Genomic DNA, 57,009 nt, shown 5'->3' on the forward strand with positions numbered 1-57,009 from the left:
GCCGGGCTGCAGCTGGTGAACGGGACGGAGCCGTTCGACCCGGTCCTCTGAGCGCACATCGTGACCGCGATGTGACCTCGGGATCCGCGCACACGGACGGGGGCGCCGGGTAGGTTTCCGCGCATGACCGCACGGCGTACCGGCCCCCTGGCCGTGGCGTTGGTGACGGCGGGCGTGGTGCTCGCCGTGCTGCTGGTCACCTGGGCCGCCACGATCGGGCCCAGCGACGTGCTCGAGGGCGACGGCTGGCGGCCGGACACCAGCGCGTCCCCGTCCGCGGACGACGGGGTCGGGCCGGAGGCGCAGCCCGAGCAGACGGACGAGGACGACGAGCAGCCGCCCCACAACGAGGGGCTGCTGCGCGTCCTGGCGCTGATCCTCAACGTCGCGGCGGGCATCCTCGCGATCTTCCTGGTGGTCCGGCTGACGCGATGGGCGCGGCGCGCCCGGCTCGAGCGGCGTCGCCGGATCGCGCGGGAGGAGGCGCTCGGCGGCGAGGAGTTCGACGTCATCGAGCCCGCCGACGCCGTCGCCCGCGACCTGCTGGCGGACGCCGACGCGCAGCGCGGCCTGCTGGGCGGCGGCACGCCGCGCAACGCCGTCGTGGCGTGCTGGCACCGGTTCGAGATCACCGGGGCCGCCGCCGGCATGGCGCGGCACGAGTGGGAGACGTCCTCCGAGTACACCCTGCGCATCCTCGACCTGGTCGCGGCCGACACGGCGGCCGTCAACCGCCTCGCCGGGCTCTACCGCGAGGCGCGGTTCTCCGAGCACGACCTCACCGAGGACGACCGGTCCGCGGCGCTCGCGGCGCTCGACGAGATCCACCGGACCATCCGGCCACCCGCCCGGGCACCCGCATGAGGGGCCGCTGGGGGCCGCGGGTCATCGGCGCGGCGGCCGCCTTCCTCGGCTTCGAGGTGCTGCTCACCGCGATCGACGCCGACCCCGACCCGCTGCGCCTGGCCCTCCTGGTCGCGGTCTGCACCGCCCTGCTCGGGCTGGTGCTCGACGCGCTCGGCGGCACGGAGCCGTCGTGGGGCGTCGACGTCGAACGGCCGTCGGTCCGCGACAGCGGCGACCCGCGCCTGGTGCGGTACGTCGCGCTCATCGAGGCCCACCTGTCGGCGCGCACCGCCGAGCACGCCCTGCGTGACCGGCTCGCGCTGCTGACCGACCAGGTGCTGCGCCAGCGGCACGGGCTCCGCCGCGACGACCCCGAGGCCGCCGCGCTGCTCGACCCGACGCTGCGCGACGTACTCTCCGGACCGCCGCGGCGACTCGCCCGCGCCGAGATCGACCGCTGCCTGACCGCCATCGAGGAGCTGTGACGATGACCCAGTCCACCGCCGAACCCCTGAGCGTCCGCGACGCCGCCGAGCTCGCCGGCCACGTGCTGGCCGAGGTCGAGAAGGCGATCGTCGGCAAGCGCGAGGCGCTCATGCTCGTGCTGGCGGCCGTGCTCGCCAAGGGACACGTGCTGCTCGAGGACTACCCGGGCCTGGGCAAGACGCTCGCGGCACGGTCGTTCGCGCAGGCGCTCGGCCTGGAGTTCCGACGGGCGCAGTTCACCCCGGACCTGCTGCCGGCCGACCTCACGGGCTCGTTCGTCTACGACCAGCGCGAGGCACGCTTCGACTTCCGGCCAGGCCCGCTCTTCACCGGGCTGCTGCTCGCCGACGAGATCAACCGCACGCCACCGAAGACCCAGGCCGCCCTGCTCGAGGCGATGCAGGAGCGCCAGGTCACCGTCGAGGGCGAGACGTTCCCGCTGCCGGCGCCCTTCCACGTGCTCGCGACCGCGAACCCGATCGAGTACGAAGGCACCTATCCGCTGCCCGAGGCCCAGCTCGACCGCTTCCTCCTGCGGGTCAGCTTCGGCTACCCCTCGCCGGGCGAGGAGTACACGGTCCTCACGCGGCGCCTCCAGCGTCGGCAGGAGGAAGTCGAGCTCGAGCGGGTCACCGACGCTGCCGGGCTGCTGGCCATGCAGGCCGCGGTCGAGACCGTCACGGTCGACGAGAGCGTCGGCCGCTACTGCGTCGAGCTCGCCACCGCCACCCGCACCCACTCCGACGTGCTCACGGGCGCCTCGCCCCGCGGCTCGCTCGGTCTGGTGCTCGCCGCCCGCGCGTTCGCGGTGCTCCGGGGGAGGGACTACGTGATCCCCGAGGACGTGAAGGCCGTCTCGCGGCCCGTCATGGCCCACCGCATCACCGTGCGGCCCGAGCTCTGGATGTCCGACGTGAGCGGCCGGAGCGTCGTCGACGCCGTGCTCACCAAGGTCCCCACGCCCGCCACCCTCGACCGGCGCTGAGTCCGCGATGACCGACCCCGACGCAGCCTGGCGCCCCACGGGCGCCCTGGGCCGCGCCGTCGTCGTCGCGGCGATCGCGGTCTGCGGCGCGTTGCTGCTCGGCGACGCGTCGCTGCTGGTGATCGGAGTGCCGTTCGTGGCGATCGCGACCCTCGGCCTCCTGCACCGGCCGACCACCACCCCGACCGTCAGCGCCCGCCTCGACCACGGCAGCCTGCACGAGGGCCAGGGCACCACGTCGCGGATGGTGGTCGCGGGAGCCGACGACGCGGAGTACCTGACCCGCGCGAGCGGCCACCCGCCGTACGTCGCGATGCGGCCCCACCACGGCCAGGTCGGCGTCCTGCTCGAGGGGCCGACCGGTCCCGCCCCGCTCATCGAGGTCAGCCCGCGCCGCTGGGGCCGGCGGATCGTCGGCGAGGAGAGGGTCGCGCTGACGACTCCGTGGGCTGGCTACCGGTACGGGCCGGTGCTGCTCAGCGGCCAGCAGGTGCGGGTGCTCCCGGCGACGTCGGCGTACGACTCGCGGGCCGAGGCCCCGCAACCTCTGGGCCTCGTCGGCGCGCACCGGTCGCGGCGCCCCGGCGGGGGCACCGAGCTGGCCGGGATCCGGCCGTTCCTGCCGGGTGACCGACTGCGCCGGGTGAACTGGCGGGTCTCGCTGCGCACCGGCGACCTCCACGTCGTCAGCACCCGTGCCGAGGAGGACAGCGGCGTGCTGCTGGTGGTGGACGCGCTGGCCGACCACGGCGCGTCCGGCGGCATCGACGGTGCCTCGAGCAGCCTGGACCTCTCCGTGCGCGCGGCGTCCGCGATCGCCGAGCACCACGTGCGCACGGGCGACCGGGTGGCGCTGCGCGTGGTCGGCCGCGGGCGGGAGATGGTCGGCTACGGCACCGGCACGCGACACCTGCGGCAGCTGCAGCACACGCTCGCCGGGGTGCGGCTGGGCGAGGTGGGGAGCGAGCCCGACACCGGTGTGCTGCAGCTGGGCGTCACCGCGGGGACCATCGTGGTCGTGCTGTCGCCGATGCTCGCCGAGTCGATCGGCACCGTCGCCGCGACCCTCACCCGGCGCGGGGTGCCCGTGCTCGTCGTGGACACGCTGCCCGCCGACGTGCGCCCCGCCGTCGGCGACGGGACCGACCCGGCCGTCGCCGGCCTGGCCTGGCGGATGCGGGTCCTCGAGCGGTCCGTGGTGCTGCAGCGGCTCGCCGGCCTCGGCTGCCCGGTCGTGCCCTGGCGCGGCCCCGGCACGATCGACGACGTGCTCCGCCGCCTGGCCCGGCGGGCCCAGCTGCCGCGGGTGGTGTCGCGATGATCGAGCTCGGCGAGCTCTCCCGCAGCCAGCTGGTGCTGCGCGTGGTCGTGCTGCTGGGACCGGTCGTCGCCGTGCTGGCCGGCGGGCCGGCCGGGCACTGGCCACCGTGGTGGATGATCGCGGTCGTCGTCGGGCTCGCGGGCGGCTTCGCGGCCTTCCCCGAGACGGCGGTCGGCGCGACGACGATGCTGGTCGTGCTCGTCTGGTGGGCGCTCGGCCTCGACGACGGACTGCACCCGGCGGTCCTCGTCGCCGCGGCCGCGCTGGTGGTCTCCCACGTCGCCGCGGTGCTGACGTCGTACGGTCCCGGCGAGATGCCGGTCGACCCCGCGCTGGTGCGCCTCTGGGCGATGCGAGGTGCGCTGCTGCTGGTGTCCGTGCCACTGGTCTGGGCCCTCGCGCTGCTGCTGCGGGGCGAGCCGGCCCAGCCCGGCGTCTGGGTGGTCGGCGTCGCCGCCGGCCTCGTCGTCACGGTCGCGGCGGGCGTGGCCCTGACCACGGGGTCCCGTCAGGGGGACGTCGAGTGAGCCTCGACCACGAGAGGTACGTCGAGCTCGTGCTCCGGTGCGTCGAGTCGGTGCCGCGCGGCCGGGTCACGACGTACGGCGCCATCGCCGAGGTCGTCGGCGCCGTGGTCGGCGGCGGCGGGCCGCGGCTCGTGGGCACCGTGATGGCCAACCACGGCGGACCGGTGCCGTGGTGGCGCGTGGTCCGGGCCGACGGGTCGCTGCCGCCGAGTCACCAGGGCGAGGCCCGGCAGGCGTACCTCGAGGAGGGCACGGCGCTGCGGCCGTCGGGCAACGTCGACCTCCGTCAGGCGTTCTGGCGCCCTCCGGAGCCCGTGCAGACCTAAGTCGGTGGTCCACTGTCGGTGGCGTGGTTCAGAGTGAAGTCATGCCGCTCGCCATCCAAGCCACCGGACTCGTGAAGAAGTACGGCGACGTCGTCGCGCTCGACGGTCTCGACCTGGAGGTCGAGCAGGGCACGGTGATGGGGCTGCTCGGCCCCAACGGCGCCGGCAAGACGACGACCGTCCGGGTGCTGACCACGCTGCTGCAGCCCGACAGCGGCCAGGCCGAGGTCGCCGGGGTCGACGTGCTCGCCCGGCCCAAGGAGTTGCGGCGCCGGATCGGGGTGTCGGGGCAGTACGCCGCGGTCGACGAGCACCTCACCGGGTTCGAGAACCTCGACATGGTCGGCCGGCTCTACCACCTCGGCGCGACCGCCAGCCGGGCCCGGGCGCGCGAGCTCCTCGAGCAGTTCGACCTCGCGCACGCGGCCGAGCGGGTCGTCAAGGGCTGGTCCGGCGGGATGCGCCGCCGCCTCGACCTCGCGGGCGCGCTGGTCGCCCGGCCGCCCGTGCTCTTCCTCGACGAGCCGACCACCGGCCTCGACCCGCGCGGCCGGGTCGGCATGTGGGACGTGATCGAGGACCTCGTCCGCGAGGGCACCACGCTGCTGCTGACGACGCAGTACCTCGAGGAGGCCGACCGGCTGGCCGACCGGATCGCGGTCATCGACCAGGGCCGGGTGATCGCGCTCGGCACGGCCGACGAGCTGAAGTCCCAGGTGGGCGGCGAGCGCCTCGAGGTCGTCGTCGCGACCCGTGCCCACCTCGAGCCCGCGCGGCGCGAGGCCGCGCTGCTCTGCATCGACGAACCCTCCGTCGACGAGCGCGACCGCCGCGTCACCGTGCCGGTCGACGGCGGGGCGAAGGACCTGCGAGTGCTGCTGGACCGGCTCGACCGGGCCGGGGTCGAGGTCCTCGAGGCCGGCCTGCGCCGACCGACGCTCGACGACGTGTTCATGTCGCTGACCGGCCACCACGCGGAGGCCGAGGAGGCCGACGAGGATTCCGAAGACGCGTCGGAGCAGGAGGGAGTGGCCTGATGTCCACCATGACCGAGGCCGTGGGCGACGCCGTCGTCATCACCAACCGCAACCTGCGCAAGATCCTGCGGGTGCCCGACGTGCTGGTCTTCACCACGCTGTCGCCGATCATGTTCGTGCTGCTGTTCGCCTACGTCTTCGGCGGCGCGATCGGCACCCAGGACACCGGCGTCAGCTACCGCGAGTTCCTGATTGCCGGCGTCTTCGTGCAGACGGTCGTCTTCGGCGCGACCTTCACCGGCTACAGCCTCGCCGAGGACCTCCAGAAGGGGATCATCGACCGCTTCCGCTCGCTGCCGATGTCGACGTCGTCGGTGGTGGTCGGCCGCACGGTCGCCGACATCGGCATCAACGTGGTCAGCCTGTTCGTGATGAGCCTGACCGGCCTGATCGTCGGCTGGCGGATCCGCACGTCCGTGTTCGAGGCGCTCGCGGCGTACGCGCTGATCCTGCTGTTCGCGTTCGCGATCTCGTGGATCATGGCCGCGGTCGCGCTCACGGTCCGCACGCCCGAGGTCGTCAACAACGCCTCGTTCATCGTCATCTTCCCGCTGACCTTCTGCGCCAACACGTTCGTCTCGACCAGCACCCTCCCGGGCCCGCTCGAGACCTTCGCCAACTGGAACCCGGTCTCGTCGGTCACCCAGGCCGCCCGCGAGCTCTTCGGCAACGTCGACCCGTCCGCCCCGGTCCCCGACACGTGGTCGATGCAGCACCCGGTGGCCTACACGCTGATCTGGGTCGTGATCATCCTGGCCGTCTTCGTGCCGATGTCGATCCGGCTCTACCAGAGGGCCGCCAGCCGCTAGGCCCGCTCGCGGGTCCGCTCCGCCAGCCGGGCCAGCGCCTTCGGGAAGATCTCGGCCGGCGGCGTGACGAGCCCGGCGCCGACCTGGCCCACGCCCGCGACCTTGCCGGCCATGCCGGTGTTGATCTGCGGGAGGATGCCGGTGCGGCACACCTTCGAGACGTCGATGCCGGTGGGCGTGCCCTGGAACTCGAGCACGGGCACCGACCAGCGCGGGTTCTCGCCGAGGGTGATCTCGTGCATCCGCCGGGTGGTGGCGAGCGCATCCGGCACCGAGCCGCCGACGAAGCGCACGATCGCGGGGGCGGTGGCCATCGCGAAGCCGCCGATGCCGGCGGTCTCGGTGATCGCCGAGTCGCCGATGTCGGGGTTGGCGTCGTCGGGCCCGTAGGAGCCGAGGAAGAGGCCGTCGGCGAGCTGGGCGGGTCCGGTGAACCACTCGTCGCCGGTGCCGGCGACCTGGATGCCGAAGTCGGTGCCGTTGCGGGCCATCGCGACGACCATCGTCGAGCCGTCGATGCCGCGGGCCGCGTCGAGCGCCAGCTTGCAGGCGGGCATCGCGAGGTTGAGGAAGAAGTGGTCGTTGCCGCCGATGAATCGCAGCGCCTCGGCGACGTCGGCCGGGTCGGCACCGCTCGCGACCATCGCGGGCGAGAGGTCGCGGAGCAGCATCAGCGTGCCGGCGCGGTTGCGGTTGTGGGCCTCGTCGCCCATCTGCAGCATCTGGGTGAGGATGCCGGTGACGTCGACGGGGCCTGCCCCGGAATCCAGCTGAGCGCGCACCGCCTTCTGCAGCAGCGGGCCGAGCACGTCGCCCATCCAGCGCAGCCGGGTCAGCACCTCGGGGGAGTAGGCGCCGTACCGCAGCACCTTGCCGAGGCCCTCGTTGAGGGAGCAGTAGGTACGCCGGCCGGTGGCGGCGTCCTCGAGCACGAACATCCACATGCTCGGCGTGACCACGCCCGCCATCGGGCCGACCGTGGAGCGGTGGTGGCACGGCTCCAGCGACACCGACGTGCCGGACGCGAAGAGCGCGACCGCGTCGTTCGGGTCCTCGACGAGCCCCTCGAGCGCGGCGCCGCCCATGAGCGCGCCCTTGAGCGGGCCGGACGCGCGGTCCCACGCGATCGGCGGACCGGCGTGCAGGAACTCGCCGCGCTGGAGGCCGAGCACCTCCGAGGCCGGGGCGACGTCGACGAGGGTGGCCGTGACGTCGAGCATCGCGGCGAGCGCGCGCTCGTTCGCCGTACGGCGCAGCGGGTCGGCCGCCACGGTCGCGAGGTCGGCCTCGGTGCCGGTCATCGGCGGCCGCCAGTCGACGCGGGTCACCGGGGTGGCCTGGTCGGCGACGGCGTCGGCGAGCAGGTCGGCCCCGACGTTGACGATCGATGCGGGGGTGCTCATGCCTGGTCTCCGATCAGCTCGATGGCGCGGCGCGTGGCGCCGGCGTTGGACAGGTGCACCTCGGCGCCGGCGTCGACCAGCGCGCGGACCTGCCGCGCGCGGCCCTGCGGGTCACCGTCGGTGCCGACGACCGCGACGACCACCGGCCGCTGCACGGCGGCGACGGCCGGGGCGAGCAGCGCGGCCGGGTCGGCCTCGGCGCCGTGGCCGAGCACCACGTCGAGCAGCACGACCGCGGTCTCCGGGTCGGCGGCGGCGCGCGCGAGGTGCTCGAGCCGGAGGCTGGGGTCGATCATCGGGTGCGCGCGGCCGGAGGTGTACTCGTCGTCGCCGAAGTCGACGAACGTGTGCGGGCCGTCGCCCACCACGTGGGCGGCGATCAGCTGCGCCTCGCTCTTCAGCGTGCCGCCGACGAAGAGTCCGCGCAGCGCGCCTCCCGACGCAGATGCCGAGGTGGAGCCGTCGACCGGCCAGCCCGGCACGTCGCGGCCGAGCCGCTGCAGCACCGACTCCGCAGCCGCCGTGAGGTCGGGCCGGCCGGCGCCGAGGAGCGCGAACTCGACCGGGGTCGACAGGCTCGCGGCGTACGCCTCGAGCTCGGTCGCGACGTCGGCGGCGGGGGGCTTGGAGATCACGACGATGAGCTCGACCGTCGGGTCCTCGTCGAGGCGGCGCATCGCCTCGCGGGTGGAGGCGCCGCGGACCTCCGACGACAGGTCGCGCCCGCCGACGCCGAGCGCGGAGGTGACGCCGACGCCCGCGTGGTCGAGGAGGGCGAGCAGCTGCTGGCAGCCGGTGCCGGAGGCGGCGACGATGCCGACCGGTCCGGGCGAGACGACGTTGGCGAAGCCGAGCCCGAGCCCACCGACGACGGCGGTGCCGCAGTCCGGGCCCATGACGAGCACGCCGCGCTCCGCCGCCGCGCGCTTGAGCGCGACCTCCTGCTCGACCGGCACGTTGTCGCTGAAGACCATCACGTCGCGGCCCGCGTCGACGGCGTCCATGGCCTCGACCAGGGCGCTCGGGCCGGGCACGGAGACCAGGGCGACGGAGTCGTGGCCCAGGGTTCCAGCAGAGCGCCGCAGCGCGCTCGCCGTCGTGCGCGGGGGTGCGACCTCGGTCGGCCCCTCGACCCGCCGGCTCGCGTCGCGCAGCGCCTGGTCGACGCCGGCGATCGCGGCGGCGAGGGCGGCCTCGGACTCGAGCCGCAGCGCGACGACCATGTCGTTGGTGGTCGCCTCGGTGGGCACGTCGAAGCCCATCTCGGTCAGCACCTCGACGTTGAGGGCGGTCGCCATCGCGACCTGGGCGGCGACGACGCCGTCGAGCCCCTGGACGGTGCGGCTGACCTGCAGGAGCGTGACGGAGTCGGCGTACGCGCCGGCTCGCAGCTCGACGTGGCTGAAGGTCGATGGGGTGCTCATGCGGCGCCTTCCGTGGGGGAGAGATGGGCGAGGGCGAGGCGGGCGCCCGCCAGCAGCCCGCGGCCGGACGTGTGGCCGAGGGCGGCGAGGGCGTCGGCCCGCGCGGGCTCGGCGTCGGTGCCGAGCGCGGCGAGCCAGAGGGAGAACTCCGGGATGACCTCGCCGCGCATCGCGCAGTCGAGGAGGGCAGCGGAGAGCAGCGTGGTGCGGTCGGTGCAGGCCCGGACGTCGGCGTCGACGTCGGGCGTCTCGACACCGGCGGCGCGGTGGACGGCGAGCCAGCCGCACAGCACGTCGTCGTCGTACGGCGTGAGGCCGTCGCCGCGGCCGACCATCGCCCGCACGTCTCCGGGAGGGGGTGCGGGCGTGGCCACCGGGGTGTCCAGCGGCGGGACGTGCACCTCGACCAGCCGCCCGACGGTCATCGCGGCGCGGTCGTCGCCGGAGACCAGGTGGAGCACGCCGCCGGCGATGTCGGCGGTGTCGGTCTCCGGGACCGCCGCCGCGTCGGTGCGCAGCGCGCACGGGACCGCGACGGCGCGCTTCGAGATGACGGCGACGCACTGGCCGGCGACGTCGACGTAGACCGCGTCCCGGCCGCGGTGGATCACCGGCACGGGGCCGTCCGGCGCGGCGCGGAGGACGGACTGGACCCGTGGCGGCGCGCTGCAGGGGACGGCGCGGGTGGGGGTCACCCCGACGACGCTAGCGGGGGCGATTACCGTTTGGGGATGTCAGGTTGTGCCGACGACGAGGCCGAGGGAGTGCAAGTCTTGATAAGCGGGGACCGCGAGGAGCTCGCCAGCGCCGCGCTGGCGCGGGTCGACGCGCTGCACACCGGGCTGACCCAGATCGTGCTGGAGGGCGGCAACCTCGACGGCATCGCTGCTGAGGTCAGCCGGGTGCTCGGGGTGGGCGTCGCGTTCACGTCCTCCGACGGCCGGGTCCGGGCCGCCGCGCTGTCGCCGGAGCGCGAGCAGATGCTCGCCGAGCACGGCCTGCTCGACCCGACCGGGCGGGTCCGGGTCGAGCGCATCGACGTCCACGGCACGGCCGTCGGCGCCGGCGCGGTGCACGTCTCCCGGGTCGCCGCCGGCGGCGCCGACCTGGGCCGGCTGGTCTGCCTGCGCACCGACGAGCCGATCAACGCCGACGACGTGCACGCGCTCGAGCGCGCCGCCGCGGTCGCCGCGCTGCTGATCACCCGCGAGGCCGCCGTCTCCGCGGTCGAGAACAAGTACCAGGGCGACTTCCTCCGCGACGTCCTGCTCCGCCGCAGCGGCCGCTCCCAGGACCCGGCGTACGTCGACGAGCACGCCCAGACCTTCGGCTGGGACCTGGGCCGCCCGGTGGTCGTGGTGGTCGCCGAGCTCGACCCGGCCGAGCAGCAGGAGGCCACGGGCAGCCAGCGCCGGGCCTGGCAGGAGCGCTTCTCGGCCGCCTGGCGGCAGGTCTGCGCCTCGATCGGCGACGGCATCCCCAACGTCGACCTCTCCACCGAGGTCGTCGTGCTGCTGCCGGTGGGCGCCGGCACCGGCGACGAGCCGGTGCCCGGTCACGACGTCGTACGCCGTGCCGTCACCACGGTGACCGGCGACCGCGGGGGCGGACGCCGCCCGTTCTCGGTCGGCGTGAGCCGGGTGGCGTCGTCGCTCGAGGACCTGCCGGCGGCGTACGCCCAGGCCCGCCGGGCCGTCGAGGTCGGCCGACGGATCAGTGGGGGCCGCTCGACGACGTTCTTCGACCAGCTCGGGCTGCACCGACTGATCGCGCTGATCCCCGACACGGCGGCCGGGGCGGCCGAGCTGCGCGCGTTCGTCGAGGACGTGCTCGGGCCGCTCGCCGAGCAGACGACCGAGGCCGCCGACCTGCGCGAGACGCTGCAGGTGCTGCTCGACACGAACTTCAACGTCGCGGAGGCGGCGCGGATGCAGTTCTTCCACTACAACACGATGCGCTACCGGGTCTCCAAGCTCGAGCGGCTGCTCGGGCCGCTGTCGACCGACCCGCACCTCCGGCTCGACGTCGCGGTGGCCCTGCGGGTGCTGGAGATCGCGGCCTGATCGCCAACCGATCCCCATCGGCACGAGCCGGAATCGCCGCACCACAAGTGCTGCCAGCGCTTGCGGCGTTCCTTCGGCACTTGTGGCCGTCGAGGGTGTGTCATGGCTCTCATAGGTTGTGCAGGACTCGGGCCTGACCTGACACCGAAAGGGTGCACTGCCATGTCGATGTTCAAGTGGGAGGTCGTCGACCCCCAACCCGGTGAGGCCGTCGGCCCTCGCCAGCGCCTGCCCTGGGGCAAGACCGTGGGCGTCGGTGCCCAGCACGTCGTAGCCATGTTCGGCGCGACGTTCGTGTTCCCGCTGGTCATGGGGCTGGATCCCAACCTCGCGATCATGTTCTCCGGTATCTGCACGGTCCTGTTCCTGCTCGTCACCAAGAACATGGTCCCCAGCTACCTCGGCACCAGCGCCTCGTTCGTGGCCGGTGTGGCCGCGATCCGTGCGCAGGGCGGCGACTCCGCCGACGTGACCGGCGCGATCCTGGTCTCGGGCCTCGTGCTGCTGGCAGTCGGCGTGCTCGTCCACTTCGGTGGCTCCGGCATGATCCACAAGCTGCTGCCGCCGGCCGTCACCGGCGCGGTCGTCATGCTGATCGGCTTCAACCTCGCCCCGGTCGTGGCCGGCATCTACTGGCCGCAGGACCAGTGGGTCGCGCTCCTCACCGCGGCGTTCATGGTCGTCGCCGCCACCTTGTTCCCGGGCTTCTGGTCCCGGATCGCGGTGCTGCTGGCGCTGATCTTCGGCTTCCTGGTCTCGTGGCTGTTCGACGCGGTCTTCGGCCCCATCACGTCCGTGCTGGGCGGCGCCACCGAGGCGACCGAGCACGACCGTCTGTGGGCGTGGGACGCCGTCGGATCGGCCGACTGGTTCGGTCTCCCGAGTGGCACCCTCGGCGACGGCGTGGACGTGGTCCACGCGCCGAGCTTCTCGCTGACGTTCATCCTCCTGGTCCTCCCGGGTGTGATCGCGCTGATCGCCGAGAACACCGGTCACGTCAAGGCGGTCGCCGAGATGACCGGCGACGACCTCGACCCCTACATGGGCCGGGCCATCGCCGCCGACGGTGCCGCGACCGCCCTGGCCAGTGCGTTCGGTGGCTCGCCGACCACGACGTACGCCGAGAACATCGGCGTCATGGGTGCGACGCGCGTCTACTCGACCGCGGCGTACTACGTGGCCGCTGCCGTCGCGATCCTGCTCGGGCTCTGCCCGAAGTTCGGCGCGATCGTCAACGCCACCCCGGGTGGCGTCCTCGGCGGCATCACGATCGTGCTCTACGGCATGATCGGCCTCGTCGGCGCGAAGATCTGGGTCGAGAACAACGTCGACTTCGGCAACCCGGTCAACCTGGTCGGCCTGGCCGGCGGCCTGATCGCCGGCATCGGCGGCGTGACGCTGGAGATCACCGACGACTTCGAGCTCGGCGGCATCGCGCTGGGCACGATCATGGTGATCGTCTTCTTCCACATGGTGAACCGCGGCCACAACCGTTCCGACCACCACCGGGGCGCAGATGAGGTGACCAAGGCGCTGTGAAGCCAGCACCGTTCGACTACCGCCGGCCGGGGACCGTCGCCGAGGCCGTAGCGGCCCTGGCCGGCGAGCCGAACGCCAAGGTGCTGGCAGGTGGCCAGAGCCTGGTCCCGTTGCTCTCGATGAGACTCGCCGCTCCGGCGATGCTCGTCGACATCAACGCGATCCCGGGCCTGGACACCATCGAGGTCACGGACGGCGGCGTGCGCGTGGGCGCGCTCGCGCGGCATGCCGCCGTCCTGGCCTCCGACGACGTACGCCGCGTGCAGCCGCTCGTCACGATGGCGCTCGCGCACGTCGCGCACGCCACGATCCGCAACCGCGGCACCACCGTCGGCTCGCTCGTCCACGCCGACGCGGCCGCCGAGATGCCGGTCGTGCTCACCCTGCTCGGCGGCTCCGTCGAGGTCGAGGGACCGGCCGGCCGGCGCACGATCCCGGCGTCCGAGCTGTACGTCGGGCCGCTCGAGTCCTCGGTGGCCCACGACGAGATCGCGCTGTCGGCGTACTTCCCGGGCCTCGCGCCCGGCGCGGGCGTCGCGTTCGAGGAGATCGCCCGCCGGCACGGTGACTACGCCCTCGTGGGCGCGGCCGCGCTCGTCGACGGCGAGTCCGTGAAGGTCGGGTACCTCTCGGTCAGCGACGTGCCGACCGTCGTCGACCTGACCGGCGTCGCCGACGCCGACTTGGGGGAGGCTGCGCTCGCGCAGCTGGAGCCCCTGGACGACATCCATGCCACCGCCGCCTACCGCACCCAGCTGGTGCGCGTGCTCACCGGCCGCGTGGTACGCAAGGCACGGGAGGGAGCACAGTGAGCGAGGAGCTCCACGACGTACGGCTGACGGTCAACGGCGCGACCCACGACATCCGGGTGCCCGCGCGGCGGTTGCTGTCGGACGCGTTGCGCCACGACCTCGAGCTCACCGGCACCCACGTCGGCTGCGAGCACGGCGTCTGCGGCGCCTGCACGATCCTGGTGGACGGCAGCCCGATGCGCGCGTGCCTGATGTTCGCGGTCTCCGCGCAGGGCGCCGAGATCACCACGGTCGAGGGCCTCACCAACCCGGACGGCTCGCTCGGCCCGGTGCAGCAGGCGTTCGCGGAGTGCCACGGCCTGCAGTGCGGCTTCTGCACGCCGGGCTTCCTGACCACGATCACCGCCGGGCTGCGCGACAACCCGTGCCCGACCCGCGAGGAGGCCCGCGACATGGTCGCCGGCAACCTCTGCCGCTGCACGGGCTACCAGAACATCGTCAAGGCCGTCGAGCGCGCGGCGACGCTGGTTGAGGAGGTTGCGCAGCAACCGTCTCGAAACCAAGGAGTCTCGTCATGACGACCAAGCTGATGGGGCAAGGCGTCCAGCGCGTCGAGGACCAGCGCTTCCTGCGCGGCCAGGGCCGGTACGTCGACGACGTCGCCGTCGAGCAGGACGTGCTGCACGCCGCCGTCCTGCGGAGCCCGCACGCGCACGCCCGCATCGTCGACATCGACGTCGCCGACGTGCTCGACGTCGAGGGCGTGCACGCCGTCTACACCTACGACGACCTCGCGTCGTGCACCCCGCAGATGGCCGAGCCGCTGCCGCTGCTGATCCCGCACCCCGCGCTTACCCACGGCCGCACCCAGTACGCACTGGCGAAGGACGAGGTCAACTACGTCGGCGAGGCGATCGCCTTCGTCGTGGCCGACGACCGCTACATCGCCGAGGACGCGGTGTCCCGGATCCGGGTCGACTACGAGTTCCTGACCCCGGTCGTGGGCATCGACGCGGCCCGCGAGGCGAAGTCTCTCGTCCACGACGACGTGCCCGGCAACGTCGGCGCCCGCATGGAGCAGAACGTCGGCGACGCGCCCGCCGCCATCGCGAAGGCGCCGCACCGGCTCGAGCTCGACCTCACGATCGAGCGCAGCGCCTGCATGCCGATGGAGGGCCGCGGCACCGTCGCCCGCTGGGACCCCGACCTCAACCGCCTGCAGCTGTGGACCTCCACGCAGAGCTCGACCGGCGTCCGCGCGGCCGTGGCCGTCAAGCTGGGCCTCGACCTCGGCCAGGTCGACGTCATCACCCCCGACGTCGGCGGCGGCTTCGGCGTGAAGATCAACCACCCGTGGCCCGAGGAGCTGCTCGTGCCGATGGCGGCCCGTGCCCTCGGCCGGACCGTGAAGTTCACCGAGGACCGCCGCGAGCACTTCATCTCGTCCGCGCACGAGCGCGGCCAGGTGCAGCACATCGAGGTCGGCTTCGACGACGACGGACGCCTGTACGGCCTGAACGTGGAGTTCTGGCACGACCACGGCGCGTACACGCCGTACGGCCTGATCGTCCCGATCATCACCTCGACCCAGCTGCTCGGCCCCTACAAGCCGCAGAACTACCGGGTCGTCTTCGAGTCGCTCTACACCAACACCGTGATCGTCACGCCGTACCGCGGCGCCGGCCGCCCGCAGGGCTGCTACGCGATGGAGCGGACCATGGACGCGATCGCGCAGTACCTCGGGAAGGACCGCGCCGACGTGCGGGCGGTCAACTTCATCCAGCCCGACGAGTTCCCCTACGACCAGGGCCTGATCTTCCAGGACGGCCGCGAGCTCGAGTACGACTCGGGCGACTACCCGGCGTCGCTGGAGAAGATCAAGAAGCTGGTCGGCTGGGACGAGTTCCCGGCGTTCCGGGCCGAGATGGCGGCGCAGGGCCGCACGGTCGGCATCGGCCTCGCCTGCTACGTCGAGGGCACCGGCGTCGGCCCCTACGAGGGCGCGCACGTGCACATCGAGACCTCCGGCAAGGTCAAGGTGGCGACCGGCCTGACCACGCAGGGCCAGGGCCACGCGACCGTCTTCGCGCAGCTCGTCGCCGACGAGCTCGGCGTGAAGTTCGAGGACGTCGAGGTCGTCACCGGCGACACCCGCCGGATGCCGTACGCCGTGGGCACGTTCGCCTCCCGCGCCGCGGTGATGAGCGGCTCGGCGATCCACCTCGCGGCCAAGCGGGCCAAGGAGAAGGCGCTCAAGATCGCCGCCGAGGCGCTCGAGGCCGACGAGAAGGACCTCCAGATCGTCGACGGCGTGGTGTCCGTGAAGGGCTCGCCCGGCACGTCGATCGACCTCGGCACGGTCTCGGTGCTGTCGAACCCGCTGCGCTACGCCTTCGACGAGGCGTCGAAGGCCGCGACCCAGTTCTCCGTCGGCGACCCCGGCAAGCCCCCGGTCGCCGAGGACGACGAGCCCGGCCTCGAGGGCAAGGACTTCTACTCGCCCGAGCGGGCGACGTTCGCCTCCGGCATGCACGCCGTGATCGTCGAGACCGACCCGGACACGGCGGAGATCACGATTCTCAAGTACGCCGTCGTCCACGACTGCGGTCACCTGATCAACCCGATGATCGTCGAGGGCCAGATCCACGGCGGCGTCGCCCAGGGCATCGGGGGAGCGCTCTACGAGCGGATGGCGTACGACGAGTCGGGGCAGCTGCTCAACGCGTCGTTCATGGACTTCCTGATGCCCTACGTCACCGAGGTCCCCGACGGCATCGACATCGACCACCTCGAGACGCCGTCGCCGCTCAACCCGCTCGGCATCAAGGGCGCGGGCGAGGCGGGGGTCATCCCGTCGGCCGCCGTGTTCGCCGCCGCGATCGAGGATGCCGAGGGCATCCGGATCACCGCGATGCCGATCTCCCCGTCCGACCTGTTCACGCTGCGCCAGGAGCACTCATGAAGATCAGCGGTACCAATGTCATCGAGCAGCCCGTCGACAAGGTCTGGGAGGCGCTGCTCGACCCGCGCGTGCTGGTCGCCACGATCCCCGGGTGCTCCGCGCTGACCGCCACGGGTGAGAACGCCTACGACATGACCGTCACCGCCGGCGTCGCCGCGATCAAGGGCACCTACCAGGGCCAGTGCACGCTCTCGGACCTCGAGCAGCACCAGGGCATGACCATGCGCCTGTCCGGGGCCGGTGCGCCGGGCACGATCGACGCCACCGTCCAGGTCGCGTTCGCGTCGCCGTCGCCCGACACGACCGCGATCACCTACGAGGCCGACGCGGTCGTCGGCGGCATGGTCGGCGGCGTCGGCCAGCGGATGCTCACCAGCGTGTCGAAGCGGATGGCCGGCGAGTTCTTCGGCAACGTCGGCAAGGCGATCGCCTCCCCGGTGGTCGAGCAGGGAGGCGCCCCGGCGCCGACCGGTGTCGAGACCCCCGCAGCGTCCCAGGGCGCCGTGTTCTCGGCGCCCGCGAAGACCTCGGTCTCCTCCCAGGACGACTTCATCAAGGGCATCGCCGTCGGCGCCGGCCTCGTCGTGCTCGGCGTGGTCGTCGGGCGGCTCTTCGGGCGCCGATGAGTCACCCCACGCCGTTCTCGGTCGACTCGACCGCGCGGGATCAGGCCGCCGCCGTACGTCGCCGCGAGATCTCGGCGCGCGAGCTGCTCGACCTGCACCTCGACCGGATCGCCGAGCGCAACCCGCAGCTCAACGCGATCGTCTCCCTCGACGAGGGCCGGGCCTACGCCGCTGCCGCGGACGCCGACCGGGTGCTCGCGTCGGGCGCCGAGGTGGGGCCGCTGCACGGGCTGCCGTTCGCGTTCAAGGACACCCACGCAGTGGCCGGCTGGCGCACGACGTACGGCTCCCCGCTCTTCGCCGACCACGTGCCCGACCGCGACGAGCTGCTCGTGGAGCGGGTACGCCGGGCCGGCGCGGTCACCATCGGCAAGACGAACGTGCCGGAGTTCGCCGCCGGGTCCCACACGTTCAACACCGTCTTCGGCACCACGCTGAACCCGGTCGACCCGACCCGCTCCGCCGGCGGCTCGAGCGGGGGAGCGGCGTGCGCGCTCGCGGCCGGAATGGTCCCGCTCGCCGACGGGTCCGACATGGGCGGGTCGCTGCGCAACCCCGCGTCGTTCTGCGGTGTCGTCGGGCTGCGGCCCTCCCTCGGGCGGGTGCCCGAGTGGCCGCTCTACAACCAGTGGGAGACGACGTCGGTCGGCGGGCCGATGGCCCGCAACGTCGGGGACCTGGCCCTGCTCCTCTCGGTGCTCGCCGGCCCCGACGCCCGGGCCCCGCAGGCGCTGGGCGACCCCGGCTCGGCGTTCGCCCCGCCGGTCGGCGGCTCGCTCGCCGGGCTGCGGGTCGCGCTCTCCGTCGACCTCGGCGGCGCCTTCCTGGTCGACGAGGAGGTCGCCGCGATCGTGACCGCGTCGGCCGACGTCTTCGCCGGCGCCGGCGCTTCGGTCGCCGACGCGCACCCGGACCTGACCGAGGCCGACGACACCTTCCGCACCCTGCGCGCCTGGCACTTCCAGGCGAAGCTCGGCGCGCTGCTGGCCGAGCACCCCGGCTCCTTCAAGCAGTCGCTGGCCGACAACATCCGCGCCGGCGAGTCGCTGACCGGCGCCGACGTGGCTCGCGCCTACGGCCAGCGGACGCTGCTCTCCGAGCGGATGCGGTCCTTCTTCGGGCAGCACGACGTGCTCGTGCTGCCCGTGTCGCAGGTCCCGCCGTTCCCGGCCGACCAGGAGTTCCCGACCGAGATCAACGGCCGCGCGATGGACACCTACCTCGACTGGATGCGCGCGGCGTACTTCATCACCGTCACCGGCTGCCCCGCGATCTCGGTCCCCTTCCGCACCACCGCCGTCGGGCTGCCCGTGGGCATCCAGATCGTCGCCGCCCATGGCCGCGACCGGTTCCTCCTCGAGGTGGCGGCGGCGTTCGAGGCCGCGCTCACCTGACCGGCGCAGGCGGCCGCTCGGCGGAGGATCTCCCCCGACGGGGCGTTGTGCGGGAAGGTCTTGTGCGCTAGGGGCTTCCCGCCGGATGTCCGCCTCACTAGTGTCCGTCGGAACGGCCCGCACTCGCGATCCGAACCGCGGGCACTTCTCCGGGGAGGGCAAACGTGAAGCAGAAGAACTCCACCAGGCTCCAGATCGGTGCGCTGACGGCCACGGCCGCGCTCGGCGCCACCGCGCTCGTCGGCAGTCCGGCCCAGGCGGCCGGCGTCACCGACACCAGCGCTCTGCGGGACGCCGTGACGGCGGACAACATCTCCGTCCACCTCGACGCGCTCCAGGCGATCGCCGACGCCAACGGCGACAACCGGCAGGCCGGGACGCCGGGGCACGACGCGTCGGTCGACTACGTCGAAGGGCTGCTCCAGGCTGCCGGCTACCAGACCACGCGGCAGCAGTTCAGCTACGAGCGGACCGACTTCAGCGACTCGGCGCTGCGCAAGGTCAGCCCGACCCCGGCCACCGACTACGTGTTCGGCGTCGACTACTTCCCGATGGACTTCGCCGGCGAGGGTGACACGGGGGAGGTCCCGGTCACGGTCGTCGACGTGAACCTCGCCGGTGACCGGGCCTCGACCAGCGGCTGCGAGGCGACCGACTTCACCGGGTTCCCGGACGGGAACATCGCGCTGATCCAGCGCGGCTCGTGCAACTTCTCGGTCAAGGCCGACAACGCCATCGCGGCCGGCGCCAGCGGCGTCATCATCTTCAACCAGGGCAACGTCGTCCCCGGCGACGACCGTCTCGGGCTGTTCGGCGGCACGCTCGACCCGCCGGTGCGCTCCATCCCCGTGGTCAGCGCGCCGTTCGACCTGGGCGAGGAGTGGGCGACCACGCCGGGCCTGGTGCTCCAGCTCCGCGTCGACGCCGAGATCATCCCGGTCACGACCGAGAACCTGCTGGCCGACACCCCGACCGGTCGCACCGACCGGACCGTCGTGGTCGGCGGCCACCTCGACTCGGTCGGCGAAGGCCCCGGCATCAACGACAACGGCTCCGGCACGGCCACGATCCTCGAGACGGCTCTCCAGATGTCCGAGCTCGGCATCCAGCCGCGGAACCGGGTGCGGTTCGCGTTCTGGAGCGGCGAGGAGGACGGCCTGCTCGGGTCGAGCTACTACGTCTCGCAGCTGTCTGCGCGCGGCATCAAGGACACCGCCCTCAACCTGAACTTCGACATGATCGGCTCGGTCAACGCCGTGAACTTCGTGTACGACGGCGACGGCGACGCACTGGGCGTGTCCGGACCCAACGGGTCGGGCACGATCGAGGACGTCTTCACGGACTTCTTCGCGTCCGAGGGCGAGGCGTCGGAGCCGACCGACTTCGACGGTCGGAGCGACTACTTCGGGTTCATCAACGCGGGCATCCCGGCCGGCGGGCTCTTCACCGGCGCCGAGGGGATCAAGACCGCCGAGCAGGCAGCGATCTTCGGCGGCACGGCCGGCACGGCGTACGACCCCTGCTACCACGCGGCTTGCGACACCACCGCGAACGTCAACGACGACACGCTCGACCTGATGGCCGACGCCGTGGCGCACGCGACGCTGACCTTCGCCCAGACGACGTCCGCGGTGAACGGCACCGCGAACGGCAAGGCCATGGGCAAGATCGACTGGGCCAACAAGGGCGACCGCGCCCTGCGCTGACGGTTCGAAGGGGGGGTGACAGGCTCGGCCTCTGCTGGCCGAGCCTGTCACGCCGCGTACCCCCGCCGGACGATGGCCGCGAGCGCGTCCACGGCGCGGTCGACGTCCTGCTCGTTGGTGTACGCCGCGAAGCTCAGGCGGCAGGTGCCCGGATCCAGCCCGAGGTCCCAGTGGGCGAGCGAGGCGCAGTGGCAGCCGGCGCGCGCCTCGACGCCCTCCTCGTCGAGGGCCTCGGCCAGTGCACGGGGATCGGTTCCACTGACGGTGAAGGCCAGCAGCGGTGAGCGGGCGGTGCCGGCCGGTGGGCCGTAGGTGCGCAGCCCCGGGATGCCGTCGGTGCGCGCGAGTGCGCGCTCGGTGAGGTCGGTGACGTGGCGGTTGACCCGGCTCATGGCGGCGATCACGTCCTCGCGAGGGAGGGGTGAGCTGCTCTCGAACCGGCGCGAGCCGTCGTCGAGCGCCAGGTCGGCCAGGAGGCGCAGCGCCTGCGCGGAGGCGATCACCCCCAGCACGTTCGGCGTGCCGGCCGCGAACTTCCACGGCAGCGCGCCGTACTCCACCCGATCGGGCCGCACCTTCCCGTCGGCGACCATGTCGCCGCCGTACAGGAAGGGCAGGGATCGTTCCAGCAGTGCCTCGCGAGCGTAGAGGACGCCCACGCCGAACGGCGCCAACAGCTTGTGGAAGGAGAACGCGAGGTAGTCGACGCCCAGGTCCTGCACGTCGACCGGCGTCGTCGGGGCCAGCTGAGCGGCGTCGACCAGCAGCATCGAGCCGCGCTGGCCCGTCGGCTGGAGGTAGCCGCCCGCGTCGGCGATGGCCCGGATCCGGCGCAACGGGGGCTTGGTGCCCAGGAAGTTCGACGCGCCACTGACGCAGACCAGCTTCGTCCTGGCATCGACGAGACCCGCCAGGTGGTCCAGGTCGAGCTCGCCGGTGTCGTGGTCGAAGCGCGCCAGCCGGCACTCCACCGACCGGCCGAGCCGCGGCAGCACCTCGCCGGCGAGGGCGTACCACGGCACGAAGTTGGAGTTGTGCTCCATGAGCGTGGTGACCACGTTGTCGCCGTCGCGGAACTCGCTGAGCTGCGAGTACATGACGGCGTTGATCGCCTCGGTGGTGTTCCGGTAGGTCGCGATGGTGCGTCGGCTCGGCGCGTTGATCCAGGTCGCGATCGTGTCGTACGACTCCTCGAACCGCTCGGTCATCCGCTGCGACGCGGTCGACTGCCCGCGGTGCACGCCCTCGTACCAGGGGGAGAGCCTGCGGTAGAGGTCGATCAGCTCCCGGGGAGTCTGCGTCGTGGCCGCGTTGTTGGTGACCACTCGTCCGGTCGCCGGGAAGTCGAAGTGCGCGCGCATGGCCTCCACGTCGAGGCCGTCGGCAGCCGACCCGGCAGCGGGGTCGTACGACTGGCGGGTACGCCGCCGTTCGCGCCGGCGGGGGAGCAGCCCGCCGGTGATGAGCTGCTCGCTCACGTAGCCGTAGTGGTGACCCATGCCGACCTCCTCGACACCGGTCATCACGCTACAGTGGTGTCGGCAGGGTGGCAACCGGCAATCCAACTACACTGGTGTCGCGAGTGAGGAGTGCGGTGACGAACGACCTGATACCCGACGACGCCAGCCCGCTCGACGGCGTCCCGGCTCCGGCCGCGCTGCTCCGCGACTTCGTCAACACCCTCGACCACGAGCTCGGGACCGACGAGCTGGCCACCACCGATGGCCTGACGGGCTTCCTGGTGCGCCACCGGTTGCTCGACGAGGGCCTGGCGGCGGGCGACCATGAGCGCCAGGAGTCGGTGCGGCTGCGGCGCGGCCTGCACGACGCACTCGAGCTCAACCATGCGGCCGAGCGGGCTCCGCTCCCCATGCTCGACGACGTCCTCGAGTCGCTCCCCGTGCGGTTGCTGTGGGTCGGCGACGGAGTGGTCGCCGTACCGGCCGACGCCGGCGTCGCGGGCGCGCTGGCCCGCATCGGGCTCGCGGCCCACGAGGCTCGCATGAGCGGGTTCTGGTGGCGCTTGAAGATCTGCTCGTTCGACGAGTGCGAATGGGCCTACTACGACCAGTCGAAGAACCGCTCCCGGAACTACTGCGAGTACGGCTGCGGCAACAAGCTCAAGACCCGCGCCTATCGCGCGCGGCGCCGAGCCCGCGAGCGCGCCACCGACTGACCTGGGGTAGCTACTGCGGCTCCCGGGACAGCTCGGCTCGCCACCAGGCTCCGCTCTCGATCCGCTCGACGCGCCCCAGGAGGAGGTCGCCGTCGGCGAACTCCTCCAGCTCGCTGCGGCTGAGCGGCCACGGCGGGCCCTGCACAGCAGCGCCTTCGTCCCGCGTGGTCGCCAGGACCAGGAGAGTGCCTTCCGGAGCGACCAGGGCGGCGATGTTCCTCGCGGCGACGGGGTGCTGCTCGGGTGGCATCGACTGCACGGTCAGGCTCTCCACGACCAGGTCGAACCTGCCCTGCCACGCACCGGGAAGGTCCAGGACGTCGGCGACGAGGTAGTCCACCTCGCTGTCCGGATACTTCCGCCGCGCTGCGGCGATCGCGGTAGGCGCGAAGTCGAACCCCGTGGTCCGGAACCCCAACGACGCAAGGAACTCGGCGTCGGCCCCGTAGCCGCAGCCGACGACCAGCGCCTCGCGGTCTCCCCCCGCGAGGTCGCGCGCCTCGGCCCACTCGACGAGCTGCGGACGAGGTGCGCCATGGTCCCAGGGCGGCTTGGCCCCGCCCGCCTCTGCGGCTGCGTAGAACGCCTCGAAGATGCCGGATGGCTCACCCGTCACGAGCTCGAGACTACCGATCCGGATCGGGTGCGCCGGTCAGTTGATGATCTCGCCGCGTTCGTCCGCGAGGATCGCCGCGAGCCGGTCGCGCCAGGCCTGGAGTGCCTCGGGGGTCAGCCGGGTCCAGTCCGCCAGCTCGTCGACGACCTTGACCGGCTCCCTGCTGCGGTAGGAGCGGGTGGGGTTGCCGGGGAACTTCTTGTCGGTCACGTTCGGGTCGTCCTCGAACTCCCCGGTCGGCTCGACGACGTAGACGCGCGGCGCCCCCTCGCCTGCCGCGAGCTCCGCGGCCAGCCCGGCACCGTCCGGCACCGCGGTGAAGTAGATGTGGTTCATGACGACCTCGGGCCGGTAGTTCGACCGGAAGCCGGCGGTGAGCAGGTCGCCCACGTGCAGGTCGGCCTTGGTCCCGTGGAAGAACGGCCCCTCGTCCAGCACCTCACTCACCGGCTCAGGGTACGTCGATGGAGGCGCGGCTCAGGCGACCAAGACGGTGTGGCCGGTCTCGTGCTTCTCCACAGGGGCGGTGGAAAACCTGTGGGGAATGGGTCGCCTGTTGTGGAGCAGGGACGCCCCGGCTGTGGGCGACGGGGCAGTTTCGGTGGAACCGAGGGAATGTTCGTGGAAGACCTTGCGCGCCGTGTGATCCAAGGCATACAACTTCTCCCACGCCCTCCGGCAACGGAGAGCGGGACAGCTCGGAGACGAGGGTCCAGACGGTGGTCGACCAGCTTGCTGGACGAGCATCGCGGCGGCTGGGTGACGAGGCCGCTGGGACCGGAGACGACGAGCCTGTCGACCGGAAGCGTCACCGGTACCGGTCAAACCGAAGGGCCCTTGCGACTCATACTCGCAAGGGCCCTTCCTTCATTTCAGTACCCGTGGCCCAGGACCCCATGCCGACGCCAATCCCGCTCAACTGGAGGGATCTGGGGAAATCCTGTGGAGAACCGGCACCCGTTCTGTGGACGACCGGCGATTTCCGGTGGAACCCGAAGAATGTTCTGCGAAAGCCTTGCGCGCCGTGTGACCCAGGGCATAGAACTTCTCCCACGCCCTCCGGCAACGGGGAGCGGGACAGCTCGGAGACGAGGGTCCAGACGGAGCAGAGCCGGCTTGCCGGGGACGTTCCGCGGCGGCGAGGTGACGACGTCCGCCGGGACCGGAGTCGAGGAGCAGTCGACCGGGAGCGTCACCGGTACCGGTCACACCGAAGGGCCCTTGGAACTCATACTTCCGAGGGCCCTTCACCTATTTCCGGCCAGAGTCCGGTACGTCGAGTCGGCGGACCGGCCGGTAACCGCGAGACTGGCGCCGTGGTCATGTACACGGTCCTGCACACGGTCGTGCCGCCGGTCGCGAAGCTGATCTGGCGGCCGACGGTGACGGGCCTCGAGAACGTCCCGCGCACGGGCGCGGTCATCCTGGCGAGCAACCACCTCAGCTTCGCCGACAGCCTGGTCATCCCGATCGTCGCGCCACGCAAGGTCGTCTTCCTCGCCAAGTCCGACTACTTCACCGGCACCGGCGTCAAGGGCCGCCTGCAGAAGGCGTGGTTCGAGGGCATGGGCCTGATCCCGGTCGACCGCGACGACTCCCGCGCCGCGATCGCCAGCCTCGACACCGCGCTCGAGGTGCTCGGCCGGGGCGAGGCGTTCGGCATCTACCCCGAGGGCACCCGCTCCCGCGACGGCCGCCTCTACCGCGGCCGCACCGGGGTCGCCCATATCGCGCTGACGGCGGGCGTGCCCGTCGTACCCGTCGGCCTCACCGGCACCGAGAGGCTCCAGCCCATCGACGCCCGGCTGCCCCGCGTCGTGCCGGTCACGGTGACCTTCGGGACGCCGATCGAGGTCGTGGGGCGGTACGACGGGGTGCCGCTCGGCAAGGCGCGCCGGGAGATCACCGACGAGATCATGCGCGCGATCCAGGCGCTGACCGGCCAGGAGGAGGCCGGCGTCTACAACGACCGCGCGCCCGACGCCTGACGCCTGACGCTGACCGTCCGAAATCAGCAATGCGCTGCCGTGCCATGGACTACGGTCCCGGCATGGTGCTGCGCCGACGACCTGTTCACACCACCGGGCGGGCGATCGCCGCAGCAGCGGTGCTCCTCGCCGGTGCGCTCGCCGTGGTGCCGGCGGCCACCGGCTCCTCCGCCGCTGCCGCGCCCCGAACGCAGGTAGTGGCGTGCATCTACGACAGCGCCCAGGGCTCGGGACCGTGGGCGCACACGATCGGGGTCTCCGGCAACGGCAGGCGCGGCGCGAAGGTCACCCGGTCGCTCGCGGAGGGCATGGTGCCGCTCGGCCTGGACCACGGCGGAGGCGAGCGCAGCTACGCCTGGACCCCGGCGACCCGGCCGCTGACGCGCGCCGCGCTCGCTCAGGTGCGCCGGCGGCATCTGGATGCGGCGTACTTCCGCGGCACCGACAAGAACGCCCGGCGGCTGGCCGCGAAGATCCGGCAGCGCGTCGCCGACTGCCCCGAGGAGGGCCTGATCCTGGTCGGCTACAGCCAGGGCGCCCTGGTCGTCCGTGCGGCGCTGGCGCGGATCGCGAAGCGTGACGACGGCGCTGACCTCCTCGACCACGTCGGCGCCGTCCTGCTCGTCGGCGACCCCGCGGCCCGGCGGTCGGAGGACGTGCGGCGGTACGGCGTGAAGCGCCAGGACGGTCCGGTCCGGGGAGCACGCCTCCCGACGGTCCTGACCAAGCGTGACCTGGTGGCGTCCTGGTGCCGGTCGGCCGACGCCCTGTGCTCCACGAGCCGTGTTGCCGCCCGACGGGCGGTTCGTGCCCACCGGGGCTACCAGCTCCCAGCAGGGGGCTCCAGCCCCGGTCGTCGCGCTGCGGACTACCTGACCGGCCCGATCAACGACCCCGTGCTCGTGCCCGTGCCACACGAAGGCCCCGACTTTGTGCGCGGAGAGCAGGTCAGCGGCTGGCGCGTGCTGGAACGGCTCTCCGGTGCAGCTGCCGAGCTGCGACTCGACCGGGACCTCACCGCTCCGACGTGGATGACGGTGGCCGATGACCTGAGCCTGTCGGGCACCGCGCAGTCGGGGTCCTCCACCGACGTCTTCCTCGGCCTCGGCTTCCATCACCGCCGGTTCGCTCCAGCGACCCACCGCTTCTGGGAATCGAGCCTCGACGTCTATCCCGTGCGTGCCGCCAAGCCCGGCGTGCGCCTGGTGTCGCACGGGGTCGGCGGCGCGCGCCCCAACGGGCACAGCTTCGCCGCCGACATCTCCGCCGACGGCCAGACCGTCGTGTTCGTCTCCGCCGCGACGAACCTCGTCGCGGGCGACACCGACGGCCAGCCGAACGTCTTCGCCTGGGACCGGGCCACCGACACGATCACCAGGGTGAGCGAAGGCCTCGGAACGACGTCCAGCGCGGCGAACCTGTGGCCGCACGTCTCGGCCGACGGCCGGATGGTCAGCTGGCTGAGTGGCGCGGACCACCCGTCGCTGGGCGACAACGACGGCAGGACGGACGCCTATCTCCACGACCGGCACAACGACACGACGCAGCTCGCCAGCCCGGGGGTAGCCGGCACGGTCTCGGCGGCGACGCTCGCCGACGACGGCAGCACGGTCTACCTCCGCGAAGGTGCCGGGGCGGTCGAGTCGACGGCCGACACGGTGCGGACGTGGGCGGTGGGTGGCGCGGCGACGACGGCCCTGACGCCGCCGACCAATGGCGGGTGGCTCCCGGCCGGCGCGGGTGGCGAGGCGCTCGTGATCTCGGCCAACGGCCGCTACGCCCTCGCGCGGATCGGCAGCGCCCACGTCAGCTGGGACCTCGTCGGCGGTGCCGCCGTGGCCTCCTGCCCGCTGGCGACCAGCGGCCCCGGCGGCGGCGCGATCTCCGACGACGGGCAGACCTTCACCGGCGGATGGTCTGACGCGAACGGCATCACGCACCGGCGCAGCCTCACCTGCGACCACGGGACGTCGTTGGTGCCCGACGACCGGACGCCGACCGTCGACCTGAGCTCCGACGGCCGATACCTGAGCTGGGTCAGGGACAGCGTCGGTGATCCGATCATGGTCCTCGACCTGGACTCGACACCCGGCGAGTCCGCCGTCTACACGGCCCACTCCGCGACCTCCAGCCTGGCGTCGGCGGCCTCCGCGGACGCCCAGGCGGTCGTGTTCGACGGCTCGGCATTCAACGTCGTCGAGACACCGGCCAGCCAGCGCGGAATCCGCGAGATCTACCTCTGGGACCGCACCGTCAGTCCCTGACGCGCGACCCGCTGGCAAGGATTGCCGCAGAACCCCGGGTTCGTCGGCAATCGTTGCCGTGGGCGGGGCGCAGGTCGGCCGGTTGAATAGGGCGCATGGCAGAGCGGCAGCGACGGATCCGGATCGGCATCGACACAGGCGGCACGTTCACCGACGTGGTGGCCTTCGACGAGGACACCGGCGAGCTGGTCACCACCAAGACGCCGTCGACGCCGAGCAACCCTGCCGACGGCTTCCTCTCCGGCATCGACAAGGTGCTCGGGCTGCTGGGCGCGACCGGCGCCGACATCGACGCCGTCAGCCACGGCACCACCGTCGCGACCAACCAGCTGCTCGAGGGCAAGGTCGACCGGCTCGGCTTCATCACCAACACCGGCTACGAGGCGATGCTCGAGATCGCCCGCCAGTCCGTGCCCGACGGCTACGGCAACTCCTACTTCTGGGTGAAGCCCGACCGCATCGTGCCGCGCGACCTGGTCAAGGGCGTCGAGGGCCGCCTCGACGTCAACGGCGACGAGGTCCGCCCGTTCGACGAGGACGGTGCCCGCGCCGTCGCCCGCTGGTTCAAGGCGCAGGGCGTCAACACCCTCGGCGTCTGCTTCCTGCACGCCTACGCCAACCCGGCGCACGAGGACCGGATGCGCGCGATCCTCGCCGAGGAGCACCCCGACGCGGTCGTCTCGCTCTCGAGCGAGGTGCTGCGCGAGTACCGCGAGTACGAGCGCGCCATGACCACGCTCGTCGACGCGGCCGTCAAGCCGCGGCTCTCGGCGTACGTCAACAACATCAAGGCCCGGCTCACGTCGTACGACGACCGCGTCATCCCCTTCTACGTCATGAAGTCCAACGGCGGCGTGCTCTCGGCCGACGAGGTCGTGCACCAGCCGATCACCACCGTGCTCTCCGGCCCGGCCGCGGGCGCGCTGGGCGCGGCCCTGATCGCCAAGGTCGCGGGCTTCGACAAGGTGCTCACGAGTGACGGCGGCGGTACGTCGACGGACGTGTCGGTCGTGATCGACGGCGAGCCGACGCTGACGACCGAGGGGTCGGTCGGCGCGTTCCCGTCGAAGATCCCCATGATCGACGTGGTCACGGTCGGCGCCGGCGGCGGCTCGATCGCCTGGCTCAGCCCGGAGGGCACGCTCAAGGTCGGCCCGCAGTCGGCCGGCGCCGACCCCGGCCCGCTCTGCTACGCCAAGGGCGGCACCGAGGTCACCATCACCGACGCCCACGTCTTCCTCGGGCGGATCCCTCCGCACCTGCTCGGCGGCGAGATCCCGCTCGACGTCGACGCGGCCCGCAACGGCATCGAGGCGCTCGCCAAGCAGCTCGGCCTGAGCCCGGCGGCCTGCGCCACCGGCATCCTCGAGATCTCGGCGTGGAACCAGGCCAACGCGCTGCGCCAGGTGACCGTCAAGCGCGGCCTCGACGTCCGCGACTTCACGCTGACGACGTTCGGCGGCTCCGGCTCCCTGCTGCTCTGCCGCCTGATGGACGTGCTCGGCATCCCGACGGTCCTGGTCGCCCCGAACCCCGGCAACGTCTCGGCGTTCGGCCTCCTCACCGTCGACGTCAAGAACGACTACGTGCAGACCCACGTCGCGCTCGCCGACAAGCTCGACGCCGCCGACGTCGCGCACGTCTACGACACGCTCGCCGGCCAGGCGGCGGTCGCGCTCGCCAAGGAGGGCTTCGAGGAGGACGAGCACCAGTTCCTCCGCACCGCCGACCTGCGCTACTTCGGCCAGGCCTTCGAGGTCCGCGTCTCCGTGCCCGACGGCCCGGTCGACGCCGCGGTCCTCGACGAGGTCGCCCGCCGCTTCCACGCCGAGCACAAGGCGCTCTACGGCTACGACTTCTCCGACGACGACTCGCAGCAGGTCGAGTGGGTCAACCTCCGGGTCTCCGGCATCGGCCCGATCCAGCGGCCCGAGATCAAGAAGCACGCGCTCGGCGACGGCGCCGCGCCCGCCGAGAAGGGCCGCCGCGAGGTCTGCTTCGAGCCCGAGCAGGGGTACGTCGACACGCCTGTGCTCTGGCGCCCCGACCTCGCCCCGGGGACCGTCGTCGACGGCCCCGCGATCATCGAGGAGTTCGGCTCGACCGTGCCGCTCCACCCGGGCTTCACCGCCCGCATCGACGAGTTCCTGAACATCATCGTGACCCGGAAGGCCGACCAGTGACCGTCACCGACAGCCGCAGGGCTCCCACGAGCTTCCCGTTCGGCCACCTGACCGCCGACGCCGGCGCGAGCGCCGACCCGGTGCTCGTCGAGATCGTCCAGGGCTCCCTGGCGAGCGTCGAGATGGAGGTCGAGACCGCCATCGGCCGCACCAGCCGCAGTCCGATGATCCGCGACGCCCACGACTTCCGCGCCGGCATCCACGACCGCCTGCTGCGCAAGCTCACCGGTCGCTCGTACTCCGCGCTCGTGCACCCGGTCGCCCGGGACTTCCCGATCGAGGAGATGCGCGAGGGCGACGTCTTCTTCCACAACGACGTCTACCAGTCCGAGGGCGGCATCGGGCACCTGCCCGACCTGTGCGTCACCGTCCCGGTCTTCGCCGGTCCCGAGGGCGACCGGAAGGTCGTCGCCTTCGTGCAGGCCTTCGGCCACCACGACGACATCGGCGGCGCCGTACCGGGCTCGATGCCCTCGAACGCGACGAGCGTCTTCGAGGAGGGCTTGATGGTCCCGCCGATCCGGCTCTGGGACGCGGGCGTCCCCAACCGGGCGGCGCTGTCGATCATGACCCGCAACTCCCGCATGCCCGAGTCGCTGGCCGCCGACCTCGACGCGGAGTGCTCGGCCTGCCTGATGGGCGCGCGCCGCCTCGGCGAGCTCTTCGACCGGTACGGCGTGGAGACCGTCGAGTCCTGCTTCGACGCCATCATCAGCCGTACGACCGACACCTACCGCCGCGAGATCCTCGGCAAGATCCCGGTCGGCACGTGGACCTGGGAGGACTACGCCGAGCACGACGGCGTCGACGACCCGCAGCTGCACACGCAGCGCATCACGCTCACCCGCACCCCGGCCGACGACCCCGACGGCGAGCGGCTGATCCTCGACTTCGGCGGCACCTCGCCGCAGGCGAAGGGCCCGATCAACCACTGCGGCGACTACAGCGACGGCGTCTTCCTCAAGAAGTGGCTGGCGCCGATCCTGCGCAACCTCGCCGACACCCCCGAGCGGATGGCCGAGCTCGACGTCAACGAGGGCATCGTGCCGCTCATCGAGATGCGGTTCCCGCCGCCGGGCACGCTGCTCACGCCGGTCTTCCCGGCGCCGACGAATGCCCGCACGTTCGTGATCCTGCGGCTGCTCGGTGTCCTCGCCGGCGTGGTCGCCAAGGCCGTCGACGGCAACATGCCGGCCGACCAGGAGACGATCCGCTACACCGGCGTGTACGGCGAGGATCTCGAGGGCCGTCCGTACCTCATGCGCGAGGTGCTCGGCGGCGGCTCCGGCGGCCGCTACTACGCCGACGGCGAGGACACCATCCACGTCGTCCCGGACTCGCGGAACCTGCCGACCGAGTTCACCGAGGCGCGCTTCCCGTTCCGCGTCGAGTCGCTCTCGCTGGCGATCGACAGCGGGGGAGCGGGCAAGTTCCGTGGCGGCCTCGGCTACGAGAAGCACATCCGGATGCTCAAGGACGGCCACTTCATGTCGATCGCCGACCGGTCGATCCTGGCCTGCTGGGGCGTCAAGGGCGGCCAGGCCGGCAAGCCGTTCCAGGTCACCATCGACCCGGACGGCCCGAACGAGCGTGAGGTCGACGCCCTCGCCGACGCCGAGGAGATCAAGGCCGGCGAGGTCGTGCGGATCCGCACCACCGGCGGTGGCGGCTGGGGCAACCCGCTCGAGCGCGACCCCGCGCTCGTCGTCCGCGACGTCGTCTGGCGCAAGGTCTCCCCGGAGGCCGCGCTCGCCGACTACGGCGTGGTGCTGACCGGCTCCCTCGACGACGACTCGCTGTCGTACGACGAGGCCGCGACCGTCGCCGAGCGCACGAGCCGCCCGGAGCCGAGCGAGGCGTTCTTCGACCGCGGTCCCGGGTACGCCGAGCTCGCGGCCGGTGCGGCCTACGCCGACGTCGACCTCGTCTGAGGCACCAGCCAGTCGGCGTCGGGGTCCGGCTCGGCGACGTCGTCGTCGCGCCTCGGACGCCGGCGCGTCCAGCCGAGCATGAGCAGCGCGCCGACGACCAGGCCCCCGACGCCCCACCACGCTGCGTGGACGGACGAGGTCGTCTCGGTGTCCGGCGACGGCGCTGCCGGCTCCTCGGTCGCGGGTGCCGGTGCGCCGGCGACGCCGTCGAAGTCACCGGCGGCGCGTGCGGCCTGGCCGACGCCGAGGTCGTCGAGCAGCATCGAGAGCTCCTTGCCGGACGCCGGCTGGTGCCACACGACCGGGCTGTCCCAGATCGACCCGGAGTCGCCGACCATGACCTGCGTCGCGATCCACGGCCCACCGTCGGCGTCGAGGTAGATGCGGTCGACCCGCCACGGCTGGACGTCGTGGATCAGCCAGGTGACGGTCACGCCCGGCCCGCTCTCGTGCGTCCTGCCGGACTCGTCGACGGTGCCCGTCTCGACGTTCGCGCCGACCAGGTCGGCGAGCTGGTTGTACTCGGGATCGGTGTAGTACACGGACGCTGTCTTCCCCTCGCCCGGGACCGACAGGATGGCGCTGGTGGGGCCGCCCGCGGACGCGGGCGTCGGCGTCAGCAGCGCCAGGGCACAGGCGGCGACGACGGCGGTGAGTGGTGCGCGAAGGGTGATCACGGCGGCCTCCTCGGGGACGGGTCACTGGTGGTACACCGCCGTCAGCCCACAGGTTCCGACGACTCCGCGAGCTGGATCGCCCGGCCGAGATCGATGTCGCCCTCGAGCCGGAGGGTCGTGGCGCCGTCCTGCCAGATCAGGGTGTGTCCGGCGAGCCGGGCGGAGTGGGTGACCTGCGTGCCGTCGGCCTCGAGCAGCGCCACGTCGTGCGGCTCCTCGAACCAGAGCGCGTCGCCGCCGTCCACGCTGACGAAGGTGACTCCAGGCGTCTGCTTCACGGCGGAGTAGTCCAGGCGCGCGTCGAACTGGTCGAGGCGGAGCACGCCGGCGTCCTCGGTCGTCCAGCTCATCGACACCCGGCGCCGGTCGGCGGCGACCTCGACGCCGTCGGGCTCGCCCAGCTCGGCCGGGGCCGAGACGGTGAAGGGGACGAGCGCCGCCGCCTCCGACAGCGACCCGGCTGGCGGCACGCCGGGCGGAGGGGGCGCGGGGCCGGTGCTCCCGGTGCCGCCCGGCTCGACGCGCACCGCGCCGAAGCCGAACCAGTCGGCGATGGCGGCGCGCACCGGCGGGGTGGCCAGCAGGCCCAGGACGATCGCGGCGACGACGAGCGCGACCAGGCGGCGCTGCCGGGTCCACCAGTCCGCCGTACGGCGTGCGGGCGCGTCCGCCACGCGCTCCAGCACCGCGGTCGCCAGGCCGTCCGACGGCTCCGGGACGTCGGCGCCGCGGCCCAGCGCGACCAGGTCGCGCACCAGCTCGTCAGCCACCGCGGGTCACCTCCTCCGACAGGTCGGACCCGGTGTCGAGCACGTCGCGCAGCCGGGTCAGGGCACGGTGCAGCCGGGACTTCACGGTGCCGCGCGGCCACCCCAGGACCATGGCCGTCTCGGCCTCGTCGAGGTCGAGGAGGTAGCGGCAGGTGACCACCTGGCGGTGCTGCGGCGAGAGTCCGGCCAGGCCGCGGACGAGGGCCTCCTGACGCTCCTGCGACAGCACGGCATCGGCGGGGTCGTCCGGACGGGCGAGGAGCAGCGGCGCTGCGTGCTCCCACTGCTGCTCCCGCGCGGTCCGTCGGGACGCGGAGCGGTGCAGGTTCTTCGCCTCGTTGGCGACGATCCTCAGCAGCCAGGGTCGGAACGGCGCCCCGGACCGGAACCGGTCCAGCGCGGCGTACGCCTTGACGAAGGCCTCCTGCACGACGTCCTCCGCATCCGCACCGGCACCCAGCAGCGCGGCGGTGCGCATCGCCACCGGGGCATGGCGACGCACCAGCTCCGCGTACGCGTCGTGATCACCGCCGCGTACCCGGGCCAGCAGGTCAGCGTCGTCCGGGCCGGTGTGCAGGTTCGGTGTCCCTCTCTCGTCCGACCTGTGTACACCACCGCACGCCGCGAGGTTCCCTTGTGCGCGCCTGGGCAGAGGCGCACCATGAGGGGTACGGCACCCGAAGAAGGTGAGCGCCGATGGGCACGACCGATGTCCTCCGCACCTCGATCCATCACTCCCAGGATCGCCTCGCCGACCGGCTGGCCGACGCGCGCTCGATGGAGGCACCACCGGACCGTCCCCGCGACGGGCACGCCCGCATCGACGCGTTCCTCGCCAGCACCAGCAAGCACCTGCACGCCGTCGACGCGGTGCTGCTGCAGCCGGCCCGCCGGAGCGTCCCCGAGGGCGGCACGCTCGTGCACGACTACCTGCACTCCGCCAAGGAGCTCGAGGTCGTGCTCGCCCACGTGAAGGCGCACGAGTACGGCTCGGTCTACGAGACGTCCTTCTCCTGGCTGGAGGTCTGGGGCGAGGTCGAGGGCGCGATGACCGACCACCAGCGCCAGGAGGCGATGCTCGGCGACCGGCTCAGCGAGAGCCTCGGCGACGCCGAGCTCGAGGCGCTCGCGATGCGGTTGTACGCCGCGGAGCTCGCGGCGCCGAGCCGGCCGCACCCCTACACCCCGCACACCGGCCTCTTCGGGCTCGTCGCCCGCAAGGTGATGCACACTGCCGACCGCTTCTGGGACACCGTCGAGGGGCGGATGGTGCCGGAGCCGACACCGCCGCCGAAGAAGAAGCCGGGCCTGGTGGCGCAGTACTTCCTGGCCGACCCGCGCTTCGACGAGGAGGAGCACCAGACCCGCTCGAACTAGGGCGTGGCTCTCAACTCGGGCCGTCGCGAGCGTCGTCCAGCGCGTGCTCTCGCAAGGCGCCGGAGCGAAGGCAGACTGGGTCGTCTTTCGAGCGACGGCAACGCCGCGAGAGTGCGTGATGGGCGGCGCGCAGCAGGCCGGGAGTTGGGAGGCATGCCCTAGGCGTCTCCTAGGCTCTCGCGCATGACGCGGATCGCCGTACTGGGCGGCAACGGGAAGACGGGCCGGGCGGTCGTGGCCGCCCTCGCCGAGCGGGGCGCGAAGGCGGTGCCGCTCGGGCGCCGCGAGTGGCCCCGGCTGCCGGACGCGATGGACGGCTGCGACGCGGCGTACCTGATCGCCCCCAACCTCCACCCCGACGAGCCCAGCCACGTCGGCGAGGCGCTCGCGGCGATGGCGGTCGCGGGCGTCGGCCGCGTCGTCTACCACTCGGTCGCGTCGCCGTACGTGCCCCAGATGCCGCACCACCTCGGCAAGGCGGTCGCGGAGACGCGGGTGCGCACCTCAGGCCTGGCGTGGACGATCCTCCAGCCCGGCGCCTACCTGCAGAACCTCGACCTGTCCGGGCCGGCCGTCCGGGTGCCGTACGACGTGGACGCGCCCTTCGGCCTGCTCGACCTGGCCGACCTCGGGGCGGCCGCCGCGACCGTGCTGCTCGAGGACGGCCACGACGGCGCGACGTACGAGCTCGCCACGCGCCGGACCACCGTGCGCGAGCTCGCCCAGGAGGCCGGCATCGTGGCGGAGCGGATCCCGGACCCGGGCACGCACGCGTGGCTGAGCGCGATGTTCGGCTACTACGACCGGCACGGGCTGCCGGTCGGCACCCTCCCGCTGCGTGCGCTGCTGGGGCGGGAGTAGCTCAGGCGCCGGGGCGGACCAGCTGCTGCAGCGCCCACTGGTTGCCGTCCGGGTCCGCGAAGGTGACGAAGCGGCCCCACGCCTGCTCGTCGACGCCCTCGCACTCGACGCCGCGGTCCCGGAGGTACGCGAGGGCCGCGTCGGCGTCGTCGACGACGACCTGGATGAACTGCGCCGTGCCCTCCGGCAGCATCTCGAGCCCCGTGCCGAAGCAGAACGAGCACGCCGAGCCCGGCGGCGTCACCTGCACGAACCGCAGCTCCGGGCTGACGCGCTGGTCGTGGTCGACCGTCCAGCCGACGTCGTCGCGGTAGAACGCGACCGCCCGGTCCACGTCGCTGACCGTGATCGGGACGAGCTCGATCCTGAAGTCCATGGCACGCTCCTCAGTCCGGTGGGGATGTCGTGCTCCAGTCAACCGCAGGATCAGGTCAGTTCCCGTCCGCTGCAGCGATGGAGCGCGCGGAGGTGTGAGACTCGACGGGTGACGCTCTCCGACACCGACCTCCGCCACCTGCGCACCTGCGTCCGTCTGGCCCGCGAGGCCCTCGAGGACGGTGACGAGCCGTTCGGCTCGGTGCTCGTGTCGGGCGCCGGCGAGGTGCTGTACGCCGACCGCAACCGGGTGAAGGGCGGCGACCAGACCCGGCACCCCGAGTTCGACATCGCGCGCTGGGCGGGCGAGAACCTGCCGGCCGAGCTGCGCGGCGCCTGCACGGTCTACACGTCGGGCGAGCACTGCGCGATGTGCTCGGCCGCGCACGCGTGGGTCGGGCTCGGCCGGATCGTGTACGCCGTCTCGACCGAGCAGCTGGTCGGCTGGCTGGCCGAGTGGGGCGTGCCGCCCGGCCCGGTGCGGCCGCTGGCCGTCGGCGACGTGGCCCCCGGCGTACCCGTCGACGGCCCGGCTCCGCAGCTGGAGGCCGAGGTGCGCGCGCTGCACGCCCGGCTGCACGGCGTACAGCCCTAGGCGGCCCGGACCTCGGCGACCACGACGAGCTGGGTGCTGGCACGGTCGATCCAGATGCGGTCGACGCCCTGGTCGCGCAGGGTCTCCTCGATCGCGTCGAGCAGCGCGAGCTGCATCGACACGTCGGTGTCGGGGTGGAGGGTCACGATCTCCTTGACCGTGGTCGCAGGGGCGGTGGGGGTGGGGGAGGTGATCAGGAGGGTCATGCTGCGTCCATCGGCGGCGCTCGAGGGCGCCTTCGGGATGTGCCCCCGTTTACCCAAAGCTGGGGAGAAGCGCGACGTTCCGCCCGGCGCGCGGGGCAGGTGTGCTGCTGACAGACTGCGCCCATGCGCCGACTCACGCTCGTCACCGGCGGCACCCGCGGCATCGGTGCGGCGATCGCACTGCGGCTGGCCCGCGACGGCCACGACCTCGTGCTCGGCCACGCCCGGGACGACGGTGCCGCCGAGGAGACCCGGCTCGCGGTCGAGGAGGCCGGCGCCCGGTGCGCCGTGGTGCGTGCCGACCTCACCGATCCCGACGGCGTCGACCGGCTGTTCGCGGCAGCGGCCGACCACGGCCGGCTCACCGGGGTCGTCAACAACGCCGGCGCCACGCTGCACCTCGGCCGGCTCGCCGAGACCCCGGCCGAGATCATCGCCGCGACCGTCGACCTCAACCTCACCGCCGCGCTGCTCGTCGCCCGGGCCGCGGTGCGCACGCTCGGCACGTCGTACGGCGGCGCCGGCGGCGTGCTCGTCAACATCAGCTCGGGCGCGGCGACCCTGGGCTCGCCGGGGGAGTACGTCCAGTACGCCGCCGCGAAGGCCGGCGTCGACGCGCTGACGATCGGGCTGGCGCAGGAGGTGGCGGGTGACGGCGTGCGGGTGGTCGGCGTCGCGCCGGGCATCGTCCGCACCACGATCCACGCCGACGCCGGCGAGCCGGGGCGAGTCGACCGGGTCGGACCGCTGGTGCCGCTCGGCAGGGCCGGCGAACCCCGGGAGGTCGCGGACGCCGTCGGGTGGCTGATGAGCGACGAGGCGTCGTACGTCACCGGCACGACGCTGCGGGTCGCCGGCGGGCGCTGACCGCCCCGGGCGTCGGCCATTTCTGGCAACAGTTGCCAGCGATTCCGGGCAGCCCTCGTCGTCGTGCACGGTGCCCCTGGTGTCCCCGGTCACTAGGTTCGACCCATGAGGGTCCTGCTCGCGCTCGGCGGCAACGCCATGACGAACGCCGACGGGCGTGCCCGCCCGGAGGACCAGATCGCCGCGGCCGGGGTCGCGATGGCCGCGGTCGCCGACCTGCTCGAGCACGACGTCGAGGTCGTGATCACGCACGGCAACGGGCCCCAGGTCGGCAACCTGCTCGTCAAGAACGAGCTGGCGGCGGCCGTCGTGCCGCCGGTGCCGCTGGACTGGTGCGGCGCGCAGACACAGGCGACGCTGGGCTTCGTGCTGATGGACGCGCTCGACGCAGAGCTGCGACGCCGGGGCATCGACCGGCGTACGGCGGCGGTCGTGACGCGCACGCTCGTCGACGCCTCCGACCCGGGCTTCGAGCACCCGACCAAGCCGATCGGCCGGTTCCTGCCGGCCGAGGACGCGGCGGTGCTGATCGAGCACGGCGAGACCTGGGAGGACCGCGGCGAGAAGGGCTGGCGGCGCGTGGTCGCCTCGCCCGAGCCGATCCGCATCGTCGACGCCCCGGCGGCCCAGGCCCTGGTCGACGCCGGCTTCGTGGTCATCGCCAACGGCGGCGGCGGCATCCCGGTCGTCGAGGGCGAGGACGGGTCGTTCCACGGCGTCGAGGCCGTCATCGACAAGGACCTCGGCGCGGCGCTGATGGCGCGGGCGGTCGAGGCCGACGTGCTCGTGATCGGCACCGACGTGTCGCACGCCGTGCTCGGCTACGGCACGCACGAGGCCCGCGACGTCGGCGTCGTGACGGCCGCAGAGATGCGCGGGTACGCCGCCGACGGCCACTTCGCGAGCGGCTCGATGGGCCCGAAGGTGGACGCCGCCTGCCGCTTCGTCGAGCGGGGCGGCTCGCGCGCCGTCATCACCGACCTGACCCACATCTCGGAGGCGGTGACCGCCGTCGCCGGCACCGTCGTCGTACCGAACTGAAGCACCCACGAGGAAAGAGGAGCTCCATGCCCAGCGCCATCGAAGTACGCAAGGTCCCGATCCACTCGGTCGCCGACGCCAGCGAGCTCGCGAAGCTGATCGACGACGGGGTCATGGAGGCCTCGCGCGTGATCGCGATCATCGGCAAGACCGAGGGCAACGGCGGCGTCAACGACTACACGCGGATCATCGCCGACCGCGCGTTCCGTGAGGTGCTGGTCGACAAGGGCGCCGACGCCGACGCCGTGAAGCAGGTCCCGATCGTGTGGTCCGGCGGCACCGACGGCGTGATCAGCCCCCACGCCACGATCTTCGCGACCGTCGACGCCGAGCCGACCGACGAGCCGCGGCTCACCGTCGGCTTCGCGATGAGCGAGCAGCTGGCGCCCGAGGACATCGGCCGCACCGCGATGGTCTCCAAGGTCGCCGACGCGGTGAAGGTCGCGATGGAGCGGGCCGGCATCACCGACCCGAAGGACGTGCACTACGTCCAGACCAAGACCCCGCTGCTGACCATCCACACCATCCGCGACGCCAAGTCGCGCGGCAAGACCGTGTGGACCGAGCACACCCACGAGTCGATGGACCTCTCCAACGGCTGCACCGCACTCGGCATCGCCGTCGCCCTCGGCGAGATCGACATGCCGTCCGACGAGGACGTCATGCACGACCGCTCGCTGTACTCCTCGGTCGCCTCGTGCTCGTCGGGCGTCGAGCTCGACCAGGCCCAGGTGGTCGTGGTCGGCAACGCCCCGGGCGTCGGCGGCCGCTACCGCATCGGCCACTCGGTGATGAAGGACGCGCTCGACCAGGACGGCATCTGGGAGGCGATCAAGGACGCCGGCCTCGACCTGCCCGAGCGCCCGCGCACCGCCGACCTCGACGGCCGCCTGGTCAACGTCTTCCTCAAGTGCGAGGCCTCGCAGGACGGCGAGGTCCGCGGCCGCCGCAACGCGATGCTCGACGACTCCGACGTGCACTGGCACCGCCAGATCAAGTCCTGCGTCGGCGGCGTCACCGCCGCCGTCACCGGCGACCCGGCCGTCTTCGTGTCGGTCTCCGCCGCCCACCAGGGCCCCGACGGCGGCGGCCCGGTCGCCGCGATCGTCGACCTGGGCTGATCGGCTGTCGGTTTCCCCGGTGAGCCGGGGAAACCTGAACTTCCGGGGCATGACTTTGCCCCGGAAGTTCCGGCTTTGGCCCAACAGCCAGGAGGTTCGGGCGTGCCGCGACGGATCCAGCTCAAGCGCCGGAAGGGCTGGCGCAAGCCGCCCGGGGCGGTCGTCGTCGCCCGGCCGAGCCGTTGGGGCAACCCGCACCCGGTGCGTGAGCACACGACCGAGGCCCACCGCACGTCGGTGGACGCCTACCGTGACGACCTGCTCGCGGGCCGGCTCGACTTCACCGTCGACGACGTACGCCGTGAGCTCGCCGGCCGCGACCTCGCCTGCTGGTGCCGGCCCGGCCTGCCGTGCCATGCCGACGTGCTGCTCGAGGTCGCCAACGGCTGAGCCGGGCTCAGGAGTCGAGCCACTCCCGGATCGACTCGTCGTGCTGACCCAGCGTCGGGGGAGCGAGGTGCGACGACCGCCCGCCGGAGAACGGGTTGTCGTCGAAGCGGATCGGCGAGCCCGGCAGCTGCACGTCACCCTGCGTGGGGTGCGAGACCGAGAGCAGCAGGCCCTGCGAGAGCACCTGGTCCCAGCTGTAGACGTCATCCATCGACCGCACCTTGCCCGACGGAACGCCCGCGTCGGAGAGCAGCGCCAGCCAGTGCTCCGCCGGCTCGGTCGCGAAGAGCGACTCGATGCGGGTGATCAGGTCGGCGCGGTTGGCGACGCGGTCGGCGTTCGTCGCGAAGCCGTCCTCGGCCGCGTCCCACCCGAAGGCTCCGCACAGTGCGCGCCACAGGCCCTCCGACCCACACGCGATCTGCACGGGCGCGGACGCCGTCGCGAACATCCCGTACGGCGCGATCGACGGGTGGTGGTCGCCCGCGAGACCGGGCACCTCCCCGGCGACGGTCCACCGCGTGCCCTGGAAGGCGTGCACACCGATCATGCCGGCCAGCAGCGAGGTCCGGACGACCCGGCCGCGGCCGGTGCTCGTGCGCTCGTGGAGCGCGGCGAGCACGCCGAACGCGCCGTTCATCCCGGCGATCAGGTCGGCGATCGGCACGCCCACCTTGGTCGGCTGCTCGGTGCCGGTGATCGACATCAGGCCGCCCTCGCCCTGCGCGATCTGGTCGTAGCCGGCGCGCTTCGCCTCCGGGCCGTCGTGCCCGAACCCGGTGATCGACAGCACGACCAGCCCCGGGTTGAGCTCGTGCAGCCGCGACACCGGGAAGCCGAGCCGGTCGAGCACGCCGACCCGGAAGTTCTCCATCAGCACGTCCGCCCGCTCGACGAGCCGCGCGAGCACCTCGCGGTCCTCGTCCGACTTCAGGTCGAGGACGAGCGACTCCTTGTTGCGGTTGGCGGACATGAAGTACGTCGACTCGCGCTCGTCGCCCTCGCCGACGAACGGCGGGCCCCAGCCACGGGTGTCGTCGCCGGCGGGCGACTCGACCTTGATGACGCGTGCGCCCATGTCGCCGAGCATCATGCCGGCGTGGGGTCCCGCGAGCGCACGGGTCAGGTCGAGCACGATCAGGTCGGAGAGCGGTCCCTCGGTCATGCCCGGCACGCTACCGAGAGGCCCCGACCGGTCCTACGGCGAGAGGTGACAACGGGAGGCGCTCACGATTGCCACATCCACTCCATCTCGGCGACGGCGCGGTCCCGCGTCTCCCGCCCGGCGAGGAGCTGGACGACGTGCAGCGCGAGATCGACCCCGGCCGAGACCCCGCCCGAGGTCAGGATGTTCTCGCTGCTGCGCACGAACCGCTGGCCGCGGATCACCTTCGTCGTCGGCGAGACGGCCGCGAGCTCGTCGTACGCGTCGTGGTGGGTGGTCGCCGGTCGCCCCGCGAGCAGTCCCGCCGCGCCCAGCACGAGCGCGCCGGTGCACACGGACATCAGCAGCTCGGCCTCGGCCGCACGCTCGCGCACCCACGACAGCGCCTGCTCGTCCTTCATCAGCGTCCGCGACCCGGCGCCACCCGGCACGACGACGAGGTCGGGGATCGGCGCGTCGGCGATGGAGTACGTCGGCAGCACGGTGAACCCGCCGCGACCCGTCACGGCCCCCTCGCCGACCCCCACCGAGAACACCGAGAACGGCTCGCCCTCACCGAGCTCGCCCGCCACGTTGAAGACCTCGTAGGGCCCGGCGAAGTCGAGCACCTCCATGTCGTCGAAGGCGAGGATCGCGACCGTCCTGTGACTCACGAGGCCCATTGTCCCGACATGTCGGCGCGGGATGGTCGAATGGCCACATGACGGCCACCGAGACCACCTACCACCTGGTGCGTCCCGACGTCGTCTCCTCGGTCCCGACGCTCGACGAGCACCAGCAGCGCGTGGTCGACCACCCCGGCGGGCCGCTGCTCGTGCTCGCCGGACCCGGGACCGGCAAGACGACGACGCTCGTCGAGGCGATCGTCGACCGCATCGAGCGACGCGGCGCGCGGCCCGACGAGGTCCTCGCCCTGACCTTCTCCCGCAAGGCCGCCGAGCAGCTCCGCGACCGCGTCACGGCGCGCGTCGGCCGCACGATGGCGACCACGTTGAGCTCGACGTTCCACTCGTTCGCCTACGGGCTGGTGCGCCGCTACGCGCCCGCCGAGCTGTACGCCGCGCCGCTGCGGCTGCTCTCGGCTCCCGAGCAGGACGTCGTGCTCCAGGAGCTGCTGACCGACAACCCGGAGTCGGTGCGCTGGCCCGACGCGCTGCGCGCCGCGGTCGGCACCCGCGGGTTCGCCCGCGAGGTGCACACCGTCCTGTCCCGCGCGCGCGAGCGCGGGCTCGACCCCGACGACCTGATCGCGCTGGGCCGGGCCGAGGGAGTCCCGGAGTTCGAGGCCGCCGGGCTGTTCCTCGCGCAGTACCTCGACGTCCTCGGGGACCAGGCCGCGATCGACTACCCGGACCTCATCGCCCGGGGCGTGATCGAGGCGCAGCGGCATCGCGACGAGCTGCGCGCCCAGTTCACCCACGTGTTCGTGGACGAGTACCAGGACACCGATCCGAGCCAGGTCGCGCTGCTCCGCGCGCTGGCCGGAGACGGCCGCAACCTCACCGTCGTCGGCGATCCGGACCAGTCCATCTACGGCTTCCGCGGTGCCGACGTCCGCGGCATCCTCGACTTCCCCGCGGACTTCCGCACCAGCGACGGCGACCCGGCGCCGGTGGTCGCCCTCGGGACCACCCGCCGCTTCGGCTCCCGGCTGCTGCGCGCCTCGCGCACCGTTGCCGCCTCGATCGGCGTCAGCGGCGCGATCCCGCACGGCGCCTGGGACGCGTTCCGCAACCCCGAGGCGGCCGCCAACGATCTCGGCCGGGGCACCGTCGACGTGCTCACGTTCGACACCGCGCGCGCCGAGACCGAGCACGTCGCCGACCTGCTCCGTCGTGCTCACCTCGAGGACGGCGTGCGCTGGTCCGACATGGCGGTGCTGGTCCGCTCGGGCCGCGGCAGCATCCCCGCCCTGCGCCGGTCCCTCGCCGCCGCCGGCGTGCCTGTCGAGGTGGCCAGCGACGAGACGCCCCTGGTGCGCGAGCCCGCGGTGCTCCCGCTGCTCGGCGCGCTCGCGGTCGTCGTGGACGCCGGCATCCACGACACCGCCGACGACGACTACGTCGGCGCCGATCGTGCCGAGGCGCTGCTGACCTCGCCACTCGGCGGTCTCGACGCGACCGACGTCCGCGCGCTCACGCGGGCGCTGCGGGCCCGCGATCCGGAGGCCGCGCCGCGCGAGCTGGTACGCCGCGCCGTGCTCGACCCGGACGCGCTCGACGGGGTCGACGGCGAGCCCTCCCGCCGCGCTGCCCGGCTCGCCGTACTCCTCGCCCGCGCCCGCCAGGAGGCCGCCGACGGCGGCACGGCCGAGGAGGTGCTCTGGACGCTGTGGGACGGCTCCGGCTGGGGCCGCCGGCTGCGCCACGCCACCCAGTCCGGGGGGTACGCCGCGCGGCTGGCGCACCGCGACCTGGACGCGATCTGCGCGCTGTTCGAGGTGGCCGCGCGCACCGAGGAGCAGCGCGGTCACACCAGCATCGGCGCGTTCCTCGACACCCTTCGCGCGCAGGAGATCCCGGCCGACACGCTCGCTGACCGGGGTGTCCGCGGCGACGCCGTACGCCTTCTCACCGCGCACCGCTCGAAGGGCCTGGAATGGCGGCTCGTCGTGGTCGCCCACGTGCAGGAGGGTGCCTGGCCCGACCTGCGCCGCCGCGACTCGCTGCTCGGCGCAGACCGGATCGGCCGCGATGCGCTGCTGCCACCGCTCACGCGGGGCGCGATGCTCGCCGAGGAGCGCCGGTTGTTCTACGTCGCCGCGACCCGGGCGCGCCAACGGCTGGTCGTCACCGCGGTGCAGTCACCCGACGACGAGGGCGAGCAGCCGTCCCGGTTCCTCACCGAGCTCGGCCGCGAGCCGGAGCACCGGGTCGGGCGGCCGCGCCGGCCGTTGTCGATGGCCGGCCTGGTCGCCGAGCTGCGCCGTACCCTCGCCGACCCGACCCAGCCCGAGCCCCTGCGCCGCGCCGCCGCGCGCCGCCTCCGGCTGCTCGGCGACACCGACCTGCACGGCCGCCCGCTCGCGCCGACCGCCGACCCCGCGACCTGGTGGGGGCTGCGCGCGCCTACCCGGTCGGACCGTCCGGTCCGGCCCGACGACGTGCCGCTCACGATCTCCGCCAGCGCCCTCGACGGGCTGCTCACCTGCCCCGCGCAGTGGTTCCTCCAGCGCGAGGCCGGGGGAGAGGTGGTCAGCTCGGCCAGCCAGGGCTTCGGCAAGGTCGTGCACGCCATCGCGGAGAAGGTCGCGTCCGGCGAGCTCGACACCGGCGACCCGATGCCCGCGCTGATGGCGATGGTCGACGAGGTGTGGGGACGCATGGAGTTCCGCACGCCGTGGTCCTCCGCTCGCGAACGCGAGGCGGTCGAGGCGGCGCTGCTGCGGTTCCTGCTCTGGCACCGCCGGCCCGGCGCCCGCACCGTGGTCGCGACCGAGCCGCGGCTGCAGGCCGAGGTCACGCTGCCCGGCGGGCAGGTGGTCCGGCTGCACGGGTATGCCGACCGGCTCGAGCTCGACGAGGACGGTCACGTCGTGGTCGTGGACCTCAAGACCGGCAAGTACGCGCCCACCGGGCCCGAGGTCGAGCGGCACTCGCAGCTCGGGCTCTACCAGCTCGCCGTCGACAGCGGCGCGGCCGACGAGCTGGTCGGCCGGCCCGCCACCTCCGGTGGCGCCGAGCTCGTGCAGCTCCGGCTCGGCGACGACCTGCCGAAGGTCCAGCACCAGCCACCCGCGACCGGCGACGGCCCGCGGTTGGTCGAGCAGCAGCTCGAGCTGGCCGCCTCCGCCCTGCGGGCCGAGGAGTTCGCGGCCCGGCCCGGCACCCACTGCGAGCGCTGCACGTTCTGGGCGGTCTGCCCGGCCAAGGCGTCCGGGACGGTGCTCTCATGAGGGCGATCGACACCCCCGAGCAGCTGCGCGACGTCCTCGGCGCGGACTTCACCTTCAGCGCGCAGCAGTTCGCCGCGATCACCGCGCCCCTCGAGCCGGCGGTCGTGATCGCGGGCGCCGGCTCCGGCAAGACCACCGTGATGGCGGCCCGCGTCGTCTGGCTGGTGGCCACCGGCCGGGTCCGCCCCGAGCAGGTCCTCGGGCTCACCTTCACGACCAAGGCGACCGCCGAGCTCCAGCAGCGGATCCGCGAGAGCCTGCGCAACGCCGGCCTGCTGCCCGACCGCGCCCGGCCGCTCACCGACGACGAGGAGGAGGTCGAGGAGCCGACCGTCGCGACGTACCACTCCTACGCCTCCAACCTGCTCAGCGAGCACGGCCTGCGGATCGGCCACGAGCCGGACACCCGGCTGATCGCCGACGCCAGCCGCTACCAGCTCGCCGCGCGCGCGGTGCAGCGCTACACGACGCCGATCGAGAAGCTCAGCGACTCCCCGCGGCACGTCGTCCAGTACCTCCTCTCGCTCGACGCCGAGATGAGCGAGCACCTCGTGCTGCCCGAGCAGGTGCGGGCGTACGACGCCGCCGAGCGCCCGCGCTTCGAGGCGGGGATGGCGACCGAGCACCGCAAGACCTACCGCGAGCGCAACGAGAAGGCGATCCTCGCGATCGACCGTCGCGCCGAGCTGCTCGGCCTCGTCGAGGCCTACCGCGGCCTGAAGGCGCACCTCGGGCTGATGGACTTCTCCGACCAGATCGCGCTCGCCGCCCGGCTCGCGCAGGACTGCCCCGAGGTCAGCGAGGCCGAGCGCGAGAAGTACCGCATCGTCCTGCTCGACGAGTACCAGGACACCTCCGTCGCGCAGGCCCTGATGCTCAGCCGGCTGTTCGGCGAGGGACACCCGGTCACCGCGGTCGGCGACCCCAACCAGGCGATCTACGGCTGGCGCGGCGCGTCGGTCTCCAACATCCTCGAGTTCGCACAGGACTTCCCGGCGAACGACGGCCCGGGCACGACGTACCCGCTCACCGTCAACCGGCGCTCGGACGAGCGGATCCTCGCGACCGCGAACCACCTCGCCGCGCAGCTGTACGACGAACGCCCGGACCTGCTGCCGCTCGAGCCGAAGCCGGACGCGAAGCCGGGCGAGGTGCGCGCGATCGTGCACGAGACCGACATCGACGAGCTCGCCTGGCTGGCCGACCGCGTGCTCGAGGCTCACGCCTCCATCGGCGCGTGGAAGGAGATCGGCGTGCTGACCCGCGACAACGCGTCGGCCGCCGCGGTCTTCGACGCGCTGAGCGACCGGGAGATCCCGGTCGAGATCGTCGGTCTCAAGGGCCTGCTCCGGCTGCCCGAGGTGTCCGAGGTGGTCGCCACGCTGACCCTCGTGCAGGACGTCACCGCGAACGCCGCGCTGCTCACCCTGCTCGCCGGCCCGCGCTGGTCGATCGGGCTGCGCGACCTCGCGCTGCTCGGCCGCCGCGCCCGCGAGCTGGCGGGCAGCGCCGGCGGCGGAGCGACGTACGCCGATCTCGAGGCGCAGCTGCGCGCCGCGGTCGAGGGCGCCGACCCGACCGAGATCCCCTCGCTCTGCGACGCCCTCGAGGACCCGGGCGACCTCGACTACTCGGCCGAGGCACTGGACCGGTTCCGGCTGCTGGCCGACGAGCTGCGCCGGCTGCGCACCGCGATCGGTGAGCCGATCCTCGACCTGGTCCGCCGGATCGTCGACACCACCGGCATCGACGTCGAGCTCGCCTCCTCGGTCAGCCCCGCGGCCGCGGCCCGCCGGGAGAACCTCGACCTGTTCGTGCAGGCGGTCGCCGAGTTCCAGGCCGTCGACGGGCAGGTCACCCTCGCCGCGCTGCTGGCCTGGCTGGAGGCCGAGGACGAGTTCGGGCAGGGTCTCGACGTCGCCACGCCGTCGGAGGCCGACTCGGTCAAGCTCCTCACGGTCCACCGTGCCAAGGGCCTCGAGTGGGACGCCGTGTTCCTGGTCGGCGTCACCGAGCAGAAGTTCCCGACCAACCGCGGCCGCTCGAGCTGGCTGACCGTCCCGTTCGTCATGCCGGCTGCGCTGCGCGGCGATGCCCGCGACATCCCGCAGCTCAGCGGCCACACGCCGGACGACATCGCCGACCGCGCCAAGGCCGCGAAGGAGCACGAGGCGCTCGAGGAGCTCCGTCTCGGGTACGTCGCCTGGACCCGCGCCCGGCACCAGCTCTTCGTCTCCGGCTGGCGCTGGACGGCCTCGCGCAAGAACGGCCTCGGCCCCTCGGCGTACCTCGAGCGTACCCGCGAGGCGATGGCCGCCTGGGGCGGCGAGCCCGACGAGTGGCGCGAGAAGGTGGCGAAGGGCGAGCCGAACCCGTTCGCGGAGGCCTCGCCCGACCTGCCCTGGCCGATCTCCCACCACACGCCCGAGGTCGAGCGGCGCCGCGAGGCCGCGGCCTGGGTGCGCGACGCCGACCCCGCGACGCCGGACGCGGTCGAGGACGTCTTGCTGCTCGACCGGATCCAGCAGTGGGACGACGAGATCGAGCGGCTGCTCGACGAGGCGATGCGCGAGCGGTCCCCGGACGTCGCCGTGCCGCTGCCGTCCAGCCTGTCGGCGACCTCTCTCGCCAGGCTTCGCGACGATCCGGAGGAGTTCGCGCGCGACCTGGCCCGGCCGATGCCGCGACCTCCGTCGTCGGCGGCCCGCTTCGGCACCCGCTTCCACGCCTGGGTGGAGGCGCGCTTCGGCCAGCAGCTCCTGCTCGACCCCGACGACCTGCCCGGCCGCGCCGACGCGGAGGTCGAGGACGACGCCGACCTGCGCGAGCTGGTGAAGCGGTTCGAGGACGGCCCCTTCGGTGACCGGGTGCCGGCCGCGATCGAGCCGTCGTTCGCGCTCGTGCTCGGTAGCCAGGGAGGCGGCCAGGGACGAGGCGGCCAGGTGGTCCGCGGTCGCATCGACGCCGTCTACGCCGAGCGCGACGGCTCCTACCTCCTCGTCGACTGGAAGACCAACCGGTCCGCCACCGCCGACCCCCTCCAGCTCGCCGTCTACCGCGTCGCGTGGGCCGAGCTCCACGGCGTACCGCTCGACAGCGTGCGGGCGGCGTTCTACTACGTGCGCACCGGCGAGCTCGTCGAGCCCGACGACCTGCCGGACCGTCAGGCGCTCGAGGCGCTGCTCGCGACCTGATCGGACCGGGTCAGCCACGCGGCGACGCCGCGGGCGGCGGCCCGTCCGGCCCGGTTGGCGCCGATCGTGCTCGCCGACGGGCCGTAGCCGACGAGCTGCACCCGCGGATCCGCGACGGCCGTCGTGCCGGCGTGGTCGAGCTGGATGCCCCCGTGCTCCGAGCGCAGGTGCAGCGGCGCGAGGTGGGCCACGGCCGGCCGGAAGCCGGTCGCCCAGAGGATGACGTCGGCAGCCCAGAGCACTCCGTCGTCCTGTGAGGGGTCGGGCAGGTGTACGCCGGTGGGCTCGATGCGCGTGAACATCGGGCGCCGCTCGTACGCCCCGAGCCGCTCGGCCTCCCGCTCCTGCTCGCGCAGCGCGAGTCCGGTCACCCTGACCACGCTCATCGGAGCCAGGCCGCGGCGCACCCGGTCCTCGACCAGGGCCACCGCCTCGCGTCCGCGCTCCGGCGTGAAGTCGTCGGTGCGCCAGACCGGCTCGCGGCGGGTCACCCACAGCGTGTCAGCGGCGACCGGCGCGATCTCGCCGAGCAGCTGCACCGCCGACGCGCCACCACCCACCACCACGACCCGGCGCCCGCGGAAGTGGTCGGGGCCGGGGTAGGAGACCGTGTGCAGCTGCTCGCCGCGGAACGTGTCGATGCCCGGGTACCACGGCAGGTGCGGCTGCGACCAGGTGCCGGTCGCGTTGACGATGGTGCGCGTCGTCCAGTGCCGGTCGCCGGAGCGCACGACGAGCAGGTCGCCGACGGAGTCCACCCGGTCGACCCGGACGGGGCGCAGCACGGGCAGCCCGTGGTCACGCTCATAGGAGTCGAAGTACGCCGGCACCACGGCGTTCGCGCGCCCCGCCTCGTCGGTGGGCGCGTCGGCGTCCGGCAGCGCGGCGATTCCGTGCACGTCCTGCATGGTCAGCGAGTCCCAGCGGTGCTGCCACGCGCCGCCCGGCGCGACGTTCGCGTCGAGGACGACGTGCGAGATGCCCCGCCGCGTCAGGTGGTACGACGCCGACAGGCCCGCCTGCCCGGCTCCGATCACGACCGCGTCGAGGATCTCCACGCGAGGTGAACACGCACGGCGCGGCGCTTAGTCCTGGCCGGCTGAGGGGTTCGGCGCGGGACGCATCGGGAACGACCCCTGCATGGTGTCGACGGACCCCCAGGCCGTGGCGTGGAGCCTGGAGCTCCGCAGCTCGGGCCGGGTCTGCGTCGACGTACGCCGTGGCCGCAGCCTGCTCTACCTCGTGGTGGCTGTCTGGATGGACCTGATCGCGGTCGGGCTGCTGGTGTTCACCGACGTCGCCGGACGGGTCGTCGGCGGGCTGCTGCTGGCGCTGGGGCTCGCGATGTTCACGATGTCGTTCATGCAGCTGTTCCGGGTGGGGTCGTGGCGGTCACCGCACGTCGCGGTCGATGCCGACGGGATCGACGTCCGCCGCGGCTGGCTCCGGGTGCCCTGGTCCGAGCTCGGCGGGGCGGTCGCCTACACCGCCAACCACAACAGGTGGGTGACGATCGGGCTCAGCGCGGAGTGCTACCACGCGTGGCTGGCGCAGCGGTCGTGGCCGGTGCGGCTGCTCGGGCGCCGGTCGCGGCAGCGGCACGGGGCGGTCAACCTCCCGCCCAACCTCGCCGTCGACAACGTCGAGTTCGCCCGCTGGCTGACGGACGAGGCCGTGGGCCGGCTGCAGGCCGAGCTGGAGCGACTCCGGCACGGCCTCGACGTCCCTAGCCCGTGACTGTCCCGGCACGGAGCGCGATCTCGACCATCGCGCCGAAGGTCCGCTCGCGCTCCTGCGACGTCGTCTCCTCGCCGGTGACGATGTGGTCGCTCACCGTGCAGATGGTCAGCGCCCGGCGGCCGTACTTGGCGGCGAGCGTGTAGAGCGCGCTGGCCTCCATCTCGACGGCGAGCACGCCGTACTCGACCATCCGGGCGGCGTGCTCGGGCCGGGCCGGGTAGAAGGAGTCGCTGCTGTAGATGAGGCCCACATGGACGGCCTCGTCGAGACCCGCGTCGGTCGCGGCGTCGTGGGCGGCGCGGAGCAGCCCGAAGTCGGCGACGGGGGCGTAGTCGAGCCCGTCGAAGCGGATCCGGTTCATCGACGAGTCGGTGCAGGCGCCGGAGGCGATCACGATGTCGCGGACGCCGAGCCGCTCGGTCATCGCGCCGCACGAGCCGACCCGGATGAGCGACTGCACGTCGTACTCGCCGAAGAGCTCGTTGGCGTAGATCGCCGCCGAGGGCTGGCCCATGCCGGAGCCCTGCACCGAGACGCGGTGGCCCTGCCAGGTGCCGGTGTAGCCGTACATCCCGCGGACCTCGGTGTAGCAGCGGGCGTCCTCGATGAACGTCTCCGCGATCCACCTCGCGCGGAGCGGGTCGCCGGGCAGGAGGACGAGGGGTGCGATGTCGCCGGGCTGGGCGCCGATGTGCGTGCTCACTGGCGAGAGCCTAGGGCCAGCGGGCGCCCAACCCGGAAACCGTCATCAGCCCGTCACGCCGACGACCTCGTCGGGCGTCACGGCGAGCGTGTGGCTGTCGGTCACGGTCATCGTGGCGAGATCGACGACGTGCAGCTGCCGGGTCGCGGGCTCGGTCACGTAGGCCGTGTCGCCGACGACCTCGAGGGTCGGCCGCGGCTGCTCCCAGTCGAGCGGCTCGCGCCATCGCGCGACCACGGGCAGCGAGGCGCTGACCTGCGCGCGGCGTACGTCGACGACGTGCAGCGCGCCGTCGGTGCCGAGCACCAGGCCGTCGCCGTCGGGCGTGCGACCGAGCGAGCGGAAGGAGTAGCTGGTCCCGAGGTCGACCAGCCGCAGCGACGCGCTGCGGCTGTCGATCACGCTCACCCGGGTCGGTCGCTCGAGCTCCGCCTCGGGGTCGGTCTTGTAGTCGCCGAGCACGTACGGCGAGTCCTCGTGCCCGGCCTGGTTGCCGATCCGGCCGTAGGCGTCGGGAGCCCGCACCTTGGCGATGTCGGTGCCGTCGACCACGAGCGCACCGTCCTCGCAGCCGAAGACCGCGACGTCCCGCGCGAACGCCTCGCCGTGCACGCCCGGGCACGCGTCACTGGCCGCCAGCACCTCGCCGTCGGAGGAGACCACCTCGACGCCGTTGCGCTGCTCCGACGTGCCGACCGTGCGCACCCAGCCTCCGTCGTGCGTGCGCGCGGCGACCCCGTGGTGGGGGTCCGCGGTGGTGGCCGTCTCGGTCTCCAGCTCCTCCGGATCGTCGAGGTCATGGGTCTCGAACGACGTCATGGTGCCGGTGCCGTCGTCGAAGAGCGTGGTCCAGCCGTGGTGGGCGACCACGTGGCCGGGCTCCTCGGCGGGCAGCGTCCCGTCGAGGAGGGCGGGGTCGTCGGCGTAGGAGTGCTCGTGGTCGCCGTGGTCGACCGTCCACGCGCCCAGGTCGAGCAGCGTGAACCCGCCCGGTCGGCTCACGAGGAAGTGCCGACCGTCGCCCGCCGGATTGACCCGCAGGAAGCCGTCGAGAGCCTCGTCCAGGAGCACCTCGCCGTCGGTGGCGTCCAGCACGCGCACACCGCCGTCGTAGGTGACCGCGAGCCGCGGCTCCGGGTCGTCGACGGAGCGGACCGACGGTGGTTCCGGAGTGCCGACCGGCGGATCGGCCGAGGGTCGGTCGTCGTTCGCGCAGCCGGTCGACAGAGCGGCGAGCGCGAGGGCGAGCAGGACGGGGACACGGCGGAATCGAGTCAGCAACATGAGAATGATTCTCAGTAGAAATGAGAATGATTGTCAACTGTGAGGTCTCGCGGAGTGACCGTGCCGGGACCGGGCCTAGCCTTTGGTGACGTGGAGTACCAGCACCAGCGCCTGACCGCACACCCGCACGACCGGGCCGGCAGCCACCGGGCCGACGACGCCTGGCTCGAGGAGCACTGGGCCGACCCGGACGCCCGGGTCCTGGTCGTCTCGGGCACGCGGATCAAGCCGGCCGACGGCGCCATCGACTGGGTGCCGTCGTCCGAGGCGCCCGACGGGCTGCGGGTGCTGCTCGGCGAGCACGACGGGCACGCCTGGTTCGCGGTGCTCGTCGACGCCGAGGTGTCGAAGGCGGAGCCGGGGCAGTGGGCACCGCTGCGCGGGCTGCTGCCGTTCCTGGCCGACGACGCCCTCGCGAGCGCGCCGCTGATCTTCCACGCGCTCGGCCTCGCCGAGTGGCTGTGGGTCACCCGCTTCTGCCCGCGCTGCGGCGAGCCGCTCCGGCCCCGGGCATCGGGCCACGAGCTGGTCTGCGCCAACGAGCACGTGCAGTTCCCCCGCACCGACCCGGCGGTCATCATGATCGTCACCTCGGGCGAGCCCGGCTCGGAGGAGGAGCGCTGCCTGCTCGGTCGCGGGGCGACGTGGCCCGAGGGCCGCTACTCGACCCTGGCCGGCTTCTGCGAGCCGGGGGAGACGCTCGAGGACGCCGTACGCCGCGAGGTCGCCGAGGAGTCGGGGATCCGCGTGGGCGAGGTCGAGTACTTCGGCAACCAGCCCTGGCCGCTGCCTGCGAGCCTGATGCTCGGGTTCATCGGTCGCGCCGTCACCACCGAGATCGAGGTCGACCACCACGAGCTCAGCGACGCGCGCTGGTTCACGCGCGCCGAGATGAAGGAGCTCGCCGGCAGCGGCGAGATCATGCTGCCGCGCGGCGTCTCGATCAGCCGGTCACTCGTGGAGCACTGGTACGGCGGGGAGCTCCCGGGGAGCTGGTGACCGTCAGGCGGAGGTGAGCTGCTCGAGCTTCGCCTTGACCTGGATGAGCGACGGGTTCGTCTGCGCGGTGCCGTCGGCGTAGACCAGCGTCGGGACGGTCTGGTTGCCGTTGTTGGCGGACTCCACGATGCCGGCGGCGGTCGGGTCCTGCTCGATGTCGACGATGTCGTAGGCGATGCCCTCACGGTCGAGCTGGCTCTTCAGCCGGTGGCAGTAGCCGCACCAGGGAGTGGTGTACATCGTGAACGCGCTGCTCATCTGGGACCGTGCCTCCGACGTAATAGGGGTGTGGATCGTCCACAAATGCCAACCACCGTCAGTGCCGGGATGTTCCCGCGCCGCTGGCCACGGGGACCTCGACCCCGAGCAGGTCGGCGAAGCACCTGACGAGCCGCTCGGACGGGTAGCGGACGGGGTCGTCGAGGAGGAGCCGGGCGAACTCCTCGGCCGACGTCATCAGCAGGTGGCCGACGATCTCGGCGTCGACCGGCCGGTCCGGGGTCGCGAGGCGGGCGCGCACCCGGTCGGCGATGTAGTCGCGGATGGTGACGCGGGTGGCCTCGATCTCCTCCCGCACGAACGCCGGCGCGTCGCGGGTCAGGCCGAGGACCGGTCGCCAGACGTCGGGCTCGCGCTGCACCAGGTCCAGCAGTCCGCCGAGGGCCGTCACGGCCCAGGTGCGCGGATCGGTGTCGTCGTCGTCCGTCGGCAGCAGGGCGAGCGCGGAGTGCAGTGCCCGCTGCTGTGTGCGGTGCAGGAGCGCGTGGAGGAGCGAGTCCAGTCCGTCGTACGCGCTGTAGACGACGGGGCGGCTGACCCCGGCCTCCCGGGCGACCGCCTCGATCGAGACCTTCTCGTAGCCGTCGCGGGCGATGACGTGCAGCGCCGCGTCCAGCAGGTGCTCGCGGCGCTCCTCGGTCGACAGCCGGGGGGCGTAGCGCCGCTTCGGGTGTCCTGCATCGCGGTCGGCCATGGCACCACAATATGACGGTGGTGTAGATTGCTGAATCTACAGAGGTGTAGCAATTGAGGATGAGGTGTTTCCAGATGCTCGGGATCAAGTCACGCACGACCTTGGCCGCACGCTTCGAGCCGCAGGCCGACTACGGCTTCTTCGGGCCGGGCTCGGTGACCTGGAAGGTCTGGAGCCACCCGACCTCCTACATCCTCGGGTTCACCCGGGCGGTCACGATCGAGCACTTCGACCCCAACCTCGCCGCTGCCGTGGTGCAGGCGGGCGCGGTGAAGTACCGCACCAGCACCAGGTACGGCCGCACCCTGCGCTACTTCGCGATGGTGGCCTTCGGCGGCTCGGAGGAGACCGCCCGCGCGGCCGACGTGCTGGTCAAGGTGCACTCCAAGGCGATCGGACACGACCCCGTCACGGGCGGCGAGTACGACGCCAACCGGCCGGACTCGCAGCTGTGGATCCACATGACGGCCTGGCACTCGATCCTGAAGTGCTACGAGGTCTTCGGGCCCGGCAAGCTGTCGCCGGCGGAGGAGAGCCGGTTCTGGCAGGAGTGCGCCCGCGCCGCGGAGCTCACGACGGCCGACGTCAGCGCGGTCCCGAGGTCCCGCGACGAGGTGCGCGCCTACTTCGACGAGTGGCGCCCGCGTCTCGCCGGCTCCGAGGCGGCGCAGGACATGATCAACTACATCCTCCCGCTGCAGGCGGCGCTGCCGGCGGACATGTCGGACCGGGCGAAGAAGGCCTCGCTGCCGCTCACCTGGCTGCTGCGCAAGGCCGTGATCTCGACCTACCCCCGACACCTGCGGGCGATGGCCGGCATCCGCCAGGGCCGGCTCACCGACCTGGCCGTGCGGTACCCGGTCAAGGCGCTCCACGGGCTGCTCGCCGCCAGCATGCGGGTCCGGCTCGTCGTGATGCAGTTCCTCGCGCCGCAGGCGATCCCGGTCGCGGCGCCGGCGATGCTCGGCATCGCGCCGCTCCACCCGGTGACCACGACCCCGCGGGAGACGCAGGCCCGGCTCGGCCTCGACCTGCCCTCTGCTGCCCACCCCGACATGCGGGCGAAGCAGCGCGACCGGGTCTTCAACCTGGGCGAGAAGCCCAGCGACGAGGGTCTCGTGGAGTCGCAGCGCTACATCGGCTCGATGGACGTCCACAACCCGGCGTACGTCGGTCAGTGACTGTCCCAGGCGGCGTCTAGGGTGTGAGGCGTGCCCGACCTGCTGACCGCGCTCGACCCCGAGCAGCGCCAGGTCGCCGAGGCGCTGCGCGGGCCGGTGCGGGTGCTGGCCGGCGCCGGGACCGGCAAGACGCGGGCGATCACCCACCGCATCGCCCACGGCGTCGCGACCGGCGTCTACGCGCCGACCGAGGTGCTGGCGGTCACGTTCACCACCCGCGCCGCGGGGGAGATGCGGGGGCGGCTGCGCGCGCTGGGGGCCGGTGGCGTCCAGGCCCGCACGTTCCACTCGGCCGCGCTGCGCCAGCTGCGCTACTTCTGGCCGCGCGTGCAGGGCACCGAGCTGCCCACGCTCACCGAGTCCAAGATCGGCCTGCTCGCCTCGGCCGCCCGGCGCCAGCGGCTGAGCGCCGACCAGGCGCTGCTGCGCGACCTCGCCTCCGAGATCGAGTGGGCGAAGGTCAGCAACGTCCACCCCGACGACTACGCCCGCCTCGCCCGCACGCGCGGTCGCGCCGTGTCCGGCCAGGACCACGAGACGGTCGCGCGGATCTTCGCGTCGTACGAAGAGGTCAAGCGCGCGCAGGGCCGCATGGACATGGAGGACGTGCTGCTGCTGACGGCCGGCCTCCTCGACGGCGACGAGCGGGTGGCCGCGCAGGTGCGCCGGCAGTACAAGTGGTTCGTCGTCGACGAGTTCCAGGACGTGTCGCCACTGCAGTGGGCGCTGCTGCGGCTGTGGCTCGGGGGGCGCGACGAGCTCTGCGTCGTCGGCGACCCGGCCCAGACCATCTACTCGTTCGCCGGCGCCGACGCGCGCTACCTGCGCGACTTCCGCACCGAGTTCCCCGACGCGGTGTCGATCGATCTGGTCCGCAACTACCGCTCCACCCCGGAGGTCGTCGACGCCGCCAACACCCTGCTCGCCGCGTCGTCGAGCCGCGGCGTCGAGCTGCGCGCCCAGCGGCCGTCCGGCCCGGCCGTCTCCTACACCCCGCGCCCCGACGAGGTCGCCGAGGCCGAGGCCGTGGCCGCCCAGGTCGCCCGGCTGCGCGACGCCGGCCGCTCGCTCGGCGAGGTCGCGGTGCTCTTCCGCATCAACGCGCAGTCCGAGGCCTTCGAGGAGGCGCTCGCCGCCCGCGCCCTCCCGTACGTCGTGCGCGGCGCCGCTCGCTTCTTCGACCGCCCCGAGGTCCGCGAGGCGGTCACCCGGCTGCGCGGAGCAGCCCGCTCGGGCGAGGCCGGGGGCGACGGCGTCGTCGAGGCCGTGGCCGCGATCCTCGCCGGCATGGGCTGGAGCCCCGAGGCCCCGACCACCCGCGGCCAGACCCGCGACCGGTGGGAGTCGTGGCAGGCGCTGGTCGACCAGGCCACCGAGTTCGCGAAGGCCGAGGGTGCCGACCTCAACGCGTTCGTCGACGAGCTCGACCGCCGCGCGGCCGAGCAGCACGCCCCGGTCGCCGACGGGGTCACGCTCGCGACCTTCCACGCCGCCAAGGGCCTCGAGTGGGACTCGGTCTTCCTGTGCGGCCTCCAGGACGGCACCCTGCCGATCACCTACGCCGAGAGCCCGGCCGCCGTCGAGGAGGAGCGCCGGCTGCTCTACGTCGGCATGACCCGCGCCCGGGTCGACCTCGCGCTGTCCTGGTCGCTGGCCCGCAACCCCGGCGGTCGCGCCTCCCGCAAGCCGTCGCGCTTCCTCGACCCGCTGCTGCCCGAGTCGGCCCGCGCCGAGGCGGCGCAGCCCCGCAGCCGCAAGGTGGCCCGCTGCCGCGAGTGCGGCCGGCCACTCTCGACCGGGGCGGAGAAGAAGACCGGCCGGTGCGCCGACTGCCCGGCGTCGTACGACGAGGAGCTCTTCGAGCGGCTGCGCGCGTGGCGCAAGGAGCGCGCGGGCGAGGAGGGCAAGCCGGCGTTCGTCGTGTTCACCGACGCCACGCTGCAGCTGATCGCCGAGCACAAGCCGCGCACGGCCGACGCGCTGCTGCGCATCAACGGGATCGGCCGGTCGAAGGTCGAGAAGTACGGCGACGAGGTCCTCGAGCTGGTCGGTTGAGCGCGCTGTTGAAACGACAACTGGTCCAGACCAGCGGCGCCTTTCGAGAGCGTTCGGACGGCGCAAGAGGCGAATGGCAGGAACTTTTCGGGAAATGGGCACTAAATCGTTTGCCCATTACACCCGGCACCCGATAGTTTCCTCTCACCAACCGCCGCGCACCACGGTCCTGGCAC

The 57,009-nt window shown here is 72.9% G+C and carries 52 protein-coding genes; 34 read left to right on the plus strand and 18 right to left on the minus strand.

Annotated elements, in window-relative coordinates; genetic code table 11:
* Positions 1-123 precede the first annotated feature (123 nt).
* From ACFQQI_RS21820 to ACFQQI_RS21855, 8 genes are read left to right on the plus strand one after another with little or no spacing between them, the layout of a single operon-like run.
* Positions 124-864 (plus strand): DUF4129 domain-containing protein, encoded by a 741-nt coding sequence (locus ACFQQI_RS21820; RefSeq protein ID WP_378568528.1) that lies wholly within the window; start codon positions 124-126, stop codon positions 862-864.
* Positions 861-1,331, plus strand: a complete 471-nt coding sequence (locus tag ACFQQI_RS21825) for a hypothetical protein (protein ID WP_378568530.1) — start codon at positions 861-863, stop codon at positions 1,329-1,331. The genes ACFQQI_RS21820 and ACFQQI_RS21825 overlap by 4 nt, the downstream gene beginning before the upstream one ends.
* Positions 1,332-1,333: 2 nt before the next feature.
* Positions 1,334-2,317, plus strand: a complete 984-nt coding sequence (locus ACFQQI_RS21830; protein ID WP_378568532.1) for an AAA family ATPase — start codon at positions 1,334-1,336, stop codon at positions 2,315-2,317.
* 7 nt (positions 2,318-2,324) lie between these two features.
* On the plus strand, positions 2,325-3,638 hold the full coding sequence (locus ACFQQI_RS21835; RefSeq protein ID WP_378568534.1) for a DUF58 domain-containing protein: 1,314 nt from the start codon (positions 2,325-2,327) through the stop codon (positions 3,636-3,638).
* On the plus strand, positions 3,635-4,165 hold the full coding sequence (locus tag ACFQQI_RS21840) for a hypothetical protein (RefSeq protein ID WP_378568536.1): 531 nt from the start codon (positions 3,635-3,637) through the stop codon (positions 4,163-4,165). Before ACFQQI_RS21835 ends, ACFQQI_RS21840 begins: the two co-directional genes overlap by 4 nt.
* A complete protein-coding gene (locus ACFQQI_RS21845; RefSeq protein ID WP_378568538.1) occupies positions 4,162-4,491 on the plus strand; it encodes an MGMT family protein in 330 nt (109 codons plus the stop codon). The genes ACFQQI_RS21840 and ACFQQI_RS21845 overlap by 4 nt, the downstream gene beginning before the upstream one ends.
* A 41-nt stretch (positions 4,492-4,532) precedes the next feature.
* Complete coding sequence (locus ACFQQI_RS21850) at positions 4,533-5,528, plus strand: ATP-binding cassette domain-containing protein (protein WP_378568540.1); 996 nt, start codon at positions 4,533-4,535, stop codon at positions 5,526-5,528.
* On the plus strand, positions 5,528-6,337 hold the full coding sequence (locus ACFQQI_RS21855; RefSeq protein ID WP_378568542.1) for an ABC transporter permease: 810 nt from the start codon (positions 5,528-5,530) through the stop codon (positions 6,335-6,337). The genes ACFQQI_RS21850 and ACFQQI_RS21855 overlap by 1 nt, the downstream gene beginning before the upstream one ends.
* Here the strand turns inward: ACFQQI_RS21855 and ACFQQI_RS21860 are convergent.
* The 3 genes from ACFQQI_RS21860 to ACFQQI_RS21870 are packed head-to-tail and all read right to left on the minus strand — an operon-like array spanning position 6,334 to position 9,859.
* Positions 6,334-7,740, minus strand: coding sequence for a DUF1116 domain-containing protein (locus ACFQQI_RS21860; RefSeq protein ID WP_378568544.1), 1,407 nt, complete (start codon positions 7,738-7,740; stop codon positions 6,334-6,336). The two genes, ACFQQI_RS21855 and ACFQQI_RS21860, sit on opposite strands and share 4 nt — an antisense overlap.
* Positions 7,737-9,164 carry an FdrA family protein gene (locus ACFQQI_RS21865; RefSeq protein WP_378568546.1) on the minus strand — a complete coding sequence of 476 codons (1,428 nt, stop codon included), beginning with the start codon at positions 9,162-9,164 and terminating at the stop codon, positions 7,737-7,739. Before ACFQQI_RS21865 ends, ACFQQI_RS21860 begins: the two co-directional genes overlap by 4 nt.
* The gene (locus ACFQQI_RS21870; protein WP_378568548.1) at positions 9,161-9,859 is read right to left on the minus strand and encodes a DUF2877 domain-containing protein; all 699 of its coding nucleotides are present in this window, start codon (positions 9,857-9,859) and stop codon (positions 9,161-9,163) included. The genes ACFQQI_RS21865 and ACFQQI_RS21870 overlap by 4 nt, the downstream gene beginning before the upstream one ends.
* 78 nt (positions 9,860-9,937) lie before the next feature.
* Between ACFQQI_RS21870 and ACFQQI_RS21875 the strand changes: the two genes are divergently transcribed.
* From ACFQQI_RS21875 to ACFQQI_RS21910, 8 genes are all read left to right on the plus strand, one after another.
* The gene (locus ACFQQI_RS21875; RefSeq protein ID WP_378568550.1) at positions 9,938-11,227 is read left to right on the plus strand and encodes a PucR family transcriptional regulator; all 1,290 of its coding nucleotides are present in this window, start codon (positions 9,938-9,940) and stop codon (positions 11,225-11,227) included.
* 162 nt (positions 11,228-11,389) lie between these two features.
* Positions 11,390-12,766 carry a uracil-xanthine permease family protein gene (locus ACFQQI_RS21880; protein ID WP_378568552.1) on the plus strand — a complete coding sequence of 459 codons (1,377 nt, stop codon included), beginning with the start codon at positions 11,390-11,392 and terminating at the stop codon, positions 12,764-12,766.
* Entirely contained in the window at positions 12,763-13,578 is an 816-nt protein-coding gene (locus ACFQQI_RS21885) for an FAD binding domain-containing protein (RefSeq protein ID WP_378568554.1), read from the plus strand. The genes ACFQQI_RS21880 and ACFQQI_RS21885 overlap by 4 nt, the downstream gene beginning before the upstream one ends.
* Positions 13,575-14,096 carry a (2Fe-2S)-binding protein gene (locus tag ACFQQI_RS21890; protein ID WP_378568556.1) on the plus strand — a complete coding sequence of 174 codons (522 nt, stop codon included), beginning with the start codon at positions 13,575-13,577 and terminating at the stop codon, positions 14,094-14,096. The genes ACFQQI_RS21885 and ACFQQI_RS21890 overlap by 4 nt, the downstream gene beginning before the upstream one ends.
* On the plus strand, positions 14,093-16,480 hold the full coding sequence (gene cutA, locus ACFQQI_RS21895) for an aerobic carbon-monoxide dehydrogenase large subunit (protein WP_378568558.1): 2,388 nt from the start codon (positions 14,093-14,095) through the stop codon (positions 16,478-16,480). Before ACFQQI_RS21890 ends, cutA begins: the two co-directional genes overlap by 4 nt.
* A complete protein-coding gene (locus ACFQQI_RS21900) occupies positions 16,477-17,106 on the plus strand; it encodes a carbon monoxide dehydrogenase subunit G (protein WP_378568560.1) in 630 nt (209 codons plus the stop codon). The genes cutA and ACFQQI_RS21900 overlap by 4 nt, the downstream gene beginning before the upstream one ends.
* Positions 17,103-18,500 carry an amidase gene (locus ACFQQI_RS21905; protein ID WP_378568562.1) on the plus strand — a complete coding sequence of 466 codons (1,398 nt, stop codon included), beginning with the start codon at positions 17,103-17,105 and terminating at the stop codon, positions 18,498-18,500. Before ACFQQI_RS21900 ends, ACFQQI_RS21905 begins: the two co-directional genes overlap by 4 nt.
* A 164-nt stretch (positions 18,501-18,664) precedes the next feature.
* Entirely contained in the window at positions 18,665-20,206 is a 1,542-nt protein-coding gene (locus tag ACFQQI_RS21910; protein ID WP_378568564.1) for a M28 family peptidase, read from the plus strand.
* A gap of 47 nt (positions 20,207-20,253) precedes the next feature.
* On the opposite strand, the gene ACFQQI_RS21915 is transcribed toward ACFQQI_RS21910, so the two are convergent.
* Positions 20,254-21,729, minus strand: a complete 1,476-nt coding sequence (locus ACFQQI_RS21915; RefSeq protein WP_378568566.1) for an aminotransferase class V-fold PLP-dependent enzyme — start codon at positions 21,727-21,729, stop codon at positions 20,254-20,256.
* A 71-nt stretch (positions 21,730-21,800) separates the two neighbouring features.
* On the opposite strand from ACFQQI_RS21915, the gene ACFQQI_RS21920 reads away from it, so the two are divergent.
* Positions 21,801-22,382, plus strand: a complete 582-nt coding sequence (locus ACFQQI_RS21920) for a CGNR zinc finger domain-containing protein (RefSeq protein WP_378568568.1) — start codon at positions 21,801-21,803, stop codon at positions 22,380-22,382.
* Positions 22,383-22,392: 10 nt separating this feature from the next.
* On the opposite strand, the gene ACFQQI_RS21925 is transcribed toward ACFQQI_RS21920, so the two are convergent.
* Entirely contained in the window at positions 22,393-22,998 is a 606-nt protein-coding gene (locus ACFQQI_RS21925; RefSeq protein ID WP_378568570.1) for a class I SAM-dependent methyltransferase, read from the minus strand.
* 36 nt (positions 22,999-23,034) lie between these two features.
* On the minus strand, positions 23,035-23,445 hold the full coding sequence (arr, locus tag ACFQQI_RS21930) for an NAD(+)--rifampin ADP-ribosyltransferase (protein WP_378568572.1): 411 nt from the start codon (positions 23,443-23,445) through the stop codon (positions 23,035-23,037).
* Between the two features lie 875 nt (positions 23,446-24,320).
* Here arr and ACFQQI_RS21935 point away from each other — a divergent pair.
* From ACFQQI_RS21935 to ACFQQI_RS21950, 4 genes are all read left to right on the plus strand, one after another.
* Positions 24,321-24,986, plus strand: coding sequence for a lysophospholipid acyltransferase family protein (locus ACFQQI_RS21935; protein ID WP_378569050.1), 666 nt, complete (start codon positions 24,321-24,323; stop codon positions 24,984-24,986).
* Positions 24,987-25,030: 44 nt separating this feature from the next.
* Entirely contained in the window at positions 25,031-27,250 is a 2,220-nt protein-coding gene (locus ACFQQI_RS21940) for a cutinase family protein (RefSeq protein ID WP_378568574.1), read from the plus strand.
* Between the two features lie 95 nt (positions 27,251-27,345).
* On the plus strand, positions 27,346-29,433 hold the full coding sequence (locus ACFQQI_RS21945; protein ID WP_378568576.1) for a hydantoinase/oxoprolinase family protein: 2,088 nt from the start codon (positions 27,346-27,348) through the stop codon (positions 29,431-29,433).
* On the plus strand, positions 29,430-31,364 hold the full coding sequence (locus ACFQQI_RS21950) for a hydantoinase B/oxoprolinase family protein (RefSeq protein ID WP_378568578.1): 1,935 nt from the start codon (positions 29,430-29,432) through the stop codon (positions 31,362-31,364). The genes ACFQQI_RS21945 and ACFQQI_RS21950 overlap by 4 nt, the downstream gene beginning before the upstream one ends.
* Here the strand turns inward: ACFQQI_RS21950 and ACFQQI_RS21955 are convergent.
* The 3 genes from ACFQQI_RS21955 to ACFQQI_RS21965 are packed head-to-tail and all read right to left on the minus strand — an operon-like array spanning position 31,340 to position 33,388.
* On the minus strand, positions 31,340-32,041 hold the full coding sequence (locus ACFQQI_RS21955; RefSeq protein WP_378568580.1) for a hypothetical protein: 702 nt from the start codon (positions 32,039-32,041) through the stop codon (positions 31,340-31,342). The genes ACFQQI_RS21950 and ACFQQI_RS21955 overlap by 25 nt on opposite strands.
* 41 nt (positions 32,042-32,082) lie before the next feature.
* Positions 32,083-32,811: a hypothetical protein gene (locus ACFQQI_RS21960; protein WP_378568581.1), complete on the minus strand. Its 729-nt coding sequence runs from the start codon at positions 32,809-32,811 to the stop codon at positions 32,083-32,085.
* Positions 32,804-33,388: an RNA polymerase sigma factor gene (locus ACFQQI_RS21965; RefSeq protein WP_378569051.1), complete on the minus strand. Its 585-nt coding sequence runs from the start codon at positions 33,386-33,388 to the stop codon at positions 32,804-32,806. The genes ACFQQI_RS21960 and ACFQQI_RS21965 overlap by 8 nt, the downstream gene beginning before the upstream one ends.
* A gap of 119 nt (positions 33,389-33,507) precedes the next feature.
* Here ACFQQI_RS21965 and ACFQQI_RS21970 point away from each other — a divergent pair, with 119 nt between their 5' ends.
* Positions 33,508-34,188 (plus strand): hypothetical protein, encoded by a 681-nt coding sequence (locus ACFQQI_RS21970; RefSeq protein ID WP_378569059.1) that lies wholly within the window; start codon positions 33,508-33,510, stop codon positions 34,186-34,188.
* 183 nt (positions 34,189-34,371) lie between these two features.
* Positions 34,372-35,049, plus strand: a complete 678-nt coding sequence (locus ACFQQI_RS21975) for an SDR family oxidoreductase (RefSeq protein WP_378568583.1) — start codon at positions 34,372-34,374, stop codon at positions 35,047-35,049.
* A 1-nt stretch (position 35,050) separates the two neighbouring features.
* On the opposite strand, the gene ACFQQI_RS21980 is transcribed toward ACFQQI_RS21975, so the two are convergent.
* Entirely contained in the window at positions 35,051-35,425 is a 375-nt protein-coding gene (locus ACFQQI_RS21980; protein WP_378568585.1) for a VOC family protein, read from the minus strand.
* A 108-nt stretch (positions 35,426-35,533) separates the two neighbouring features.
* Between ACFQQI_RS21980 and ACFQQI_RS21985 the strand changes: the two genes are divergently transcribed.
* Complete coding sequence (locus ACFQQI_RS21985) at positions 35,534-36,019, plus strand: nucleoside deaminase (protein ID WP_378568587.1); 486 nt, start codon at positions 35,534-35,536, stop codon at positions 36,017-36,019.
* Here the strand turns inward: ACFQQI_RS21985 and ACFQQI_RS21990 are convergent.
* A complete protein-coding gene (locus ACFQQI_RS21990; protein ID WP_378568589.1) occupies positions 36,016-36,225 on the minus strand; it encodes a hypothetical protein in 210 nt (69 codons plus the stop codon). The genes ACFQQI_RS21985 and ACFQQI_RS21990 overlap by 4 nt on opposite strands.
* Before the next feature lie 123 nt (positions 36,226-36,348).
* On the opposite strand from ACFQQI_RS21990, the gene ACFQQI_RS21995 reads away from it, so the two are divergent.
* The 4 genes from ACFQQI_RS21995 (at position 36,349) to ACFQQI_RS22010 (ending at position 39,644) form a co-directional block, all read left to right on the plus strand.
* Complete coding sequence (locus tag ACFQQI_RS21995; RefSeq protein WP_378568591.1) at positions 36,349-37,092, plus strand: SDR family oxidoreductase; 744 nt, start codon at positions 36,349-36,351, stop codon at positions 37,090-37,092.
* A 105-nt stretch (positions 37,093-37,197) separates the two neighbouring features.
* Positions 37,198-38,133, plus strand: a complete 936-nt coding sequence (locus tag ACFQQI_RS22000) for a carbamate kinase (RefSeq protein ID WP_378568593.1) — start codon at positions 37,198-37,200, stop codon at positions 38,131-38,133.
* 26 nt (positions 38,134-38,159) lie between these two features.
* A complete protein-coding gene (locus tag ACFQQI_RS22005; RefSeq protein WP_378568595.1) occupies positions 38,160-39,254 on the plus strand; it encodes a ring-opening amidohydrolase in 1,095 nt (364 codons plus the stop codon).
* Positions 39,255-39,356: 102 nt separating this feature from the next.
* Positions 39,357-39,644, plus strand: a complete 288-nt coding sequence (locus ACFQQI_RS22010; RefSeq protein ID WP_378568597.1) for a DUF4326 domain-containing protein — start codon at positions 39,357-39,359, stop codon at positions 39,642-39,644.
* A 7-nt stretch (positions 39,645-39,651) separates the two neighbouring features.
* On the opposite strand, the gene ACFQQI_RS22015 is transcribed toward ACFQQI_RS22010, so the two are convergent.
* Positions 39,652-40,809, minus strand: a complete 1,158-nt coding sequence (locus ACFQQI_RS22015) for a CaiB/BaiF CoA transferase family protein (protein WP_378568599.1) — start codon at positions 40,807-40,809, stop codon at positions 39,652-39,654.
* Positions 40,810-40,871: 62 nt separating this feature from the next.
* Positions 40,872-41,471, minus strand: a complete 600-nt coding sequence (locus ACFQQI_RS22020; protein WP_378568600.1) for a DJ-1/PfpI family protein — start codon at positions 41,469-41,471, stop codon at positions 40,872-40,874.
* 38 nt (positions 41,472-41,509) lie between these two features.
* On the opposite strand from ACFQQI_RS22020, the gene ACFQQI_RS22025 reads away from it, so the two are divergent.
* Entirely contained in the window at positions 41,510-44,704 is a 3,195-nt protein-coding gene (locus tag ACFQQI_RS22025; protein ID WP_378568602.1) for an ATP-dependent helicase, read from the plus strand.
* On the plus strand, positions 44,701-47,898 hold the full coding sequence (locus tag ACFQQI_RS22030; RefSeq protein ID WP_378568604.1) for a UvrD-helicase domain-containing protein: 3,198 nt from the start codon (positions 44,701-44,703) through the stop codon (positions 47,896-47,898). The genes ACFQQI_RS22025 and ACFQQI_RS22030 overlap by 4 nt, the downstream gene beginning before the upstream one ends.
* Here ACFQQI_RS22030 and ACFQQI_RS22035 read toward each other — a convergent pair.
* Positions 47,868-48,956, minus strand: a complete 1,089-nt coding sequence (locus tag ACFQQI_RS22035; protein ID WP_378568606.1) for an NAD(P)-binding domain-containing protein — start codon at positions 48,954-48,956, stop codon at positions 47,868-47,870. The two genes, ACFQQI_RS22030 and ACFQQI_RS22035, sit on opposite strands and share 31 nt — an antisense overlap.
* A gap of 82 nt (positions 48,957-49,038) precedes the next feature.
* Here ACFQQI_RS22035 and ACFQQI_RS22040 point away from each other — a divergent pair, with 82 nt between their 5' ends.
* Positions 49,039-49,635: a hypothetical protein gene (locus ACFQQI_RS22040; RefSeq protein ID WP_378568608.1), complete on the plus strand. Its 597-nt coding sequence runs from the start codon at positions 49,039-49,041 to the stop codon at positions 49,633-49,635.
* On the opposite strand, the gene deoD is transcribed toward ACFQQI_RS22040, so the two are convergent.
* Together deoD and aztD are read right to left on the minus strand one after the other, a co-directional pair.
* Complete coding sequence (deoD, locus tag ACFQQI_RS22045) at positions 49,625-50,341, minus strand: purine-nucleoside phosphorylase (protein WP_378568610.1); 717 nt, start codon at positions 50,339-50,341, stop codon at positions 49,625-49,627. The two genes, ACFQQI_RS22040 and deoD, sit on opposite strands and share 11 nt — an antisense overlap.
* A gap of 45 nt (positions 50,342-50,386) precedes the next feature.
* Complete coding sequence (gene aztD / locus ACFQQI_RS22050; protein WP_378568612.1) at positions 50,387-51,625, minus strand: zinc metallochaperone AztD; 1,239 nt, start codon at positions 51,623-51,625, stop codon at positions 50,387-50,389.
* Positions 51,626-51,715: 90 nt separating this feature from the next.
* Here aztD and nudC point away from each other — a divergent pair, with 90 nt between their 5' ends.
* Positions 51,716-52,624 carry an NAD(+) diphosphatase gene (gene nudC, locus ACFQQI_RS22055; RefSeq protein WP_378568614.1) on the plus strand — a complete coding sequence of 303 codons (909 nt, stop codon included), beginning with the start codon at positions 51,716-51,718 and terminating at the stop codon, positions 52,622-52,624.
* 3 nt (positions 52,625-52,627) lie between these two features.
* Here the strand turns inward: nudC and ACFQQI_RS22060 are convergent, their stop codons facing one another.
* On the minus strand, positions 52,628-52,882 hold the full coding sequence (locus ACFQQI_RS22060; protein WP_378568616.1) for a mycoredoxin: 255 nt from the start codon (positions 52,880-52,882) through the stop codon (positions 52,628-52,630).
* A 58-nt stretch (positions 52,883-52,940) separates the two neighbouring features.
* Entirely contained in the window at positions 52,941-53,597 is a 657-nt protein-coding gene (locus ACFQQI_RS22065; RefSeq protein ID WP_378568618.1) for a TetR/AcrR family transcriptional regulator, read from the minus strand.
* A 59-nt stretch (positions 53,598-53,656) separates the two neighbouring features.
* Here ACFQQI_RS22065 and ACFQQI_RS22070 point away from each other — a divergent pair, with 59 nt between their 5' ends.
* The gene (locus tag ACFQQI_RS22070) at positions 53,657-54,778 is read left to right on the plus strand and encodes an oxygenase MpaB family protein (RefSeq protein WP_378568620.1); all 1,122 of its coding nucleotides are present in this window, start codon (positions 53,657-53,659) and stop codon (positions 54,776-54,778) included.
* 30 nt (positions 54,779-54,808) lie between these two features.
* Positions 54,809-56,833 (plus strand): ATP-dependent DNA helicase UvrD2, encoded by a 2,025-nt coding sequence (locus tag ACFQQI_RS22075; protein WP_378568622.1) that lies wholly within the window; start codon positions 54,809-54,811, stop codon positions 56,831-56,833.
* Positions 56,834-57,009: the final 176 nt, after the last annotated feature.

The sequence above is a fragment of the Nocardioides sp. GCM10030259 genome (assembly GCF_042666375.1).
In the GTDB taxonomy this organism is placed as follows: Bacteria; Actinomycetota; Actinomycetes; order Propionibacteriales; family Nocardioidaceae; genus Nocardioides.

Bases quoted from the DNA above. Each gene is read 5' to 3' on its own strand.
- ACFQQI_RS22005 (WP_378568595.1), top strand. From the start codon at position 38,160: ATGCCCAGCGCCATCGAAGTACGCAAGGTCCCGATCCACTCGGTCGCC.
- ACFQQI_RS22040 (WP_378568608.1), top strand. From the start codon at position 49,039: ATGGTGTCGACGGACCCCCAGGCCGTGGCGTGGAGCCTGGAGCTCCGC.
- ACFQQI_RS21850 (WP_378568540.1), top strand. From the start codon at position 4,533: ATGCCGCTCGCCATCCAAGCCACCGGACTCGTGAAGAAGTACGGCGAC.
- ACFQQI_RS21940 (WP_378568574.1), top strand. From the start codon at position 25,031: ATGGACTACGGTCCCGGCATGGTGCTGCGCCGACGACCTGTTCACACC.
- ACFQQI_RS22070 (WP_378568620.1), top strand. From the start codon at position 53,657: ATGAGGTGTTTCCAGATGCTCGGGATCAAGTCACGCACGACCTTGGCC.
- ACFQQI_RS21935 (WP_378569050.1), top strand. From the start codon at position 24,321: ATGTACACGGTCCTGCACACGGTCGTGCCGCCGGTCGCGAAGCTGATC.
- ACFQQI_RS21840 (WP_378568536.1), top strand. From the start codon at position 3,635: ATGATCGAGCTCGGCGAGCTCTCCCGCAGCCAGCTGGTGCTGCGCGTG.
- ACFQQI_RS21970 (WP_378569059.1), top strand. From the start codon at position 33,508: ATGGGCACGACCGATGTCCTCCGCACCTCGATCCATCACTCCCAGGAT.
- ACFQQI_RS21990 (WP_378568589.1), bottom strand. From the start codon at position 36,225: ATGACCCTCCTGATCACCTCCCCCACCCCCACCGCCCCTGCGACCACG.
- ACFQQI_RS21835 (WP_378568534.1), top strand. From the start codon at position 2,325: ATGACCGACCCCGACGCAGCCTGGCGCCCCACGGGCGCCCTGGGCCGC.
- ACFQQI_RS22015 (WP_378568599.1), bottom strand. From the start codon at position 40,809: ATGACCGAGGGACCGCTCTCCGACCTGATCGTGCTCGACCTGACCCGT.
- ACFQQI_RS22025 (WP_378568602.1), top strand. From the start codon at position 41,510: ATGACGGCCACCGAGACCACCTACCACCTGGTGCGTCCCGACGTCGTC.
- cutA (WP_378568558.1), top strand. From the start codon at position 14,093: ATGACGACCAAGCTGATGGGGCAAGGCGTCCAGCGCGTCGAGGACCAG.
- ACFQQI_RS21825 (WP_378568530.1), top strand. From the start codon at position 861: ATGAGGGGCCGCTGGGGGCCGCGGGTCATCGGCGCGGCGGCCGCCTTC.
- ACFQQI_RS22020 (WP_378568600.1), bottom strand. From the start codon at position 41,471: ATGGGCCTCGTGAGTCACAGGACGGTCGCGATCCTCGCCTTCGACGAC.
- ACFQQI_RS21980 (WP_378568585.1), bottom strand. From the start codon at position 35,425: ATGGACTTCAGGATCGAGCTCGTCCCGATCACGGTCAGCGACGTGGAC.
- ACFQQI_RS21905 (WP_378568562.1), top strand. From the start codon at position 17,103: ATGAGTCACCCCACGCCGTTCTCGGTCGACTCGACCGCGCGGGATCAG.
- ACFQQI_RS22030 (WP_378568604.1), top strand. From the start codon at position 44,701: ATGAGGGCGATCGACACCCCCGAGCAGCTGCGCGACGTCCTCGGCGCG.
- ACFQQI_RS22000 (WP_378568593.1), top strand. From the start codon at position 37,198: ATGAGGGTCCTGCTCGCGCTCGGCGGCAACGCCATGACGAACGCCGAC.
- ACFQQI_RS22065 (WP_378568618.1), bottom strand. From the start codon at position 53,597: ATGGCCGACCGCGATGCAGGACACCCGAAGCGGCGCTACGCCCCCCGG.
- ACFQQI_RS21945 (WP_378568576.1), top strand. From the start codon at position 27,346: ATGGCAGAGCGGCAGCGACGGATCCGGATCGGCATCGACACAGGCGGC.
- ACFQQI_RS22060 (WP_378568616.1), bottom strand. From the start codon at position 52,882: ATGAGCAGCGCGTTCACGATGTACACCACTCCCTGGTGCGGCTACTGC.
- ACFQQI_RS21865 (WP_378568546.1), bottom strand. From the start codon at position 9,164: ATGAGCACCCCATCGACCTTCAGCCACGTCGAGCTGCGAGCCGGCGCG.
- ACFQQI_RS21855 (WP_378568542.1), top strand. From the start codon at position 5,528: ATGTCCACCATGACCGAGGCCGTGGGCGACGCCGTCGTCATCACCAAC.
- ACFQQI_RS21860 (WP_378568544.1), bottom strand. From the start codon at position 7,740: ATGAGCACCCCCGCATCGATCGTCAACGTCGGGGCCGACCTGCTCGCC.
- aztD (WP_378568612.1), bottom strand. From the start codon at position 51,625: ATGTTGCTGACTCGATTCCGCCGTGTCCCCGTCCTGCTCGCCCTCGCG.
- ACFQQI_RS21975 (WP_378568583.1), top strand. From the start codon at position 34,372: ATGACGCGGATCGCCGTACTGGGCGGCAACGGGAAGACGGGCCGGGCG.
- ACFQQI_RS21995 (WP_378568591.1), top strand. From the start codon at position 36,349: ATGCGCCGACTCACGCTCGTCACCGGCGGCACCCGCGGCATCGGTGCG.
- ACFQQI_RS21915 (WP_378568566.1), bottom strand. From the start codon at position 21,729: ATGACCGGTGTCGAGGAGGTCGGCATGGGTCACCACTACGGCTACGTG.
- ACFQQI_RS21830 (WP_378568532.1), top strand. From the start codon at position 1,334: ATGACCCAGTCCACCGCCGAACCCCTGAGCGTCCGCGACGCCGCCGAG.
- ACFQQI_RS21900 (WP_378568560.1), top strand. From the start codon at position 16,477: ATGAAGATCAGCGGTACCAATGTCATCGAGCAGCCCGTCGACAAGGTC.
- ACFQQI_RS21820 (WP_378568528.1), top strand. From the start codon at position 124: ATGACCGCACGGCGTACCGGCCCCCTGGCCGTGGCGTTGGTGACGGCG.
- ACFQQI_RS21880 (WP_378568552.1), top strand. From the start codon at position 11,390: ATGTCGATGTTCAAGTGGGAGGTCGTCGACCCCCAACCCGGTGAGGCC.